Source organism: Actinosynnema sp. NPDC023794 (assembly GCF_040639675.1).
Classification (GTDB): Bacteria; Actinomycetota; Actinomycetes; order Mycobacteriales; family Pseudonocardiaceae; genus Actinosynnema; species Actinosynnema luteola.
In genome coordinates this window covers 57,672-112,356 of the sequence record NZ_JBFAFR010000014.1, presented here as the reverse complement: position 1 = coordinate 112,356, position 54,685 = coordinate 57,672, and the positions used below count along the sequence as shown (strand labels likewise).

Annotated in this window: 58 protein-coding genes and 1 riboswitch (2 of these 59 only partly in view); of the genes, 33 read left to right on the top strand and 25 right to left on the bottom strand. The window is 72.5% G+C overall.

Annotation, left to right across the window (positions count from 1 at the left end; all coding sequences use genetic code 11):
- A riboswitch (cobalamin riboswitch) is annotated at positions 1-113 on the bottom strand; it reaches 69 nt to the left of the window's first position.
- Between the two features lie 38 nt (positions 114-151).
- Positions 152-808, bottom strand: coding sequence for a (2Fe-2S)-binding protein (locus AB0H12_RS26305; RefSeq protein ID WP_499626188.1), 657 nt, complete (start codon positions 806-808; stop codon positions 152-154).
- Positions 809-826: 18 nt separating this feature from the next.
- Here AB0H12_RS26305 and AB0H12_RS26300 point away from each other — a divergent pair, with 18 nt between their 5' ends.
- Both AB0H12_RS26300 and AB0H12_RS26295 read left to right on the top strand, forming a co-directional pair.
- The gene (locus AB0H12_RS26300; protein WP_499626187.1) at positions 827-1,720 is read left to right on the top strand and encodes a LysE family translocator; all 894 of its coding nucleotides are present in this window, start codon (positions 827-829) and stop codon (positions 1,718-1,720) included.
- Positions 1,721-1,775: 55 nt separating this feature from the next.
- Entirely contained in the window at positions 1,776-2,525 is a 750-nt protein-coding gene (locus tag AB0H12_RS26295; protein ID WP_499626185.1) for a nucleotidyltransferase family protein, read from the top strand.
- 1 nt (position 2,526) lies between these two features.
- Here the strand turns inward: AB0H12_RS26295 and AB0H12_RS26290 are convergent, their stop codons facing one another.
- Complete coding sequence (locus tag AB0H12_RS26290) at positions 2,527-3,702, bottom strand: GNAT family N-acetyltransferase (RefSeq protein WP_499626183.1); 1,176 nt, start codon at positions 3,700-3,702, stop codon at positions 2,527-2,529.
- 84 nt (positions 3,703-3,786) lie between these two features.
- Between AB0H12_RS26290 and AB0H12_RS26285 the strand changes: the two genes are divergently transcribed.
- The 3 genes from AB0H12_RS26285 (at position 3,787) to AB0H12_RS26275 (ending at position 4,858) form a co-directional block, all read left to right on the top strand.
- Positions 3,787-4,242 carry an N-acetyltransferase gene (locus tag AB0H12_RS26285; RefSeq protein ID WP_499626181.1) on the top strand — a complete coding sequence of 152 codons (456 nt, stop codon included), beginning with the start codon at positions 3,787-3,789 and terminating at the stop codon, positions 4,240-4,242.
- A gap of 68 nt (positions 4,243-4,310) precedes the next feature.
- On the top strand, positions 4,311-4,574 hold the full coding sequence (locus tag AB0H12_RS26280) for a phosphoribosyl-ATP diphosphatase (protein ID WP_033434999.1): 264 nt from the start codon (positions 4,311-4,313) through the stop codon (positions 4,572-4,574).
- On the top strand, positions 4,571-4,858 hold the full coding sequence (locus tag AB0H12_RS26275; RefSeq protein WP_499626180.1) for an antibiotic biosynthesis monooxygenase family protein: 288 nt from the start codon (positions 4,571-4,573) through the stop codon (positions 4,856-4,858). The genes AB0H12_RS26280 and AB0H12_RS26275 overlap by 4 nt, the downstream gene beginning before the upstream one ends.
- Here AB0H12_RS26275 and AB0H12_RS26270 read toward each other — a convergent pair.
- From AB0H12_RS26270 to AB0H12_RS26255, 4 genes are all read right to left on the bottom strand, one after another.
- Positions 4,843-5,475, bottom strand: a complete 633-nt coding sequence (locus tag AB0H12_RS26270) for a phosphoribosyltransferase (RefSeq protein WP_499626178.1) — start codon at positions 5,473-5,475, stop codon at positions 4,843-4,845. The genes AB0H12_RS26275 and AB0H12_RS26270 overlap by 16 nt on opposite strands.
- A 43-nt stretch (positions 5,476-5,518) precedes the next feature.
- A complete protein-coding gene (locus AB0H12_RS26265; RefSeq protein ID WP_499626369.1) occupies positions 5,519-6,295 on the bottom strand; it encodes a thioesterase family protein in 777 nt (258 codons plus the stop codon).
- 66 nt (positions 6,296-6,361) lie between these two features.
- A complete protein-coding gene (locus tag AB0H12_RS26260; RefSeq protein WP_498775815.1) occupies positions 6,362-7,228 on the bottom strand; it encodes a RecB family exonuclease in 867 nt (288 codons plus the stop codon).
- 54 nt (positions 7,229-7,282) lie between these two features.
- On the bottom strand, positions 7,283-8,458 hold the full coding sequence (locus tag AB0H12_RS26255) for an FAD-dependent monooxygenase (RefSeq protein WP_499626176.1): 1,176 nt from the start codon (positions 8,456-8,458) through the stop codon (positions 7,283-7,285).
- Between the two features lie 87 nt (positions 8,459-8,545).
- Between AB0H12_RS26255 and AB0H12_RS26250 the strand changes: the two genes are divergently transcribed.
- Both AB0H12_RS26250 and AB0H12_RS26245 read left to right on the top strand, forming a co-directional pair.
- The gene (locus tag AB0H12_RS26250; protein ID WP_499626175.1) at positions 8,546-9,277 is read left to right on the top strand and encodes a TetR/AcrR family transcriptional regulator; all 732 of its coding nucleotides are present in this window, start codon (positions 8,546-8,548) and stop codon (positions 9,275-9,277) included.
- 26 nt (positions 9,278-9,303) lie between these two features.
- A complete protein-coding gene (locus tag AB0H12_RS26245) occupies positions 9,304-10,434 on the top strand; it encodes a site-2 protease family protein (protein ID WP_499626174.1) in 1,131 nt (376 codons plus the stop codon).
- On the opposite strand, the gene AB0H12_RS26240 is transcribed toward AB0H12_RS26245, so the two are convergent.
- A complete protein-coding gene (locus tag AB0H12_RS26240; RefSeq protein ID WP_499626172.1) occupies positions 10,409-11,086 on the bottom strand; it encodes a response regulator in 678 nt (225 codons plus the stop codon). The genes AB0H12_RS26245 and AB0H12_RS26240 overlap by 26 nt on opposite strands.
- A complete protein-coding gene (locus AB0H12_RS26235) occupies positions 11,083-12,204 on the bottom strand; it encodes a sensor histidine kinase (RefSeq protein WP_499626170.1) in 1,122 nt (373 codons plus the stop codon). Before AB0H12_RS26235 ends, AB0H12_RS26240 begins: the two co-directional genes overlap by 4 nt.
- 108 nt (positions 12,205-12,312) lie before the next feature.
- Between AB0H12_RS26235 and AB0H12_RS26230 the strand changes: the two genes are divergently transcribed.
- Positions 12,313-12,912 (top strand): hypothetical protein, encoded by a 600-nt coding sequence (locus AB0H12_RS26230; protein ID WP_499626168.1) that lies wholly within the window; start codon positions 12,313-12,315, stop codon positions 12,910-12,912.
- Positions 12,913-12,989: 77 nt separating this feature from the next.
- Entirely contained in the window at positions 12,990-13,817 is an 828-nt protein-coding gene (locus tag AB0H12_RS26225; protein WP_230565749.1) for a tRNA (adenine-N1)-methyltransferase, read from the top strand.
- A gap of 69 nt (positions 13,818-13,886) precedes the next feature.
- Here the strand turns inward: AB0H12_RS26225 and AB0H12_RS26220 are convergent, their stop codons facing one another.
- On the bottom strand, positions 13,887-14,684 hold the full coding sequence (locus tag AB0H12_RS26220; RefSeq protein ID WP_499626166.1) for an Rv0361 family membrane protein: 798 nt from the start codon (positions 14,682-14,684) through the stop codon (positions 13,887-13,889).
- A 239-nt stretch (positions 14,685-14,923) separates the two neighbouring features.
- Here AB0H12_RS26220 and arc point away from each other — a divergent pair, with 239 nt between their 5' ends.
- A complete protein-coding gene (arc, locus tag AB0H12_RS26215) occupies positions 14,924-16,723 on the top strand; it encodes a proteasome ATPase (protein ID WP_499626164.1) in 1,800 nt (599 codons plus the stop codon).
- 170 nt (positions 16,724-16,893) lie between these two features.
- Here arc and AB0H12_RS26210 read toward each other — a convergent pair whose 3' ends face one another.
- Together AB0H12_RS26210 and AB0H12_RS26205 are read right to left on the bottom strand one after the other, a co-directional pair.
- Positions 16,894-17,538 carry a response regulator gene (locus tag AB0H12_RS26210; protein WP_499626161.1) on the bottom strand — a complete coding sequence of 215 codons (645 nt, stop codon included), beginning with the start codon at positions 17,536-17,538 and terminating at the stop codon, positions 16,894-16,896.
- Positions 17,535-18,638, bottom strand: a complete 1,104-nt coding sequence (locus AB0H12_RS26205) for a sensor histidine kinase (RefSeq protein ID WP_499626367.1) — start codon at positions 18,636-18,638, stop codon at positions 17,535-17,537. Before AB0H12_RS26205 ends, AB0H12_RS26210 begins: the two co-directional genes overlap by 4 nt.
- 114 nt (positions 18,639-18,752) lie before the next feature.
- On the opposite strand from AB0H12_RS26205, the gene AB0H12_RS26200 reads away from it, so the two are divergent.
- The 3 genes from AB0H12_RS26200 to AB0H12_RS26190 all read left to right on the top strand — a co-directional run bounded on the left by AB0H12_RS26200 (position 18,753) and on the right by AB0H12_RS26190 (position 21,649).
- Complete coding sequence (locus AB0H12_RS26200) at positions 18,753-19,661, top strand: ABC transporter ATP-binding protein (RefSeq protein WP_499626159.1); 909 nt, start codon at positions 18,753-18,755, stop codon at positions 19,659-19,661.
- A complete protein-coding gene (locus AB0H12_RS26195) occupies positions 19,658-20,425 on the top strand; it encodes an ABC transporter permease (protein ID WP_499626157.1) in 768 nt (255 codons plus the stop codon). The genes AB0H12_RS26200 and AB0H12_RS26195 overlap by 4 nt, the downstream gene beginning before the upstream one ends.
- Positions 20,426-20,728: 303 nt before the next feature.
- Positions 20,729-21,649: an aldo/keto reductase gene (locus AB0H12_RS26190; protein ID WP_499626155.1), complete on the top strand. Its 921-nt coding sequence runs from the start codon at positions 20,729-20,731 to the stop codon at positions 21,647-21,649.
- Here the strand turns inward: AB0H12_RS26190 and AB0H12_RS26185 are convergent.
- Entirely contained in the window at positions 21,621-21,899 is a 279-nt protein-coding gene (locus tag AB0H12_RS26185) for a DUF6191 domain-containing protein (RefSeq protein ID WP_499626153.1), read from the bottom strand. The genes AB0H12_RS26190 and AB0H12_RS26185 overlap by 29 nt on opposite strands.
- An 8-nt stretch (positions 21,900-21,907) precedes the next feature.
- On the bottom strand, positions 21,908-22,402 hold the full coding sequence (locus AB0H12_RS26180; RefSeq protein WP_499626152.1) for an NUDIX hydrolase: 495 nt from the start codon (positions 22,400-22,402) through the stop codon (positions 21,908-21,910).
- 104 nt (positions 22,403-22,506) lie between these two features.
- On the opposite strand from AB0H12_RS26180, the gene AB0H12_RS26175 reads away from it, so the two are divergent.
- The 5 genes from AB0H12_RS26175 (at position 22,507) to prcA (ending at position 28,548) form a co-directional block, all read left to right on the top strand.
- Positions 22,507-24,981: an FtsX-like permease family protein gene (locus AB0H12_RS26175; protein ID WP_499626150.1), complete on the top strand. Its 2,475-nt coding sequence runs from the start codon at positions 22,507-22,509 to the stop codon at positions 24,979-24,981.
- Between the two features lie 52 nt (positions 24,982-25,033).
- On the top strand, positions 25,034-26,527 hold the full coding sequence (dop, locus tag AB0H12_RS26170; RefSeq protein WP_230565758.1) for a depupylase/deamidase Dop: 1,494 nt from the start codon (positions 25,034-25,036) through the stop codon (positions 26,525-26,527).
- 84 nt (positions 26,528-26,611) lie between these two features.
- Positions 26,612-26,806, top strand: coding sequence for a ubiquitin-like protein Pup (locus tag AB0H12_RS26165; protein ID WP_053716644.1), 195 nt, complete (start codon positions 26,612-26,614; stop codon positions 26,804-26,806).
- 34 nt (positions 26,807-26,840) lie between these two features.
- Positions 26,841-27,689 carry a proteasome subunit beta gene (gene prcB / locus AB0H12_RS26160; protein WP_230565759.1) on the top strand — a complete coding sequence of 283 codons (849 nt, stop codon included), beginning with the start codon at positions 26,841-26,843 and terminating at the stop codon, positions 27,687-27,689.
- A gap of 55 nt (positions 27,690-27,744) precedes the next feature.
- Positions 27,745-28,548 carry a proteasome subunit alpha gene (prcA, locus tag AB0H12_RS26155; protein ID WP_499626147.1) on the top strand — a complete coding sequence of 268 codons (804 nt, stop codon included), beginning with the start codon at positions 27,745-27,747 and terminating at the stop codon, positions 28,546-28,548.
- 55 nt (positions 28,549-28,603) lie between these two features.
- Here the strand turns inward: prcA and AB0H12_RS26150 are convergent, their stop codons facing one another.
- Positions 28,604-28,849 carry a hypothetical protein gene (locus tag AB0H12_RS26150; protein ID WP_499626145.1) on the bottom strand — a complete coding sequence of 82 codons (246 nt, stop codon included), beginning with the start codon at positions 28,847-28,849 and terminating at the stop codon, positions 28,604-28,606.
- 253 nt (positions 28,850-29,102) lie between these two features.
- Here AB0H12_RS26150 and AB0H12_RS26145 point away from each other — a divergent pair, with 253 nt between their 5' ends.
- Positions 29,103-29,447 (top strand): hypothetical protein, encoded by a 345-nt coding sequence (locus tag AB0H12_RS26145; RefSeq protein ID WP_499626143.1) that lies wholly within the window; start codon positions 29,103-29,105, stop codon positions 29,445-29,447.
- Positions 29,448-29,486: 39 nt separating this feature from the next.
- On the opposite strand, the gene AB0H12_RS26140 is transcribed toward AB0H12_RS26145, so the two are convergent.
- The 5 genes from AB0H12_RS26140 to AB0H12_RS26120 form a co-directional block, all read right to left on the bottom strand.
- Positions 29,487-29,939, bottom strand: coding sequence for an acyl-CoA thioesterase (locus AB0H12_RS26140; protein WP_499626141.1), 453 nt, complete (start codon positions 29,937-29,939; stop codon positions 29,487-29,489).
- A gap of 41 nt (positions 29,940-29,980) precedes the next feature.
- Positions 29,981-31,522, bottom strand: a complete 1,542-nt coding sequence (locus tag AB0H12_RS26135; RefSeq protein WP_499626139.1) for a glycerol-3-phosphate dehydrogenase/oxidase — start codon at positions 31,520-31,522, stop codon at positions 29,981-29,983.
- Positions 31,515-33,005: a glycerol kinase GlpK gene (gene glpK, locus AB0H12_RS26130; RefSeq protein ID WP_499626137.1), complete on the bottom strand. Its 1,491-nt coding sequence runs from the start codon at positions 33,003-33,005 to the stop codon at positions 31,515-31,517. Before glpK ends, AB0H12_RS26135 begins: the two co-directional genes overlap by 8 nt.
- A gap of 13 nt (positions 33,006-33,018) precedes the next feature.
- Positions 33,019-33,729 carry an MIP/aquaporin family protein gene (locus AB0H12_RS26125; protein WP_230565766.1) on the bottom strand — a complete coding sequence of 237 codons (711 nt, stop codon included), beginning with the start codon at positions 33,727-33,729 and terminating at the stop codon, positions 33,019-33,021.
- 103 nt (positions 33,730-33,832) lie between these two features.
- Positions 33,833-34,600 carry an IclR family transcriptional regulator gene (locus AB0H12_RS26120; RefSeq protein ID WP_499626134.1) on the bottom strand — a complete coding sequence of 256 codons (768 nt, stop codon included), beginning with the start codon at positions 34,598-34,600 and terminating at the stop codon, positions 33,833-33,835.
- Between the two features lie 180 nt (positions 34,601-34,780).
- Here AB0H12_RS26120 and AB0H12_RS26115 point away from each other — a divergent pair, with 180 nt between their 5' ends.
- Positions 34,781-35,839, top strand: coding sequence for a ScyD/ScyE family protein (locus tag AB0H12_RS26115; protein ID WP_499626133.1), 1,059 nt, complete (start codon positions 34,781-34,783; stop codon positions 35,837-35,839).
- A 16-nt stretch (positions 35,840-35,855) separates the two neighbouring features.
- Here the strand turns inward: AB0H12_RS26115 and AB0H12_RS26110 are convergent, their stop codons facing one another.
- A complete protein-coding gene (locus tag AB0H12_RS26110; protein WP_499626131.1) occupies positions 35,856-36,752 on the bottom strand; it encodes a bifunctional helix-turn-helix transcriptional regulator/GNAT family N-acetyltransferase in 897 nt (298 codons plus the stop codon).
- Between the two features lie 38 nt (positions 36,753-36,790).
- On the bottom strand, positions 36,791-38,224 hold the full coding sequence (locus AB0H12_RS26105) for a bifunctional phosphatase PAP2/diacylglycerol kinase family protein (RefSeq protein ID WP_499626129.1): 1,434 nt from the start codon (positions 38,222-38,224) through the stop codon (positions 36,791-36,793).
- 80 nt (positions 38,225-38,304) lie between these two features.
- Between AB0H12_RS26105 and pafA the strand changes: the two genes are divergently transcribed.
- The 3 genes from pafA to AB0H12_RS26090 all read left to right on the top strand — a co-directional run bounded on the left by pafA (position 38,305) and on the right by AB0H12_RS26090 (position 41,192).
- Positions 38,305-39,663: a Pup--protein ligase gene (gene pafA / locus AB0H12_RS26100; protein ID WP_053716655.1), complete on the top strand. Its 1,359-nt coding sequence runs from the start codon at positions 38,305-38,307 to the stop codon at positions 39,661-39,663.
- Positions 39,664-39,763: 100 nt separating this feature from the next.
- A complete protein-coding gene (locus tag AB0H12_RS26095) occupies positions 39,764-40,321 on the top strand; it encodes an ArsR/SmtB family transcription factor (protein WP_499626128.1) in 558 nt (185 codons plus the stop codon).
- The gene (locus AB0H12_RS26090) at positions 40,314-41,192 is read left to right on the top strand and encodes an SRPBCC family protein (RefSeq protein ID WP_499626126.1); all 879 of its coding nucleotides are present in this window, start codon (positions 40,314-40,316) and stop codon (positions 41,190-41,192) included. The genes AB0H12_RS26095 and AB0H12_RS26090 overlap by 8 nt, the downstream gene beginning before the upstream one ends.
- Here AB0H12_RS26090 and AB0H12_RS26085 read toward each other — a convergent pair.
- On the bottom strand, positions 41,179-41,799 hold the full coding sequence (locus AB0H12_RS26085) for a response regulator (RefSeq protein WP_499626365.1): 621 nt from the start codon (positions 41,797-41,799) through the stop codon (positions 41,179-41,181). The two genes, AB0H12_RS26090 and AB0H12_RS26085, sit on opposite strands and share 14 nt — an antisense overlap.
- Positions 41,800-41,804: 5 nt before the next feature.
- The gene (locus tag AB0H12_RS26080) at positions 41,805-42,770 is read right to left on the bottom strand and encodes a sensor histidine kinase (RefSeq protein WP_499626124.1); all 966 of its coding nucleotides are present in this window, start codon (positions 42,768-42,770) and stop codon (positions 41,805-41,807) included.
- A gap of 138 nt (positions 42,771-42,908) precedes the next feature.
- Between AB0H12_RS26080 and AB0H12_RS26075 the strand changes: the two genes are divergently transcribed.
- From AB0H12_RS26075 to AB0H12_RS26045, 7 genes are all read left to right on the top strand, one after another.
- Entirely contained in the window at positions 42,909-43,415 is a 507-nt protein-coding gene (locus AB0H12_RS26075) for a GlcG/HbpS family heme-binding protein (protein WP_499626122.1), read from the top strand.
- Positions 43,416-43,588: 173 nt separating this feature from the next.
- The gene (locus tag AB0H12_RS26070) at positions 43,589-44,575 is read left to right on the top strand and encodes a helix-turn-helix transcriptional regulator (protein WP_499626120.1); all 987 of its coding nucleotides are present in this window, start codon (positions 43,589-43,591) and stop codon (positions 44,573-44,575) included.
- Positions 44,572-45,543, top strand: a complete 972-nt coding sequence (locus AB0H12_RS26065) for a helix-turn-helix transcriptional regulator (RefSeq protein ID WP_230565777.1) — start codon at positions 44,572-44,574, stop codon at positions 45,541-45,543. The genes AB0H12_RS26070 and AB0H12_RS26065 overlap by 4 nt, the downstream gene beginning before the upstream one ends.
- Positions 45,544-45,561: 18 nt before the next feature.
- On the top strand, positions 45,562-45,828 hold the full coding sequence (locus tag AB0H12_RS26060) for a bacteriophage holin (protein ID WP_499626117.1): 267 nt from the start codon (positions 45,562-45,564) through the stop codon (positions 45,826-45,828).
- Positions 45,821-46,165: a Sec-independent protein translocase subunit TatA gene (tatA, locus tag AB0H12_RS26055; RefSeq protein WP_499626115.1), complete on the top strand. Its 345-nt coding sequence runs from the start codon at positions 45,821-45,823 to the stop codon at positions 46,163-46,165. Before AB0H12_RS26060 ends, tatA begins: the two co-directional genes overlap by 8 nt.
- A 120-nt stretch (positions 46,166-46,285) precedes the next feature.
- On the top strand, positions 46,286-47,197 hold the full coding sequence (gene tatC, locus AB0H12_RS26050; RefSeq protein ID WP_499626363.1) for a twin-arginine translocase subunit TatC: 912 nt from the start codon (positions 46,286-46,288) through the stop codon (positions 47,195-47,197).
- Between the two features lie 38 nt (positions 47,198-47,235).
- Complete coding sequence (locus AB0H12_RS26045; protein WP_499626114.1) at positions 47,236-48,120, top strand: diacylglycerol/lipid kinase family protein; 885 nt, start codon at positions 47,236-47,238, stop codon at positions 48,118-48,120.
- Here the strand turns inward: AB0H12_RS26045 and AB0H12_RS26040 are convergent.
- On the bottom strand, positions 48,104-48,589 hold the full coding sequence (locus AB0H12_RS26040) for a hypothetical protein (protein WP_499626112.1): 486 nt from the start codon (positions 48,587-48,589) through the stop codon (positions 48,104-48,106). The two genes, AB0H12_RS26045 and AB0H12_RS26040, sit on opposite strands and share 17 nt — an antisense overlap.
- A 151-nt stretch (positions 48,590-48,740) precedes the next feature.
- On the opposite strand from AB0H12_RS26040, the gene AB0H12_RS26035 reads away from it, so the two are divergent.
- The 3 genes from AB0H12_RS26035 to AB0H12_RS26025 all read left to right on the top strand — a co-directional run bounded on the left by AB0H12_RS26035 (position 48,741) and on the right by AB0H12_RS26025 (position 53,680).
- Complete coding sequence (locus AB0H12_RS26035) at positions 48,741-51,506, top strand: DEAD/DEAH box helicase (protein WP_499626111.1); 2,766 nt, start codon at positions 48,741-48,743, stop codon at positions 51,504-51,506.
- Positions 51,507-51,633: 127 nt separating this feature from the next.
- Positions 51,634-52,326, top strand: a complete 693-nt coding sequence (locus tag AB0H12_RS26030) for a DUF4333 domain-containing protein (protein WP_499626109.1) — start codon at positions 51,634-51,636, stop codon at positions 52,324-52,326.
- 145 nt (positions 52,327-52,471) lie between these two features.
- On the top strand, positions 52,472-53,680 hold the full coding sequence (locus tag AB0H12_RS26025) for a GNAT family N-acetyltransferase (RefSeq protein WP_499626108.1): 1,209 nt from the start codon (positions 52,472-52,474) through the stop codon (positions 53,678-53,680).
- A gap of 206 nt (positions 53,681-53,886) precedes the next feature.
- Here the strand turns inward: AB0H12_RS26025 and AB0H12_RS26020 are convergent, their stop codons facing one another.
- A protein-coding gene (locus AB0H12_RS26020; protein ID WP_499626106.1) for a 5'-3' exonuclease crosses the window boundary here: on the bottom strand, positions 53,887-54,685 show its 3' portion. 143 nt of this gene lie beyond the right edge of the window; 799 of the gene's 942 nt are visible here — the last part of the coding sequence; its start codon lies beyond the right edge, outside the window; it ends in the stop codon at positions 53,887-53,889.

Below are 54,685 nucleotides of genomic sequence, written 5' to 3'. Positions count from 1 at the left end.
GGCGCGGCCAGTGACGTTCTCGGCGGGTTGGCTCCCCGGTCACAGTGGCGAGGACCGCGCCGGATTCACACCGGCTTCCCGTCCACTGCGGCGCTGCGACCGTAGATGTGGATCGAGCGCCGGCACAACCGACCAGACGAGTTGTCGTTGCTCACCTCCGCCGAGCGGGCAACGGGCAGTCACCGCACGTGCCGCCGCCGTCGAGCCGGTAGTACAGGCAGCAGCTGCGCCGCCGGAACACGATCTCGCCGGGGAACGGGATGAACTCGCCGGTGCCCTTGAGCGGTGGGTCGGCGAACAGTTCTTCGGCCAACGCGTCGCAGTCGACGCCGCTGCGGCTGATCGCGCGCAGCGCGCCCGCCGCGGACGACCCCGCGTTGCCCCACAGCAGGCCGCGGGCCACCGGCGTGACCGCGTGCACCGCCTCCACCACCGGCTCCAGCGACTCGGCGACGCCGACGCCGGTGACCGGCTCCTTGAGCCGGACCTGGAGCCCTTCGGGGGTGTACCGCCACCACAGGTTGGCCGGGCGGATGTCGGGCACCTCCCCGCCGACCGCGCGTGCGGCGACGACCGGGCTCAGCAGCCGCGCGGTGTAGCCGAGGAAGAACAACGACGCGGCGACCCGCCGTTCCCCGGTGCGGTACCGGGCGGAGATCCGGTCGAGGGTGTCGGACAGGGCGGGGCCGTGCGACAGGGCCGCGCCGTCGTGCCAGCTGTCGTCGGGCCGGCCGACGTCCAGGGCGAAGAACGGGCTGAGGCCGCGGATCTGCCGCAGGGTGGCCAGGACTCGGGCGAACTCGGACACGTGACCTAGTCTGCCGCCGTGGACGCACTGGGGTTGGGACTGGCCCTCGGCTTGGCCGCGAGCATCAGCCCCGGTCCGCTGTTGGTGCTGGTGGTGACGTCGGCGCTGCGGTCGGGCTGGAGGGCCGGCGCCCTGACCGCCTGCGCGCCGCTGCTGTCGGACGCCGCGGTGGTCGCCGTGACCCTGCTCCTGCTGGACCGCCTGCCCGGGCGGGCGCTGGGCGTGCTCGGCGTCGTCGGCGCGGTGTTCGTGGTGTGGACCGGCGCGCAGACCATCCGGGACGCCCGATCGGCATCACTGACCGACCAGCACCCGCCGCCCGACCGTTCTTCGCCGCCCGACCGGCCCTCCCCGACCGCGCAGCCCTCGCCGCCCGAGAACCACGCTTCGCAGGGGTCACCGCCCAGGGGAACCCTGAATTCGATTCTACCGCCGGGGACCGACAATTCCGGGTCGACGGAGGCCACGACCGCCGACGCCACGACGCACCGATCCCGGGCAGGCCAACCGAATCCGGACCAACCGAATCCGGACCAACCGAATCCGGACCAACCGAATCCGGACCAACCGAAGCCGGACCAACCGAAGCCGGACCAACCGAAGCCGGCGGATGCCGCGGCCCTGCGCCGAGCGGTGCTGGTGAACCTGCTCAGCCCGCACCCGTGGATCGCGTGGGCGACCGCGCTCGGCCCCCTCACCATCACCACCTGGCGCACGTCAGCGGTCGCGGGCGCGGCGCTGCTGACCGGGTTCTACCTGACCCTGGTCGGCGGCAAGGTCGTGATCGCCCTGCTCGTCGCACGCGGACGCCGCCGGCTCGGCGACACCGCCTACCGCCGCACCCTCACCGCCGCCGGCGCGCTGCTCGTGCTGGCGGGCGTGGTGATGGGCGTCGAGTTCGCGACCCTCTGACCGAGAATTCAGCTGACGCGGCCCCCGACCCGCGGCTATGCATATCGCCGTGCCCATGACCGACGAGACGTTCCCCGACCACGTCGCCGACCGGCTGGCGGCCCTGCCCGCCGTGCGCGCCGTCGCCCTCGGCGGATCCCGTGCCCAAGGCACCGCGGCCCCGGACAGCGACTGGGACTTCGCCGTCTACTACCGGGGCGACTTCGACCCCGCCGACCTGCGCGCGGTCGGGTGGGAGGGCGAGGTCTCGGAGATCGGCGGGTGGGGCGGCGGCGTCTTCAACGGCGGCGCCTGGCTCACCGTCGAAGGCAGGCGCGTCGACGTGCACTACCGCGACCTCGACGTGGTCGAGCACGAACTCGCCGAGGCCGAGCAGGGCCGCTTCCACTCGGAGCCGCTGATGTTCCACCTCGCCGGCATCCCCAGCTACCTGGTCGTCGGCGAACTCGCGCTGAACAGGGTGCTGCGCGGCGCCCTGCCCCGCCCGACCTACCCGGAGGCGCTGCGCGCGGCGGCGCCGTCCGTCTGGCGCGACAAAGCGGCCTTGACCTTGAACTACGCCCTCACCGCGCACGCGCCGAGCGGCCGGCTGGCCGAGGTCGCGGCCACGCTGGTCACCGCCGCGCTGCAGACCGCGCACGCGGTGCTCGCGGCACGCGGTCGGTGGACGACGAACGAGAAGCGGCTGCTGCAGGAGGCGGGGCTGCGCGGTGTCGACACGATCGTGGCGGGGCTGCGGCCGGAGCCGGAGGCGTTGGCCCGGGCGATCACGGAGGCGCGGGACCTGTTCCGGGCCGCCACCTGACCTACGGCAGGTAGAACGTCATCAGGTCACCGCGCACCGGCGGGAACAGGGCGTGCATCAGCTCGGCGTTCGGGCCCGGGTACACGTCCGGCTGCCGCGCGGTCAGGCCGCGCAGACCGTGCGGGCCGAACAGCAGCGACGCCAGCATGTCCGGCGCCACACCCGCGCCACCCACCGACGCCGGTCCCTGCATCCGCCCGCCCGCCACCACCGGACCGACCTCGCCCGCCTTGAACGGCAGCCGCACGTGCGACCGGTAGAACGAGACGACCGCCTCGCCCTCCTGATCGGCGAACCCGGCCTCCCCCAACCGCCGCCCGAACACCGGCCGCAAGTGCTCCAGCACCGCGACCGGGTCGCCGATCCGCACGTAGTACGAGCTCGCGTCCGCCTCCGCCGGCCCGAGGAACGGCTCCAGCGCCTCGCCCGCCACCGACCCCGGCCGCTCGGTCACCTCGTCGGCCCCGGTCAACGCCAGCAGCGCGTGCGCCGCCGCCTCGTCGACGGCCGCCACCTCGCACAGCCGCACGCCTTCCTCCGGCGGGGTGGTGCGACCCGTGGCGACCGGCACGCCGTCCCGCTCCACCAGCCACTCCGTGCTGCCGTCGCGCGCCACCAACCACCGCCACAGGCCGGGGGAGTGCGGCATCCGCAGGTCGGCCCGCGCCTGCTCGGCGTCCTGGAGCCGGGCCATCGCCGGGATGTCCTCGACCCCCGCCTCGCGCACCGTGTGCCCGCCGCCGTCGGGACGGCCCGACACCGGCCGGGTGGGCGAGATCGGGATCGCGTACGTGTAGTCGAACTGGCGGTAGAAGTACGGGATGCCGAGCATCACGTTCACCAGCTGGCCGCGCGCGGCGGACCGCTCGTGCGCCCAACCCATCAGCGCGCGCACGAGCCCGCGGCCCTCGTAGGCGCGGTCGGTGGCGACCAGCTCGACCTGGCCCGCCGGGATCTCCACCCCGTCGAGCACCAGCGTCTCGTCCAGCAGGGTCGCGGTGGACACGACCTTGTCGCCGTCCACGACGACCGCGCACGCCTCCCAGCCCGCGTCCGGGTCCTCGACCACCAGGCGGTGGTCGACGGCGTCCGCCGGTTCGCCGCGGTCGACCAGCAGGGCGCCGATCTGGTCGAGGTCTTCCGGGCGCGCGGTCCGCAGCACCAGCCCATCGGTCATCGGTGCAGTGTGTGGGGTGTGTCCGAGATCGCGCTATCGGATTTTCGGTGGCGGTCGCACCCCGGCCGACGCAGAATCCGCGCCATGCCGTGGCTCCCCGCTGACTTCGCCCACCCGACCCGCGTCCCGCTCGACGCCGAACACCACCTGCGGCCCATCCGCGAGTCCGATGTGGACGTCGACTACCCCGCCGTTATGGGCTCGCGGGAGCGGTTGTGGTCGCTGTACGGCGAGAAGTGGGGCTGGCCGCCCGCCGACATGACCCACGAGCACGACCGCGTCGACCTCGCCCGGCACGAACGGGAGCAGGACGCGCACGAGTCGTTCAACTACGCCCTCTTCAACGCCGACGAGACCGAGCTGTACGGCTGCGTCTACATCGACCCCGTCGAGGACCCCGGGCGCACCGACGACGCGCAGATCTCGTGGTGGGTCGTGGACGAGCGCGTGGGCACCGACCTGGAGCGCGCGCTGGACGCGTTCGTGCCGAAGTGGATCGCGGAGGTGTGGCCCTTCACCGACCCGCACTACGGGATCTAGCGCCCACACCCGCCGGACCGGGGTCCTGGGTGCCTGACGCCGTTCGGGGGATGGGAGGATCAGACCCCGTGAAGACCTTCGACGAGCTGTTCGCCGAGCTGAGCGAACGCGCACGCACCCGCCCTGAGGGCTCCGCCACCGCCGCGGCTCTGGAGGCCGGGGTGCATGCGCAGGGCAAGAAGGTGCTGGAGGAGGCCGGCGAGGTCTGGATCGCCGCGGAGCACGAGTCCGACGAGCGCCTGGCCGAAGAGGTCTCCCAGCTGCTGTACCGCGTGCAGGTCCTGATGCTCGGCCGCGGGCTCACCCTCGAAGACGTCTACAAGCACCTGTGATCCTGGAGGTCGCCGCGCTCGACGTCCGCCCCGGCCTGGAGGCGGACTTCGAGCGGGCGTTCGACCAGGCACGGGAGGTCATCGCGCGGTCGCCCGGGTTCGTCTCGCTCGACCTGCGGCGGTCGGTCGAGCACCCGTCCCGGTACCTGCTGCTCGTGGGGTGGGAACGGCTGGAGGACCACACGGTGGGCTTCCGGCAGGGGCCGTTGTACCCGCGGTGGAAGGCGCTGCTGCACCACTTCTACGACCCGTTCCCGACCGTAGAGCACTACCGCGCCCTCTGACGGCGCAGCAGCTCGATCACCTGCTCGTCGGTGGTCTGGTCGAAGTGGCCGTAGAACCGGCCGACCGCCCGGAAGTCCACCCGCGGGTGCGGGCAGACCACCAGGTCGGCGTCCGCGCGCAGGGCGCGCACCGAGTCCGCCGCGCCCACCGGCACCGCGAGCACCAGGCGTCGCGGGTCCTCGCCGCGGGCCTCGCGCAGCGCGGCACGGGCCGTGACGCCGGTGGCCAGGCCGTCGTCCACCACGAGCACGTCACGGCCTTCGAACCGCACCGGGCCGTCCCGGTACAGCTCCAGCCGCCGCCGGGCCTCCCGCCGTTCGGCCTCGCACGTCTCGGCCAGGTCCTCGCGGGTGAGGCGGAGCAGGCGCAGCGCGTCCTCGTCGAAGATCGGCTCGCCGTTCGCGGTGACCGCGCCGATGCCGTACTCGGGGTGGCCGGGCGCGCCGATCTTGCGTGCGACGGCCACGTCCAGCTCACCGCCCAGCGCGGAGGCGACCTCGAACGCCACCGGCACGCCGCCGCGGGCCAGGCCGAGCACCAGGGGATCGGTCCACGTCTCGCCGGCCAGCGCCCGGGCGAGCACCCGTCCGGCGTCGAAGCGGTCCGCGAACCTCATAGCCCCATGGTGCGCGCGACGCGTGCGGGCTGCGACCGTGGGCCTAGCGCTCCCGCACGAACAGCGACTGCGCGCTGCGCCCCACGGGCCCGTGCTCGTCGTGCAGGACGCTGCTCGCCACGCCCACACCCGACGGTCCGATCACCGTGCGGGCGTCCAGGGCGAACCACTCGCCGACCGGCTCGCGGTGCAGGTGCACGGTCAGGTCGGTGTTGATCGCGTACCACGTGCGGATGTCCAGCCGACTGGACACCCCGCTCGCCGAGTCGGCCACGGTGAACAGGCGTTGCGCCGCGCTCGGCTCCTCGCCGGCCACCACGCGCACCTGTGGCCGCGCCCACACCACCGCGTCACCGGGCGCGAAGATGCCGCCGCTGACCGAACGCCACTCCATCGCGGCCAGGTAGCCGCCCCGCCAGTGCTCCGGGACGGCCATCGGCTCGCACGCCGCCGGCGCGACGAGCGGCTCACCCGCGCCGGACGCGACCGCCGCCGTGTCGCCCGCCACGATCCGCCACGCGTTCGCCCGCAGCACCGGACGGCCCCCGTGCGCCAACTCGGCCGACAACAACTCCACCGAACGCCCCGGCCGCACCACCGACGCCGTCACGGTCAGCTCCGCCACCGGCACCGGGCCGAGCACCTCGAACGCCACTCGGGACAGCACCGCCTCCGGCCGCGGCGCGCACCGCTCCAACGCCCGCACCAGCAGCGCCGACGGCGGCCCCAGGTGCTGGCTGTCGTCGCCCCACGGACCGGTGGTGTGCCCGGTGGCGGCGAACCGGTCGGAGTCCGGCTGTTCGTAGAACGCGTCCATCAAGCACAACTCCATCAACAACTCCATCAGCACGAGCCCGGCAGCGCCGGACCCCTGGTCGAACCCCGGTCAGTCGGCCCGGTCCAGCGCGGTCTCCACCCCGGCGTCCGGCTCCGGCCAGCCCGGGTACGGCGGCGGCGTGCCGTCGAACGCCGGGCACAGCGCCTTGTGGTCGCAGTAGTCGCACAACCTGCCCGGGTTCGGCCGGAAGTCGCCGGACTTCGCCGCGCGCAGGATGGCGTCCCAGATCGCCTCCAGCGTGCGCTCGAACCGGGTCAGCTCCGCCTCGTCGGGCTGGTAGGCCAACGCCTGCCGGTCGGCCAGGTACATCAGCCGCAGCTGGCGCGGCACCACGCCGCGCAGCCGCCACAGCACCAACGCGTAGAACTTCATCTGGAACAACGCCTTGGCCTCGCCGACCTCGCGCGGCGCGGCGCCCGTCTTGTAGTCGACCACCCGGATCTCGCCGGTCGGCGCCACGTCCACGCGGTCGATGTACCCCCGCAGCAGCACACCCGAGGGCAGCTCCCACTCCACCAGCAGCTCACGGGCGTCGGCGTCGAACCGGCGCGGGTCCTCCAACCCGAAGTAGCCGTCCAGCAGCTCCTCCGCCGACGCCAGCCACCGCTCCTGCTCGGGATCGCCCTCGGCGAACAGCTCGGCGAACTCCGGCCGCTCGGCCCGCACCCGCTCCCACGCCGGGCCGACCAGCGCCCGCGCCGTCTCCGGCAGCCGCTCGTCGGCGGGCAGGCCGAACAGGTCCTCCAGCACCGCGTGCACCACCGTGCCGCGCACCTGCGCCCTGGTCGGCTTCTCGGGCAGCCGGTCGACGGCGCGGAAGCGGTACAGCAGCGGGCACTGCTTGAAGTCGCCCGCTCGCGAGGGCGACAGCGCTGGCCTGCGAACAGGGCGCTCGGTGATCGTCGGCACTGCCATGGCCCAGAACCATAGGCCAACCCCCCGACAAGATCGGGTCCGAACCGCGAGGCGCTACGCGGCGGCGTGCGCGTAGTCCGGCAGGTCGATCTTGTTGGTGATGTCCTTGCCGGCCTTCAGCATCAGGTCGAGCAGGAACTTGTTGCCCAGGAGCCCGTTGCGCGCGCGCAGGGCGAACCGGCTCGCCGGCGCCAGGAACTTCCCCGTCCGGTCACCGCCCTTCTGGCACCGCTGGGCGTAGTCGCGCATCCGGTCCTCGTAACGCCGGAACGCGGCCTCGTGGTCGCCGTTCGCGGTGGCCAGCTCGCCCGCGAGCACGTACGCGCCGACCACGGCGGTGCCCGCACCCATGCCGCCGATGGTGGCGCCGCAGGCCGCGTCACCGACCAGCGCGACCCGCCCCCGTGACCAGGGTCGGACGTCCACCCGGCTGATCGAGTCGAAGTACAGCTCCGTCGCGTGCTCCAAGGACGCCAGCAACCGAGGCGTCCGCCACCCCACCCCGCGGAACGCGTCGAGGAGCAGCCCGCGCTGCCCGGCCACGTCGTGCCGGTCGTACCGCAGGCGCGGCGACTTGAACGCCACGAACGCGCCCGGCCGGTCCGGGCCGCCGCCGAGGGACACCAGCCGTCCCGGCGCGTTGTAGCTCAACGGCGCGGCCGGCGCGTCGAAGCCGGCGGGCAGGTCCCAGCTCGCGACGTAGTAGCCGAGGTGGCTGACGAACCGCTCCTCCGGCCCGAAAGCCAGCGCGCGAACCCTCGAGTGGATGCCGTCGGCGCCGATGACCAGGTCGAACGTGCGCCGCGCGCCGGAGGCGAACGTCACGTCGACACCGTCGGTCGTCTGGGCCAACGCGGCGATCGAGTCGCCGAAGACGTAGTCCGCCCGCGCCCTGCCGTGCTCGTAGAGCACCCGCGAGAGGTCCGAGCGCAGCACCTCGACGTCGCCGCCCGCGAAGTCCGCGGGCAGGTGGAGCACGGTGCGGTCGCGCTCGTCCACGAACGTCATCGGGCTGCCGCCGGTCTGCACCTCGCGCAGCCGGTCCAGCACGCCCATCCGCTCCAGCACGGTGAGGTGCGCCTCGCCGCGGAAGTCGACCGCCGCGCCGCCGCCGCGCAGCGCGGGCGCGATCTCGACCACGGTCGGCTCGAAGCCGTAGCGCGCGAGCCAGTAGGCCAGCGCCGGTCCGGCGATGCTCGCGCCCGAGATCAGGACCTGCTTGTGCGCCATGTCCACCCCTTACTGTGTCCATCGGAAGCAATTCTATTTGTGTATGTTAGACACAGTTTTTCCGCGGCGGCAACACCGGAGGTGGCGATGGACCTGACGGGCAGCCTCGAACTGCTGTGGGGCGACCGCCCCGGCCCTCGCCGCGGCCCCAAGCCCGCGCTCAACCACGACCTCATCGCCCGCACCGGCATCGCGATCGCGGACGCCGAAGGACTCGCGGCTGTCTCCATGCAGCGGGTCGCCGCGGACCTCGGCTTCACCAAGATGTCCCTGTACCGCTACGTGCCCGGCAAGTCCGAGCTGGTCGCGCTCATGGCGGACCTGGCGATGGGAACGCCGCCCGCCGACCTGGGCGAAGGCGACCGGTTCGCACGGCTGCGCGCGTGGGCGCTGGGACTGCTGCCCGGTTTCGTGCGCCACCCGTGGGTCCTGGAGGCCACCACGGGCCCGCGCGTGGTCGGCCCGAACGAGCTGGCCTGGATGGAGGCCGCGCTGGCCGTGCTCGACGGCGCCGGCCTGGGCGGCGCCGAGCGGATGGACGTGCTGGCCGTGCTCGCCGGGCACGTCCGCAACATCGCCCAGCAGGCGGCGACGACGCCGGACGGCGACGCGGGCACGCAGTTCGGCGCGATCGTGGCCGAGGTGGTGCGCGAGCGCGGCGACCGGTACCCGGCGGTGACGGCGGCGTTGGCGGAGGCGGCCGGGGGAGGCGAGGACGAGGCCCTCGGCTTCGGCCTCGACCTGATCCTCGACGGCCTGCGCGCCCGGATCGGCGACGCCGGGCCGACCCGATCCGACACTGATCCAACACAGTCCTAATACACCCGGCCGCCTAGGCTCTTCCCGTGGCGACGACGAGTGGTTGGCGACGGCAGGTCGGCCGGGACGGCGGGCTGCCGCTGTTCCGCGTGGCCGGCATCCCGGTGCTGCTCGCGCCCTCGTGGTGGCTGGGCTCGGCGGCCATCGTGGTGCTCTACGCGCCGCTGGTCGGTCGCATCGCGCCCGGCACGGGCGGCCTCACCGGCGTGCTCCTCGCCGCCACGTTCGCGATCTTCCTCGGCCTCTCCGTGCTGGCGCACGAACTCGGCCACAGCCTGGTCGCGCTCCGCCTCGGCCTGCCGGTGCGCCGGCTGCGCCTGTTCCTGCTCGGCGGCGTGTCCGAGGTGATGCGCACCCCGACGCGCCCCGGCCACGAGGGCGCCATCGCCGCCGCGGGCCCGATCGTCTCCATCGTCCTGGCGGGCGCGTTCGCCGTGGCCGCCTCCACCATCCCGCAGCCCGACGCGGTCTGGCTGCTGATCGCCCAGACCGCGTTCGCCAACGCCGCCGTCGCGGTGTTCAACCTGCTGCCCGGCCTGCCGCTGGACGGCGGCCGGATCCTGCGCGCGGGCGTGTGGGCCGTCACGGGCCGCCGCGCCACGGGCACGAAGGCCGCCGTGATCGGCGGCGGCGTGGTGGCCGCGCTGCTCGTCGCCTGGGCGGTCTGGGGCGTGCTCGACGGCGCCGAGGACCGCTGGCTCCGCTTCGGCGTGTGCCTGCTGACCGCGTGGTTCGTGCTGGCCGGGGCGCGCGGCGAGTCCACCGCCGAGCGCCGCAGCACCTGGCCGGACGGCCTCACGCTGGGCGAACTCGTCCGACCCGTGCTCCAACTGCCCGCCGAGAGCCCGGTGTCGGGCGCGCTCACCGCGTCCGCCGGCCGGGGCGTGGTCCTGGTCCGCGCGGACGGCGTCGCCGCCGGGCTGCTCGACCGGGAGATGGCACGTCGCCTGGCCAGCACCTCGCCGCACGCGCCCGCCGAGCAGGCCGCCGTGCCGATCCGGCCGGAGACCGTGCTGCTGGAGAACGAGACCGGCGCCGAGGTGGTCGAGCGCGTGCACGGCACCGCCGCCTGGGAGTACCTGGTCGTCGACCTCGAAGGACGGCCCGCGGGCGTGCTGCGCCGCGAAGACCTCAAGGCCGCGCTGGACCGCCGCTGACCTGGCCGTCCTCGCCCGGACCGCCGATCAACCCGGCCTCCTGCGCCAGGATCGCCGCCTGCACCCGCGACCGCAGGTCCAGCTTCGTCAGCACCCGCGACACGTGCGTCTTCACCGTCGTCTCACCGATGTGCAGCTTTCGCCCGATCTGGTGATTCGACAGCCCTTCGCCGAGGCAGTGCAGCACCTCCACCTCACGGTCGGTCAACGCGTCCAGCGCGGCCGGCCGCGCTCGCGGCACGGCCGAGGCGAACTCCCGCATCACCCGCCGCGTCACGCTCGGCGCCAGCACGCCGTCACCGGCCGCGACCTGCCGCACCGCGTCCACCAGCGCGGACGCCTCCACCGACTTGAGCAGGAACCCCGCCGCGCCCGCCCGCAGCGCGCCGCGCACGTACTCGTCCAGGTCGAACGTCGTCAGCACGAGCACGTCGCACACCCCACCGAGCTGCCGGGTCGCCTCGATCCCGTCCACGCCGGGCATCCGGATGTCCATCAGCACCACGTCGGGTTCGAGCCGCTTGGCCAGCCGCACGGCCGTCGCGCCGTCCTCGGCCTCGCCGACCACCTCGATGCCGTCCGCGTCGCCGAGGATCATCACCAGCCCGGCCCGGATCGCCGCGTGGTCGTCGGCCACCACCACCCGGATCACAGCGGGAACTCCGCCCGCACGACCCAGTCGCCGGCCCCGTCCGGACCCGCGGCGAACACCCCGCCGACCAGGTGGGCGCGTTCCGCCATGCTCACCAACCCCGTTCCCGTCCCCGTGCCGCGCGGACCGTCGACCACGTCGTTCCGCACGACCACCACCAACCGCAGGACCTGCCGCTCCAGCACCACCGACGTGCGCGAGCCCGGCGCGTGCTTGACCGCGTTGGTCAACGCCTCCTGCACGATCCGGTACGCCGCCACGTCCACGCCCACCGGCAGCTCGCCCACGTCCGCGCCGCGCAGCTCCACGTCCAGCCCGGCCGCGGCGGCCGACTCGACCAGCCCGCCCACGTCCGCCAGCCGCACCGACACCGGCTCGTCCACCGGCTCGTCGGCCCGCAGCACGTCGATCATCGTCCTCATCTCGGCCAACGCGCGCACGCTGTTCTCCCGGACCGACTTCAACACCGTGCGCGCGGTCTCCGGGTCGCCCGAGCGCAGCGACAGCACGGCCTCGGACTGGATCGCGATCGCGGACATGTGCCCGGCCACGACGTCGTGCAGGTCGCGGGCCATCCGGTTGCGCTCGGCGTTCACCGCGGCCCGCCGGTCCAGCTCGGCGATGCGGGCGACCTGCTCGGCGCTCTCCCGGTGCCGCCGCACGTTCGTCGCCCACCACATGGGCACCACGAGCAGCGAGAACAGCAGCAACCCGGTGTAGAACGACTGCCGCCAGTCGTCCACCGCCGCGGCCGCCGCCGTGATGCCGACCGTCGTCGTCGCCACCACCGCGACGAGCACCCGGTGCAGCCCGCGCGACCCGTGCAGCGTGGCCACGAACAGCACGTCGATGCACACCATCATCACCGGCATGCTCAGGCCGAAGTGCAGGTCCACCGCCGTTGCCGCGCCCGCCACGCCCAGCGCCGCCACGGGCGCCCGGTGGCGGAACACCTGACCGGCGCACGCCACCGCCAGGATCGCCACGCGCACCCCGAACGGGGTCGACCCGCCCCGGTCTCCCGTCACCTGGTCCAGGCCGAGCCGGTGGATCAGCAGCCCCAAGGCGAAGAAGGCCACCGCGGTCAGCACGTCGCGGTGTTTCCGGCGGAGCTCCACCCCGCCATCACAGCACAGGGCCAGGCCCGGGGCGTCCTACGAACTGATGACCCGGGATCGGTCGGCCCGCCGACGCGCGCAAGATCCGCGGACGGCAGCATTGAGGACGTGGTCGAACCGTTGGTGGTCCTCATCGTGGCGTGCGAGATCGGGTTCTGGGTGGTGCTGGGCGCGGGGCTGCTGGCCCGGTACGTGCTGCGGATGCGCAGACTCGGCGCGGTGCTGCTGGCCTGCACCCCCTTGGTGGACGTGGTGCTGCTCGTGGCGACCGTGTTCGACCTGAGGTCCGGGGGCGAGGCGACGAGCGTGCACGGGCTCGCCGCGATCTACCTGGGGGTGAGCGTGGCGTTCGGGCACAGCATGATGCGGTGGGCCGACCAGCGCGTCGCCCACCGGTTCGCCGGTGGTCCGCCGCCGGTGAAACCGCCGAAGCACGGCCTGGCGAAGGTGCGCCACGAGTGGCGCGAGTGGGGCAAGTTCGCGGTGGCGTGGGCGATCGCGTGCTCGGTGATGCTGCTGCTCATGTACGTCGTCGGCACGCCGGAGCGCACGCAGGCGCTGTGGGGGCAGATGGCGAGCATGACGCTCGTCGGTGGGATCTGGCTGGTGGGCTGGCCCGTGTACCACACGGTCACCGAGCTGGTGAAGGGCCGGTTCACGGAGAAGGCCGCCGACGAGGCGGGTGAACGCGCGTCCGACAGCCGGTAGGCCGCTACGGGCCGTGTGCGGCCTCCGTGCGACCATCGTGCGCTGTTGACGCGCGTTTATACAGGAGGTTCGCCGCGGTGAGCACCGCCAGTGGTCCGTTCCAGCCGGGAGACCGGGTGCAGTTGACCGACCCGAAGGGACGGCACTACACGATCGTGCTCGAACCGGGCAAGGAGTACCACACGCACCGCGGCGCGCTGTCGCACGACAAGCTGATCGGGCAGCCCGAGGGGTCCGTGGTGGTCTCGGTGGGCGGCACGTCGTTCCTGGCGCTGCGCCCGCTGCTGCCGGACTACGTGCTGTCCATGCCGCGCGGCGCCCAGGTGATCTACCCCAAGGACGCTGCCCAGATCGTCATGTACGGCGACGTGTTCCCCGGCGCGCGGGTGCTGGAGGCCGGCGCCGGGTCGGGCGCGCTGACCTGCTCGTTGCTGCGCGCGGTCGGCGAGAAGGGCAGCGTGACGTCGTACGAGGTCCGCCAGGACCACGCCGACCACGCCATCCGCAACGTCGAGCAGTTCTTCGGCGAGCGGCCGGGCAACTGGTCGTTGACCGTCGCCGACGTGAACGAGCACGAGGGCGAGGTCGACCGGGTCGTCCTGGACATGCTCGCGCCGTGGGACGTGCTGCCGGCCGTGTCGCGCAGCCTCATCCCCGGCGGCGTGCTGGTGGTGTACGTGGCGACCACGACGCAGCTGTCGAAGGTGACGGAGGCGATCCGGGAGCAGCAGCACTGGACCGAGCCGCACGCGTGGGAGACCCTCGTGCGGCCGTGGCACGTGGTGGGCCTGGCCGTGCGGCCGGAGCACCGGATGATCGGGCACACCGCGTTCCTGCTGACCACCCGCAGGCTGGCCGACGGCGTCACGCCGCCCCGGCCGCAGCGCCGGCCGTCCAAGGGCTGAGCGGAGGCCTGACCAGGCGAAACGGCCCCGCACGCGGTGTGCGGGGCCGTGGTCACCGGTCGTGCTCGGTCAGCTCTTCGGGCAGGCGACCCAGCCGTCGTCGGTCTTCTTGAACGGCAGCGTGTCGGTGTCGTCCTTGACGAACTCCTTCATGCTGTCGGGCACGCCGTCGAACTTGACCGAGATGGTGGCCGTGGCCTCCGTGTCGCTCTTCTCCTCGACCTTGTCGACGGTCAGGTTGACCTTGATGCTCTTCGCCGCCTCCTGAGCCGCCTCGACCTGCTTCTTGAGCTCCGGCGGCAGGTCCGCGAGCTCCTTCTCGAGCTCGGCGGCGAAGGCGCCCGGGTCGGTGGCCTTCTTGATGTCGTCGATCGACTTCTTGCTCGAGTCGCAGGTGAGCGCCGTGAGCTTGTCGAAGTCGCGTGAGTTGACGGCCGCGACGTAGCTGTCGGCGGCGTCCTTGGCGGTGCCGTTGCCGCCGCCTCCCAGCGTCACGACCAGCGTGACCACGACACCGATCACGACCAGGGCGCCGACACCACCCAAGATCCACGGCAGGGGGCTCTTCTTCGGCGGGGGGCCGTAGGGATCGCCGAAACCACCCGGTTGGCCGTAACCGGGCTGGTTGAACTGGCCGGGTTGGCCGTACGGCTGCTGGCCGGGGCCGGGCTGGCCCTGCTGCGGGTAACCGCCGGGTGGCGTGCCGTAGCCGGGCTGCTGCCCACCCTGTGGGAAACCCTGGGCAGGCGGCGGGTACCCGCCGGGCTGCTGGCCGTATCCCGGCTGCTGGCCGAATTGGCCTGGTTGCTGGCCAAATTGACCCGGCTGCTGACCGTACGGACCCGGCTGCTGCGGCGGGACGGACATCACGTTCTCCTAGAACTTTCCGCTGGCGGCAGTGGACACTGCCCGGACCACTCACGTGGGACTAGTACTGGACGCACGGTAGCGGGTGGGAGGTTCCGGCTGACACCGGTATGGAGCAGTTGATCCCGCCGAGCGGGCGGTTTGTGTCATCACACGACGCCCTGGAAGCCGCTGGGTGGCCGCTTTTGTCGGTGATCGCCGGTACCGTTGTCGTACGAACACGGGAGGAGGGTGCCGACATGCAGCACGGTCATCCCGGCAGCCAGCCCGATGAGGGTGGCGAGCTGAACAAGGGCAACAACTCTGGTGAGCTGACAGCGCAGATCAGGTTCCTGGAGGACGAGATCGCGTTGCTGCGCCGCAAGTTGACGGAATCCCCACGACACGTCCGCCTGCTGGAGCAGCGGTTGGCGGAGGCGACGGAGCGCGTCAGCCAACTGACCGAGCGCAACACGAAGCTCATCGACACCCTTCGAGAAGCGCGGAGCCAGCTGCTCGCGCTGCGTGAGGAAGTGGACCGCCTCGCGCAGCCGCCCAGTGGCTACGGCGTGTTCCTGGCCAGGTTCGACGACGGCACGGTGGACGTGTTCACCTCCGGCCGCCGCATGCGGGTCTCGGTCTCGCCCGCGGTCGAGACGCCGTCGCTGGTCCTCGGCCAGTCGGTGCGCCTGAACGAGGCGTTGACCGTGGTCGAGGGCGGCGACTTCGAGCGAACCGGCGAGGTCTGCACGCTGCGCGAGGTGTTGGCGTCGGACACCGCCGACAGCTCGATCGGCCGTGCCCTGGTCGTCGGCCACGCCGACGAGGAGCGGGTCGTCTGGCTCGCTCAGCCGCTGATGGATTCGCCGCTGAAGGCGGGCGACTCCCTGTTGGTCGACTCGAAGGCGGGTTTCGCCTACGAGCGCGTGCCGAAGGCCGAGGTCGAAGACCTGGTGCTGGAGGAGGTGCCCGACGTCCGGTACGAGGACATCGGTGGCCTCTACCGGCAGATCGAGCAGATCCGCGACGCCGTGGAGCTGCCGTTCCTGCACGCCGACCTGTTCCGCGAGTACAAGCTGCGCCCGCCCAAGGGCGTGCTGTTGTACGGCCCTCCCGGCTGCGGCAAGACGCTCATCGCGAAAGCGGTGGCGAACTCCCTGGCCAAGCAGGTCCACGCCGCCAGGGGCGAGGACCACCGCGAAGCCAAGAGCTACTTCCTCAACATCAAGGGCCCCGAGCTGCTCAACAAGTTCGTGGGCGAGACCGAGCGGCACATCCGGCTGATCTTCCAGCGCGCGCGGGAGAAGGCCTCCGAGGGCACGCCGGTGATCGTGTTCTTCGACGAGATGGACTCGATCTTCCGCACCCGCGGCAGCGGCGTGTCGTCCGACGTCGAGACCACGATCGTGCCCCAGCTCCTCAGCGAGATCGACGGCGTCGAGGGCCTGGAGAACGTGATCGTGATCGGCGCCTCCAACCGCGAGGACATGATCGACCCGGCGATCCTGCGGCCGGGCCGGCTCGACGTCAAGATCAAGATCGAGCGTCCGGACGCCGAAGGCGCGAAGGACATCTTCAACAAGTACCTCACGCCCGACCTGCCGATCCACGCCGACGACCTCGCCGAGTTCGGCGGCGACCCGGTGGCCTGCATCGACGGCATGGTGCAGCACACGGTCGAGCGGATGTACGAGGAGTCCGAGGAGAACCGCTTCCTCGAGGTCACCTACGCCAACGGTGACAAGGAGGTCCTGTACTTCCGGGACTTCAACTCGGGCGCGATGATCCAGAACATCGTCGACCGCGCGAAGAAGGCGGCCATCAAGAGCCTGCTGGACACCAAGCAGCCGGGCCTGTCGGTGCGCCACCTGCTGGACGCGATCGTGGACGAGTTCGCCGAGAACGAGGACCTGCCCAACACGACCAACCCGGACGACTGGGCCAGGATCTCGGGCAAGAAGGGCGAGCGGATCGTGTACATCCGCACGCTGGTGACCGGCAAGAACCAGGAGTCGGGTCGGGCCATCGACACGGCCACGAACACCGGTCAGTACCTGTAAGACCGCACTGCCATCCGTCAACCCGCCTGGGGAACCCGTCCGGCCACCGCGCCGGGCGGGTTCTCCGCGTCCAGGGGTCCGAGTGGGGCCGACCACAGCCGCCTGGTCCCGGATGTCGATCCCGCGGCCGCTGCGGCCGCACCACCCGGCCGGATCGTGCGGGCCTGTTGTCAGGACCGCGCGGTGACCAGGCCGGACTCGTAGGCGGCGATGACGAGCTGTGCCCGGTCGCGGGCCTGGAGCTTCTGCAGCAGGCGGCCGATGTGGGTCTTCACCGTGCCTGCCGACAGGTACAGCTCGCCCATGATCTCGGCGTTGGAGTACCCGCGGGCGATCAGCGTCAGCACCTCCTGCTCACGCTCCGTGATTCCGTCGAGGCGAATGGCGCGGGGCGCGGGCGTGCGGGAGAACTCGGCGACCAGGCGACGGGTCACCGAGGGTGACAGCAGGGCGTCGCCGGCGGCCACCACGCGGATCGCGGCCAGCAGATCGGCCGGGGGAGTGTCCTTGAGCAGGAACCCGCTCGCGCCGGCCCGCAAGGCCGAGTACACGTACTCGTCCAGGTCGAACGTGGTCAGGATCAGCACCCGGGCCGCGCTGAACGCGCCGATCTCCCGGGTGGCCGCGATCCCGTCCACCCCCGGCATCCGGACGTCCATCAACACCACGTCCGGGGACGTCGACCGCACCACCGACACGGCCTCGGCGCCGTCGCCTGCCTCGCCGACCACCCGCAGGTCGTCCGCCGAGTCCACGAGCACCCGGAAGCTGCCGCGCAACAGCGCCTGGTCGTCCACGACCACCACGTCGATCACGACAGCGGCACCTCGGCGCGCACCGCGAACCCGCCGCCGGCCAGCGGACCGGCCGAGAACGTCCCGTCGTAGACCGCCACCCGTTCCCGCATCCCGATCAACCCGTGTCCCCCTCCACCACCGGCCAACACCCGTTCACCGGGCCCGTCGTCGACCACGCGGACCTCGACCGAAGCGTCCCCGACGACGATCGACACCTCGCAGGAGGCCGGCGCCGCGTGCTTGACCACGTTGGTGACGGACTCCTGCACGATCCGGTACACGGTCAGCCCCAGCCCGTCGGGCAGCGAGCCGGACACCGACAGTGACACGTCCACCCCGGCGAGGGATGCCCGCGTCACCAGTTCGGGCAAGTCGTCCATGCCGGGCATCGGCGCCAGTTCGGCCTCCGAGTCCTCCGACCGCAGCACGCCCAGCAGTCGCCGCATCTCGACCAGGGTGCCACGCGAGGCTCTCTCGATGACCTGGAGCGCCTCCCTGGCCTCCTCGGGCTGCGACGGCGCCACGTGGGCCGCGACACCGGCCTTGACCGTGATCAGGCTCAGGCTGTGCGCGACCACGTCGTGCAGCTCGCGGGCGATGCGCAGGCGTTCCTCGGCGACGGCCTTCGACGACGCCTCGGCCGCCTGGCGTGCCTCGTAGGACCGGCGGATCCGCGTGGTGCGCCCCAACGCCCACGCGGCGCACACCACCAGGGTGAGGAAGATCGACAGCCCGGCGGATTCCGGCCACGCCTCGCCGAGGAACACCGCCACCCACGCCGAACCGAGCGTGGCGGCCAGCGCACCCGCGGCCACCCGCGACGAGCAGGCCGAAGCCACCATGTAGATCGCGAACGCCGTGGCGCTGTAGGGCTCCAGCGTGATGTGGGCGATGGTGGCGACGTTCTGCGCCGTGAGCACGATGCCGAGCGCGAGCAGCGGCCGTTTGCGGCGCAGCGCCAAGGGCGCCCCGACCAGGACCGCCACCGGGTAGCCCAGCCACGCCGGCACGTCGGACATCCGGGCGAAATCCAGGTACACCATGACCAGCACCACGGCGGCGGCCACGTCCAGCGCGTACAGGTAGGCGGTGGGCAGCATCCGCACGACTCGCGACATCACGAACGGCACGGTAATCGGCGTGACCGCCGCCGGCGTCGGACCACGGTCCGACCTCGAATCGAAGACCTCGGTCCGATCCGCCCACACCCCCACCCCGGCAAGCTCCTCCCCATGATCGAAGTGAGGCAACTGACCAAGCGCTACCGCGCCACCCGGGCCGTGGACGGCCTCTCGTTCGAGGTGAAACCCGGCTACGTCGCGGGCTTCCTCGGCCCCAACGGCGCGGGCAAGTCCACCACCATGCGGGCGATCCTCGGCCTCGACCGGCCGACCAGCGGCGAGGCGCTCGTCGACGGTCGCCGGTACGCCGGGATCCGGCGGCCCATGCACCACGTCGGCGCGCTGCTCGACGCGGGCGCGGTGCACGGCGGCCGGTCCGCCTACGACCACCTCCGCGTGCTGGCCCGCAGCAACGGCATCAAGGACAGCCGGGTCGTCGCCACCCTGGAGCAGGTCGGCCTGGCGGGCGCGGCCAAGAGACGCGTGGGCTCGCTGTCGCTCGGCATGAGGCAACGCCTCGGGGTGGCGGCGGCCCTGCTCGGCGACCCCGGCGTGCTGCTGTTCGACGAGCCGGTGAACGGCCTCGACCCGGAGGGCATCCGCTGGATCCGCCATTTGATGCGCGGCCTGGCCCGCGAGGGCCGCACCGTGCTCGTGTCCAGCCACCTGATGAGCGAGATGGCCCTGACCGCCGACCGGGTGATCGTGATCGGCCGGGGCAGGCTGATCCTCGAGGCGTCCATGCAGGAGCTGCAGGAGAAGTTCAAGAGGGACGTGCTCGTGCGCACCCCCGCGCCGGACGCCCTGGTGACCGCCCTGTCCGCCGCCGGGGCGAGAACCGCGTCCGAGGCCGGCGCCCTGCTCGTCGAGGGGCTGGAGGCCCCGGACATCGCCGACCTCGCCGCGCGCAACGGCATCCCGATCCACGAACTGACCCCGCGCAGCGCGTCCCTGGAGGACGCGTACCTCGAGCTGACCGAGGGCAGCGTGGAGTACCGCACCCAGGAGACCGCCCGATGACCGACGTGCTGAACTCGGAGCTGCTGAAGCTCCGCTCGGTCCGCTCGACCACCTACATCCTGATCACCATCGCGGTGTGCCTGCTCGGCGGCGCGCTGGTGTCGTACCTGATGACGGCCGACTGGGACACCTCGCCGCCGGACCTGCAGCAGAAGTTCGGCGCCGCCGACCCGGGCGTGATCGTGGTCCCGTTCACCCAGTTCTGCCTCGGCGTGCTGGGCGCCCTGGCGATCACCTCGGAGTACGGCAGCGGGATGATCCGCACCGCCCTCGTCTCCGTGCCGCAGCGCAAGGCCTACCTGCTGGGCAAGACGGTCGTGGTGGCCGGCGCGTCGCTGCTCATCGGCCTGGCGACGGTCCTGCTCGCCTACCAGGCCGGAGAGCTGATCACCGGCGACCGCCCCGAACCGATCTCGGCGTACAGCACGTTCGCCGACGCCCTGCCGACCCTCCTGGCGAACACCGCGTCGCTGGTCCTGCTCGCCCTGATCGGCCTGGGCCTGGGCTTCCTGCTCCGGTCGACGGCCGGCGCCCTGGTCTCCCTCTGCGCCCTGCTCTTCGTCCTGCCGTCCCTGACCCTGATCCTGCCGCACCCCTGGAACGAACGCGTGTACTCCGTGATGCTGCCGGTCCTGGCACCCCAATTGGCAGCCGAATCGCCGGGCGCGACCCTGTCGCCACCAGCCGCCGGCCTGGTCATGCTGGCGTACCTGGCGCTGGCGCTGGGAGCAGGCAGCCTCGCCCTCCTCCGCCGCGACGCCTAGCGCCCCGACCACGAGTCCGCACCGAAGGCAGTGGGCCGGACCTGCGCCGCACAGAGCGGCGCAGCCCCTCCGGTCGGCGGTGGGCGCGCCGCAGCTGCCGCCGGAGGGTCGGTGGGAAGCCGGTCGTGGGGTGGAGGCTCCGGCGTGCCTCGGTGGGCAGCACCACGCCCGGCAGGTCGCCTTGGGCCGGTTCGCCCGACCAACCCCCGCGTTCGGCGACACCGACTGGCCACGGCCCGGCCCCCGAGATCACCCCGCCACGGCGTCCAGCGGCTCGGAAGGCGGCCGGTTACCGTGTCGGACGTGCCCGACTTCGCCCTCGGCCTGGCCGCGCTCGGCCGCCCCGCCTACATCAACCTCGGCCGCGAGCACGCGCTGCCCGAACACCGGGACGTGGACGCCATGCGCGCCCAGTGCCACGCCGTCCTGGACGCCGCCTACGAGGCAGGCGTGCGACGGGTCGACGCGGCCCGCTCCTACGGCCGCGCGGAGGAGTTCCTGGCCGAGTGGCTGGCCGCGCGCGGCCACCAGGACGTGCAGGTGTCGAGCAAGTGGGGTTACGCCTACGTCGCCGACTGGCGGCGGGACGCGGACACGCACGAGGTGAAGGAGCACTCGGTCGAGCGCTTCACCCGGCAGTGGCGGGAGACCGAGGACCTGCTCGGCGCGCACGTCGGCCTCTACGACGTGCACTCGCTGACCTCCGACAGCCCGCTGTTCGGCGACCCGGACCTGCTCCTCGCCCTGGGCGGCCTGCGCGACTCGGGCGTCCGCGTCGGCTTCTCCACCTCCGGACCGCACCAGGCCGAGACGATCCGCCGCGCGTTGGAGCTCACCGTCGAGGGACGGCGGCTGTTCGACAGCGTCCAATCCACCTGGAACGTCCTGGAAACCTCGGTGGGACCGGCGCTGGCGTTCGCCAAGGAGTCCGGCGCGGAGGTGTTCGTCAAGGAGGGCGTGGCCAACGGCAGGCTCGCCGTCGACCCGCCGCCACGCGTGCGCGACCTGGCCGACGAGCACGGCGTCGGCCCGGACGCCATCGCGTTGGCCGCCGTGCGCGCGCAACCGTGGGCCGACGTCGTGCTCTCGGGCGCGGCGAGCCCGGACCAGCTGCGCGCCAACCTCGAGGCGCGGGGCGTCGACCTGGCGCCGGACGAGCTCGCGGACTGCGCCGAGCCGGCCGAGCGGTACTGGGCTACTCGGGCGTCGCTGGCTTGGGGGTGAGCCTGACGGCGCCCGAGTCGAGGTCCACCGGCCCGCGGGGCGGCGCGCCCGCCTCCTCGTCCTCGCCCAGCATCAACGTCACCTGGCGCTGTTCCAGTTCGACGTGCTTGCTGCCGTGGAACAGGGTGGTGAACTCGTCCATCGCGGTCGCGGACACGACCGGGTGACCCTTGCGCCGGCGAACCCACTTCCACAGCCGCTCGCCGGAAGCGAGGCCGAGCAGCAGCAGGGCGAGGCCGGGAATCGACATCGCGAACATCATGCCCATCTGAACCACTCCCGGATCAGGGCCCGACCGTCCGGCACGACCGGCCACCCGGGGTCTTCCACCAACGCCCGCACCTCGTTCGACTCCATCCAGCCGCCCCACGCCACTTCCTCCGGCTGATGGACGAACGGCCCGTCGCTGCGCACGTCGTAAACGTGCGCGACGTAGCGAATGGTTCCGTCCACGAACGGCGTCTTGAACCGGAACTCCGGCGTCGCCGTGATCCCCAGCTCCTCGGCCAACTCCCGCACCGCGCACTCGTCCGGCGTCTCACCCGCCGCGACGACACCGCCGCACGTCGGGTCGTACAGCCCGGGGAAGACGTCCTTGGTGTCGGTGCGCCGGTGCACGTACAGCCGGGTCCCGTCGAGAGAACGCACGACGATCACCGCACACGCGTGCCACAGGCCTTCCGCGCGCATCCGAGCGCGCGTCGCCGTGCCGATGGGCGTGCCGTCCGTGTCCACCACTACTACGTGCTCCACGCCAACATCCTCCCCAGGTAGCACCGGGTCGTGCTACCTCGGGCCGACGCCTGCCGACGCCTCCGGTTCCTAACGTCGTGGCGTTCGCGTCACGAGGAGGAGTTGTGCCCACATCCCTGCGGCTCGCGGTCGCCGAGTTCCGCAACCGGCCCGGTCGCGCCGCGCTGCCCGGCGTCGCCCTGGTGGTCGGCGTCGCCTGCCTGCTGGCTGCCCTGATGCTCAGCGACGCGATGGTGCGAGCCACGAACGACGGCGCGCCCACCGTGCCCGCCGGTGTCGACCTGGTGGTCCGCCCGCCGCTCTACTCGGACGCGGTTCTCGACCAGGCGACCGCCGATCGGGTGGCGCAGGTCCCCGGCGTGACGGTGGCGCAACCGATCCGCGAGGTCCGCGCCGACCTGCTGCTCGAGGACGGCCGGGCGGGCGACCGGCGCGCCACCGCCGACATCGAGCCGGACCGCGACGACCTGCACCGCGTGCCGATCCTGGAGGGCCGCTCACCCGGCTCGGACGGCGAGATCGCGGTCGACCGGGTCACCGCCTACGAGCACGGCCTCAAGCCGGGCGCCTCCGTGCGAGTGGCCGACGCGGCGGGCAAGCCGCTGGACGTCGTCGTCCGCGGCATCACCAAGCGCGGCTCGCTCGGCGAGGAGCCGATGATCGTGGTCGGCGAGGGCCTGGCCGCCAAGCTCGGCGGCGAACCCCGGGTCGAGGCGATCTACGTGGTCGGCGGCGACCGCGACGCCGTCGCGCGGGCCGTCGGCGAGGGCTTCCCGGTGGACACCAGGGCGGCGATCGCCGCGGAGCCGCCGAACAACGACCTGGCGGCCGTGCTGCTGCCGTTCAGCATCCTGGCGCTGGCCACGTCCGTCTTCGTCGCCTCCGCCACCTACCGCGCCGTCTACGCGCAACGCCAGCGGCACACCGCGCTGCTGCGCTGCCTCGGCGCGCACCGGGGCCCGCTCGTGTGGGCGAACCTCTTCGAAGCGCTGCTCACCGGCGCGGTCGCGGGCGTCGTCGGCGCGGTGCTCGGCGGGTCGGTGGCCTGGCTGCTGGCGAGGCTGTTCGACGCCACCGGCCTGTCCTCGCTGCTCGGCGCGGTCGAGCTGAGCCCGCCGCTGCTGCCGACGGTCGGCCAGCTGGTCATCGGCGTCGTCACGGCGGCCACGCTCAGCGCGTTCGCCGCGGTCCGGCCCGCGCTGGCCGCCGCGCGGATCTCGCCGCTCGCGGCACTGCGGACGTCCGAAGGCCAGACGCCCGACCAGGCCGTGGTGCGCCGCCGGCGGATCTTCGGCGTCGTCCTCGTCGTCACCGCGGCGGCCATGGCGGCGCTGGCGGTCCTCGCGAGCGGCTCGCTGGCGGCGATCTTCCTGGTCCTGTTCTCCGGCATCACCGCCGTGTTCGGCCTGTTCGGCGTGCTCGGACCGGTGGTCGTGCCCGCGCTCGGCCGGATCTTCGGCACGGTCGCGAGCCGCTTCGGCGGCGCGCAGTGGAAGCTGGCCGCCGCCGAGGTGCGCCGGGTGCCGCAGCGGTCCGCGTCGGTGGCGATGCCGCTGCTCCTGGCCGCCGCCATGGTCACGTTCTTCGCCGTCACGGTGGGTTCGGCGCAACGCATGGAGGACGAGTTCAGCAACGAGCCGCGGCCCGACGCCGTGGTCGCCGACTCCGGTGGACGCGCGCTCGCCGGCGGTGTCGGCGCGGCGGCCAACCGGCCGGAAGCGGCGACCGCGGTCGTGCTGCACGGTGTCGTCACCGAGCAGCGCGACGCCGAGGGCCACACGGTCCCGACCCAGCTCGTCGGCGCCGACCCCGAGCGCCTGCGCGAGTGGCTGACCAGGCAGAACGTCAACGCCAAGGACTTCGCGCCCGGCGCCGTCCTGCTCGACGAGTGGTACGCCGAGCGGTTCGGCGCGCAGGTCGGCAGGCCGTTCACGGTCGAAGGGCTGCCCGGCGGGCCGCGCACGGCCACGGTCGTCGGCACGTTCGCCGGCTCGCTGCTCGACGGCGCCGACGTGGTGCTGGCCGAACCGGGCCTGGCGCCCGCCACCAAGGTGCTGGTGGCGTTCGGACCGGGCGCGGACCCGGCCGCCTACGAGGCCGGCGTGCGGGCGGCGCTTGCCGACTCGCCCACCGTTCTGGTGAAGACCAAGGCCGAGACGGACGCGCAGAACCAGCGCTACCTCGACCTGGGGATCGTGATGCTGATGGTGCTGCTGGGGCTGTCCGTCGCGGTCGCGGTGACCGGCATCGGGACCGCGTTGACGATCTCCGTGCAGGAACGGCGCAAGGAGTTGGCGCTGCGACGCGCGCTCGGCGTGACCAAGGGTGGCCTGCAGGGTGGCGTGGTGGCCGAAGCGGTGCTGTTGGCGCTGGTGGGCGTGCTGGGCGGGGGCGTGTTCGGCCTCGTCTACGCGGAGCTGACGCTGGCCGCGGTCGGCGTGTTCGTGTGGCCCACGGCGGCGGCGCTCCCGCTGCTGGTCGGCGGCGCGGGCGTGGTGGTCCTGGCGGTGCTCGCGGCGTTCGGTCCCGCCCGCGGCGCGTCCCGGATCAGGCCCGCCGCGGGGCTCGCGGCCGGCTGAAACGTGACCTGGGTCCGGGCGGTGTGTCGGTGGAAGGTCGTAGTCTGCGTACATGCGGCGGATCATGGGAACCGAAGTCGAGTACGGCATCTCGGTGCCGGGTGACGCGACGGCGAACCCGGTGCTCACCTCGACACAGGTCGTGCTGGCCTACGCGGCGGCCGCCGACATACCGCGGGCGCGCCGGGCGCGCTGGGACTACGAGGTCGAATCGCCGCTGCGCGACGCGCGCGGCTTCGACCTCGGCACGCCCGGCGGCCACCCGGGCGACAGCGACGTCGAGGACCTGGGCGCGGCCAACGTCATCCTCACCAACGGCGCGCGGCTGTACGTCGACCACGCGCACCCGGAGTACTCCGCGCCCGAGGTCACCAACGCGCGCGACGCGGTGATCTGGGACAAGGCGGGGGAGCGGGTGATGGAGGAGGCCGCGATGCGCGCGGCCACCGTCCCCGGCCAGCCCCGGCTGCAGCTCTACAAGAACAACGTGGACGGCAAGGGCGCCAGCTACGGCACCCACGAGAACTACCTGATGCAGCGCAGCACGCCGTTCACCGCGGTGATCGCCGGGCTCACGCCGTTCTTCGCGTCCCGCCAGGTCGTGGTCGGCTCCGGCCGCGTCGGCCTCGGCGCGGCGGGCGAGGAGGCGGGCTACCAGCTGTCCCAGCGCTCCGACTACATCGAGGTCGAGGTCGGCCTGGAGACCACGCTCAAGCGCGGCATCATCAACACCCGCGACGAGCCGCACGCCGACGCGGACAAGTACCGCCGGCTGCACGTCATCATCGGCGACGCGAACCTCGCCGAGTACTCCACCTACATCAAGTGCGGTTCCACCTCGCTCGTGCTCGACATGATCGAGGCGGGGCGCCGGTTCGACGACCTGCGGTTGCAGGAGCCGGTCCGGGCGGTGCACCAGATCAGCCACGACCCGACCCTCAAGGTGAAGGTCGAGCTGGCGAGCGGGCGCAAGTTCACCGGATTGGACCTGCAGTTCGCCTACTACGAGCGCGCCGCCGCGTTCATCGAGCAGGAGGGCTACGGCGACCGGGACGTGCTGCGCGTGTGGGGCGAGGTGCTCGACGCGCTGGCCCGCGACCCGCAGGAGTGCGCCGACCGCCTCGACTGGGTGGCGAAGCTGCGGTTGCTCGAAGGCTATCGCGCCCGGGACGGCCTGGCCTGGGGCTCGCCCCGGCTGTCGCTGGTCGACCTGCAGTACTCCGACGTGCGGCTGGACAAGGGCCTCTACAACCGGCTGGTGGCCCGGGGCTCGATGAAACGCCTGGTCAGCGAAGAGGAGGTGCGGGCGGCCATCCTCTCGCCGCCCGAGGACACCCGCGCCTACTTCCGCGGTCGCTGCCTGGAGCGCTACCCCACTTCGGTGGCCGCCGCGTCGTGGGATTCGGTGATCTTCGACCTCGGTCGTGAATCACTGGTCCGCATCCCCACCCTGGAGCCGCTGCGCGGCACGAAAGCGCACGTCGGAGCCCTGCTGGAGGCCTCCGACACGGCCGAGCAACTGGTGGAGGCGCTCACCCGGGGCTGATCAACAAACCCGAGTGGCAGGCGCAGGATGTCGTACCTGGTGGGTAGTGTTTAACTCGCAGGACCCGAAGACCGGGAGGTCGACATGGCCCAGGAACAGGTTCAGCGCCAAGGCGGCGGTGACGGCGACGAGAACGGCGACGGCGCGGCCGGCGCCGGCCAGGAACGCCGGGAGAAGCTCGGCGAGGACGTCGACGCCATCCTCGACGAGATCGACGACGTGCTCGAGGAGAACGCCGAGGACTTCGTCCGCGCGTACGTGCAAAAGGGCGGCGAGTAGGAAGCCGCCGGCGGGACAGGAGAGAAACCCACACATGGACCACAGCTCGACCGGGCACTACCCGGCCGCGTCGTTGCCCCCGGCCTACCTCAGGCCGGGGTCGTCGTCGTTCACCGATTTCCTCCGCGCCCAGGCCCCCGAACTGCTGCCGTCGAGCCGCACCCTGCCCGAGGGCAGCGCGGTGCAGGCTCCGCACGGCACGACCATCGTCGCCCTCACGTTCAAGGGCGGCGTGGTGATCGCGGGCGACCGGCGCGCCACGATGGGCAACGTGATCGCCCAGCGCGACATGAAGAAGGTGTTCATCACCGACGACCACTCGGCGGTGGGTATCGCCGGCACGGCGGGCATCGCGGTCGAGATCGTCCGGCTCTACGCGGTCGAGCTCCGGCACTACGAGAAGATCGAGGGCGTCTCGCTGTCGTTGGACGGCAAGGCGAACCGGCTCTCCGCGATGATCAAGGGCAACCTCGACGCCGCGCTCGCGGGCCTGGCGGTCGTGCCGCTGTTCGCGGGCTTCGACGTGGACGCGCCCGACCCGGACCGCGCGGGCCGCATCATCTCCTACGACGTGACCGGCGGGCGGTACGAGGAGTCGCAGGGCTACCAGGCCGTCGGCTCGGGCTCGCTGTTCGCGAAGTCGGCGATGAAGAAGCTCTACGACCCCGACGCGGACGCCGAGGCCGCCACCAGGACCGCGATCGAGGCCCTGTACGACGCGGCGGACGACGACTCGGGCACCGGCGGCCCGGACGTGATCCGCAAGATCTACCCGGTCGTCGTGACGATCACCGCCGAGGGCGCGGCCCACCTGTCCGACGCGGACACCGCCACGTTGGCCGAGTCGGTCGTCGAGGGCCGCAAGGCCAGGCCGGCGGGCTGAGCGCCGTGTCGACCCCCATCCCCACCCGCATCCGCCGAGCCCGGGAGCCGCAGCAGTGACGATGCCGTTGTACGCCTCACCCGAGCAGATCCTCCGCGACCGCGCGGAGTACGCCCGGAAGGGCATCGCCCGAGGCCGGAGCGTCGTCGTGCTCCGGTACGCCGACGGCGTGCTGTTCGTGGCGGAGAACCCGTCCGCGACCCTGCACAAGGTGTCGGAGATCTACGACCGCATCGCGTTCGCCGCGGTCGGCCGCTACAGCGAGTTCGAGAACCTGCGCCAGGCGGGCATCCGGTTCGCCGACATCCGCGGGTACCAGAACGACCCGCGCGACGTGACGGGCCGCTCGCTGGCGAACGTCTACGCCCAGACGCTGGGCTCGATCTTCGCCGAGCAGATCAAGCCGCTCGAGGTCGAGCTCTGCGTGGCCGAGGTGGGCACCGACCCCGAGCAGGACACGCTGTACCGCCTGACCTACGACGGCTCGATCTTCGAAGAGCCGCAGTACGCCGTCATGGGTGGCCAAGCCGAGGCGACGGGCACCGCCCTCAAGGACGCCTACACCGAGGCGCAGCCGCTGGCCGACGCCGTGCGCACCGCGGTGAAGGCCCTCAGCGCCGGCAGCACCACCACCGGCAACGGCAAGCCCGACCTCCTCGACCGGGGCAAGCTGGAGGTCGCGGTCCTGGAACGTGCCCGGCCGCGTCGGGCGTTCCGCCGCATCACGGGCGCCGCGCTGGCGGCCCTGCTGCCCGGCGACGACCCGGCGCCGAGCGAGGCCGAGGCTCCGCCCGCCAAGGGCGGCAAGAAGAAGCCGGTGACGGACGTGAACCTCCCGCCGAACGACGACAAGCCGTAGGTTCCGCACCCGACCGCGAAGGCCCCCGACCAGACGTCGGGGGCCTTCGTCGCGCCTACAGGAAGATCTTGACCAGCTGGTCGCGCCCCTCGGGGTCGCGCAGCACCACCTGGTTGCCCGCGCGCAGCTCCGAGTCGACGAACTCGTAGATCAGCAACGCCCGGTTGACCAGGTCGACCTTCTTGAGCCCGGTCCGGTCCTGCAACTTGCCCAACGCCTCGACCGCCTCCGCGATGAGCGCGACGTTGACGCGGTCCACCACGACAGGCTTGTCCGACGTGACCCGCTCGACCGACGACATGGCGCACCTCGCTCCTCGTTCGCTCTGCCCAGCATTGCACTTCCGGTGCCGATTCGCCACAGAATCAGTGGGAAATGTGTGGACATCTCGAGGTCGGGGTGGCACGATCCGATGTGCGTGCTCACGTGGTGCCCGAACGCGGGGTGCGGCGGGTGGTGCTCGGGGGGCAATGCCCGCCGCTCCGTCCCCGGACCCTCGACCCCTTTCACCCACCTGGGTGGACAGGGGTGAGGGGTGAAGAAAGGCGCCTCGCATGAGTATCGCAACGCCGGCTCCGGACACACCCGGAGCCGACAACCCGGCGGGCTGGGGCGACCCGACCCGCCAAGCGCGAGTGCGCGTGGAGAAGTCGGGTCTCAAGGTTGAAGTGGCCGTGCCCTCCAGCCAAGCGCCCCGCCTCCTGCACGCGGCTGTGCTCGCACTGGTCATGAGCGGGGTGATCCTCGGCCCCGTGCTCACGCTCAGGGCGGTCCCGGTGGACTTCCCGGTGTGGGCGACCGTCGGTTTGGTCGCCGGTCAGATCGGCCTGTTCGGGCTGGTCGCGATGGTCGCGCGACGGGCCGCCGGGTCCGGAGAGAGGGCGCGGCGGCACGGCTGACGCGAAAGGGGCACTCGTCGTGAGTGCCCCTTCCGCGTGTCAGGCGCGGGCCAGGGGCGACGGCAGCTCGGCGAAGTCCTCGGTGCGTTCCAAGCCCGTGAGCACGGCGAGCAGGTCGGCGGGTGGCGCGGTCAGCTTGCGCGTGTCCAGGTCCAGCCAACCGGCGGTGGTCACGATGGTGGCGGCGGTGCGGCCGTCGGCCCTGATCACCTTGTTGTGCAGGCGGAACCGCGCGCCGTCCGACGCGAGGCCGGCCAGGCGCAGTTCCACCACGATCGGGTCGAGCAGGCGCATCTCGGCGCGGTACCGGATGTCGTCGCCGTGGGAGACCGGCCCGAGCCGGCGGGCGGCGAACTCGGCGACCGGGAAGCCCGTCGAGGCGAAGTACTGCATCCGGTTGTCCTCGGCCGCGTCGAGGTACGCGGTGGTGCGCATGTGGCCGTTCTGGTCGACGTCGGGCCAGCGCACGTGGGTGGTGCTGGTGAAGGGCATGCGTCGAGTATGCGCAACCCCACCGGCACCACCCGGCCGACCTACGCGATGGCCTTGGCCAGCAACCGTCCCGTGCGCTCACGCACCGACGGCGTGTCCAACCCGCGCACCACCACGGTGGTCCGCCGCCGCAGCACGTCGTCCACCTCGGTCGCCCACTCGTACCGCTGCGCGTGCGCCACCTGCGCCCAGATGTCCGGCCCGTCCGGGTGCACCCGGTCCAGCAGCGACGGGTCGTCCGACGCCAGCGCCAGCACCTCGTGGCTCACCGTGCCGTAGTGCGTGGCCAGGTGCCGGAGCACGTCGTCGGGCACCGACGGCAGCTCGCGGCCCAGCTGCGCGCTCACCCGGTCGGGCAGGGCCGCGCCCGGCAACGCGGACGGCACGCCGTCGAACGCGTGCGACAGGTCCCGTCCCAAAGCCTCGCCGACGCGTGCCAGCACCGACGCGCCGATGCGCCGGAACGTGGTCCACTTGCCGCCCGCCACGCTGATCATCCCGCCACGACCGCGGGTGATCACGGTCTCGCGCTTGGCGTGGCTGGTGTCGCCGGACCCGCCGGGCAGCACGCGCAGCCCGGCGAACGCGTACGCGATCCGCGACCGGTCCAGCGCCGACCCGACGATGCCGACCGACGCCTCACCGAGGATCTGGTCGACGTCGGCCGGGGAGCACCGCACGTCGGCCGGGTCGCCCTCGTAGGGCTCGTCGGTCGTGCCCAGCAGGAGCTGCCCCTCCCACGGGATGGCGAACGACACCCGCACGTCGTCCACCGGGATGGTCATCGCCGCACGCCACGGCTCATCCGTCTTCAGCACGAGGTGCGCGCCCTTGGACAGGCGGATGCTCGGCGAGGCCGCCGCGTCCTCCATCCGCCGCACCGAGTCCAGCCACGGCCCGGTCGCGTTGACCACCACCGACGCGTCCACCCCGAACGCGCCGCCGTCCACCTTGTCGCGCAGCTCGACACCGGTCACCAGCCCGCCGCGCTTGCGCAGACCCGTCACCTCGACGTGGTTCAGCAGCACGGCCCCGGCCTCGGCCGCCGCACGCGCCGCCGTGATGGCCACGCGCGCGTCGTTCATCTGGTGGTCGTAGTACAGCGCCGCGCCGCGCAGGCCCTCGGTCCGCAGGTGGGGCACGTGCTCGACGGCCCGCCGCGCCGACAGCACCTTGCCGACGCCGTCGCCGAACCCGGACAGCGCCGAGTAGAGCACCACGCCCGCGCCGAGCACCGACCGCGAGTGCGGCCCGCCCCGGTACACCGGCACCAGGAACGGCAGCGGCCGGACCAGGTGCGGCGCCAGGTGGTCGCCCAGCGCGCGCCGCTCGGCGTGGTTCTCCCGCACCATCGGCACCGCGCCCGGACCCATCGCCAGGTACCGCAGGCCGCCGTGCACGAGCTTGGACGAGGCGCTGGACGTGGCGCCCGCGAAGTCGCCCGCCTCCACCAGCGCCACCCGCAGGCCCGACCGGGCCGCCGCCCACGTGGTGGCGATGCCCAGCGCGCCGCCGCCGATCACGACCAGGTCGAAGGCGCCGTGTCCCAGCGCCTCGCGCGCCTTGGCCCGTTGCTCACTCATCGTTGTCGTCCTCGTCAATCCAGCCGACGGTCCGCTCGACCGCCTTCTTCCACTTGCGGTAGCCCTTGTCGCGGGTCTTCGCGTCCATGGTCGGCAGCCACTCGGCGGCCTTGTGCCAGTTCTCGCGCAGGCTCTCGGTGTCCGACCAGTAGCCGACCGCGAGGCCCGCCGCGTAGGCCGCGCCCAGGCACGTGGTCTCGGCGACGATGGGCCGCACCACGGGCACGTCCAGCACGTCGGACAGGAAGCCCATGAGCAGGTTGTTGGCCGTCATGCCGCCGTCGACCTTCAACGCGACCAGTTCCACGCCCGAGTCGGCGTTCATCGCGTCCACGACCTCCCGGGTCTGCCACGCGGTGGCCTCCAGCACCGCGCGGGCGATGTGGCCCTTGTCGATGTAGCCGGTGAGGCCCGCGATGATGCCGCGCGCGTCGGACCGCCAGTGCGGCGCGAACAGGCCGGAGAACGCGGGCACGAAGTACGCGCCGCCGTTGTCCTGCACCGACCGGGCCAGCGTCTCGATCTCCGGCGCGCTTCCGATCAGCCCCATCTTGTCCCGGAACCACTGCACCAACGCGCCGGTGACCGCGATCGCGCCTTCCAGCGCGTACGCGGCCGGCTGGTCGCCGATCTTGTAGCCGACCGTGGTCAGCAGGCCGTTCTCCGACACCACCGGCTTGTCACCGGTGTTGACCAGCAGGAAGCTGCCGGTGCCGTAGGTGCACTTGCCCTCGCCGGGCGAGTAGCAGGTCTGGCCGAACAGCGCCGCCTGCTGGTCGCCGAGCGCGGACGCCACGGGCACGCCCTCCAGCGTGCCGGTCGCGGTGCCGTAGACCTCGGCGGACGAGCGGATCTCCGGCAGCATCGCCTTGGGCACGCCGATCGCGTCGACCAGCTCGTCGTCCCAGTCCAGCGTCGCCAGGTTCATCAGCATGGTGCGGCTGGCGTTGGTGACGTCGGTGACGTGGCGGCCGGTGAGCTTCCAGATCAGCCAGGTGTCCATGGTGCCGAACAGCACCTCGCCGGCCTCGGCGCGGGCGCGCAGGCCGTCGACGTGGTCGAGCAGCCAGCGGACCTTGGGCCCGGAGAAGTAGGTGGCCAGCGGCAGGCCGCACTTGTCGCGGAACCGGTTCTGGTCGCCGAGCTCCTTGACCAGCTGGTCGGTGCGGGTGTCCTGCCAGACGATCGCGTTGTGCACGGGCTTGCCGGTGTTCTTGTCCCACACCAGCGTGGTCTCGCGCTGGTTGGTGATGCCGACGGCGGCCAGGTCGTGCACGGTCAGCGACGCCTTCTGCAGCGCGCCGTGCACGACGTCGAGCACGTTGGCCCAGATCTCCTCGGCGTCGTGCTCGACCCAGCCGGGCTTGGGGAAGATCTGCCGGTGCTCCTTCTGCGCCACGGACACGATCGCGCCGCCGTGGTCGAAGACGATGCAGCGTGAGGAGGTCGTGCCCTGGTCGATGGCTGCGATGTAGGTGCTCACGGTGGGACGCTCCTCAGTAGACGGCGATGTCGACGAGCCCGGCCAATGCTCCGCCGATCAGGGGACCGACGACGGGGACCCAGGCGTATCCCCAGTCCGATCCACCCTTTCCGGGGATCGGCAGGACGGCGTGCGCGAGGCGGGGCCCGAGGTCGCGCGCGGGGTTGATGGCGTAGCCGGTGGGCCCCCCGAGGGACATGCCGATGCCGACGACCAGCAGGGCGACGATCAGGACGCCGGTGCCGGAGGTCTCCAGGCCCTTGGTCTGGCCGGTCGCCAGGATGACGAACACCAGCACGAACGTGGCGATGACCTCGGTGGTCAGGTTCTGCGCGCGGTGGCGGACCTCGGGGCCGGTGGCGAAGACGCCGAGCACGTCGCCGGTGTTGGCGCGGAACTGGCCGAGGTAGGCGAGGTAGCACAGGACGGCGCCGGTGAACGCGCCGAGGAACTGGGCGAGCAGGTAGAGCGGGACGGTGCTCCAGTCGCCGTTGTGGATGGCCAGGCCGACGGTGACGGCCGGGTTGAGGTGCGCGCCGGACAGCGGCGCGACCGCGTAGGCGCCGGCGAGGACCGCGAAGCCCCAGCCGAACGTGATCACCGCCCATCCCGCGCCGTTCGACTTCGACTTCGCCAACACCACGCCCGCGACGACGCCGTTGCCGAGCAGCAACAGCAGTGCGGTGCCGAGGAACTCACCGATGAAGATCGACTGGTTGGTCATCCACGCGCCCTCTCTGGCCTGAATGCCGTTCGACAATGTCGTACGGTGCGCGTGAATCCTGTGCCGACGCTCACAAGATGTCAACCCTTCCGGAACGCCCGCGTTACCAGGGGATGGCGCCGAGCTCGCGCGAGATGGACCGCGCGGCCTCGCGCACGTAGGACACGAGGTCCGTGCGCGGCCGCTTCTTCTCGTCGCACAGCCGCTCGACGGGACCGGAGATCCCGACCGCGCCCACGGTCACCAGCCGCCGGTCCCGGATGGGCGCGGCCAGCGACACCTCGCCCTCGACCAGCTCCTCGACCTCGGACGCCCAGCCACGGCTCCTGACCTGCTCCAACGTCTCGCCCAGCCGGTCGAGGTCGGTGATCGTGGCGGCGGTGTAGGCCTTCAGGGGCTCGTCGTCGGCGAGGCCGAGCCCGACCGGGTCGTCGGCGAGCAGGACCTTGCCCAGCGCGCTGGCGTGCGAGGGGAGCAGCGCGCCGACCTCGAGGACCTGGCGGGAGTTGTCCGGGCGGAAGACGTGGTGCACGACCAGGACCTGGTTCTCGTGCAAGGTGCCGATGCGGACGCTCTCCATGCTGCGCGAGGCCAGCGAGTCCGACCAGTTCAGCGCGCGGGTGCGCAGCTCGTTGCCGTCGAGGTAGCTGCTGCCGATGTGGAACAGCGCCGCGCCGAGCTGGTACTTGCCCGTGTCCGGCGACTGCTCGACGAACCCGACCAGCTGCAACGTGCGGAGGATGCCGTGCACGGTCGGTTTGGGCAGGTCGAGGGCCCGGGCGAGCTCCGCCACCCCCATCCGCCGCGCACCGCTGGCCAGCAGCCGCAACACCGCGGCTGCCCGTTCGATGGACTGGATGGGACCGGGCACGCGATCACTCTAGCGCGATGTCGTTCGACCATGTCGAACTACGTGGTGCGTCGGTCGGGGTCCGCCGACCGCGTTGCCGGCGAGCGCCTCGCGGGGGTCACCCGACCGGGCTGGACCGATGGCCGCACTGGGCCGTTCGGCGCAAACTCGCCGGGGACGTGCCCTTGGAGAGGAGTCGACATGAAGATCCGAGTGCTCGCCGCGGTCGGTGCGGTGGTCGCCGCCGTGCTGACGCCCGCGACCGCGAGCGCCGAGCCGATGACGGTGGTGGCCCAGGGCCTGGACAACCCCCGCGGCCTGGCGTTCGCACCGGACGGTGCGCTGTACGTCGCCGAGGCCGGCCGGGGCGGGGCCGGGCCGTGCTTCCCCGGTCCGGAAGGCCAGGACGTCTGCTTCGGCGACTCCGGGGCCGTCACCAGGGTCGCCGAGGGCACGCAGCACCGGGTGATCACCGGTCTGCCGTCGATCGCCGCGGCGGACGGTTCCGGCGCGATCGGCCCGAGCGACGTGGACCCGCGTGGTGTCGGCGGGCTGTACTTCACCGTCGGGCTGGGCGCCGACCCCGCCCTGCGCGACGTGCTCCCGCCACTGGCGCGCGACGCGTCCGCCTGGCTGCTGCGCGGGCACGACGGCCGCTGGGAGCAGGTGGCCGACATCGGCGCGCACGAGGCGCGGGCGAACCCGGACGGCGGTCCGGTGGACACCAACCCGACCTCGCTGACGGCCGCGCCCGGCGGCCGGGCCGTGGTCGACGCGGGCGGCAACTCGCTGCTGCTCGCCCACCAGCACGGGATCTCGACGCTCGCGGTCTTCGACACCAGGACGATCGGCGGTCAGCCGGTGCAGTCCGTGCCGACCTCGGTGGCACGCGGCCGGGACAACGCCCTCTACGTCGGCGAACTCACCGGTTTCCCGTTCCCGCCCGGCCAGGCGCGCGTGCACCGCGTGGCCCCGGGACGCGGGCCCGCGGTCTTCGCCGAGGGGTTCACCAACATCATCGACATCGCCTTCGACAGCCGGGGCAGGCTCTACGTGCTGGAGATCGCGCACCACGGGCTGACCTCGGGCGACCCGACCGGCGCGCTGATCCGGGTCGCCCACGACGGCGCGCGCACCACCGTCGCGTCGGCCGGGCTTGTCATGCCCGGCGGCCTGGCGATCCGCGGCGGCGCGGCCTACGTCTCCAACTGCGGCGTGTGCGCCGGGGGCGGCACCGTCGTCCGCATCCCGCTGAGCTGACCGGTCGAACCCGTGGCTAGAGGTCCAACGACCAGGTCTGCGCCTCCACGTCACGCCCGAACAGGCGCTCCGGCGTGCTCTTGTCGATCGTGAACCCGACCTTCTCGTAGATGTGCCGCGACGCCGCCAGCCCCGCCACCGTCCACAGCTCCATCCGCTCGTACCCGGCACGGCGGGCGAAGCGGAGGCACTCGTCGACCAGCCGCGCGCCGATGCCCAGACCCCGCGCGGCGGGTTCGACGAGCAGCAGGCGGAGCTTGGCGGTGCGGTCGTCTACCCGCGTGCAGAAGATCGAGCCGACCGGTTCGCCGTCGACCTCGGCGATCCACGCCGCCTCGTGGTCGGGGGAGTGGTGCTCCCCGTACTCGCTCACGACCCGCGCCACCAAGGCCTCGAAGGTCTGGTCGAAGCCGCACTCCTCCGCGTACCGGACCCCGTGCCGGTTGACCACCCACCCGAGGTCGCCCGGGCGCAACGGCCGCAGCAGGTAGGACCGGGGCGTGCCGGTGAGCATGCGTTCGATCCTCCGCATCGACGCCACCAGGTCGACCCGGTGCGACGGCGGCACGCGGTCCAGCAGCGCGGCGATCTCGGCGTCGGACCGGGCGTTCAGGTCGGCGAACACGGACTCGCCGCGCGGCGTGAGGGCGACGACGTGGCGGCGCGAGTCGCGCTCGGACACCGTGCGGGCGACCAAGCCGTCACGGTCGAAGCCGGTCAGGATGCGGCTGAGGTAGCCCGCGTCCAGCGACAGCGCCGTCCGGAGGTCGGCCGCCTCGCGCGGGCCCGCGGCCAGCTCGAACAGCACCCGCACCTCGGTCAGCGAGTACGGCGAGGCCAGGTAGCCGCGGTCGAGCACCCCGATCACGCCGGTGTAGAAGCGGTTGAACGCGCGGACGTCCGCGACCGTCATCGTTGACTCCCTCAACAGAAACGTTGACGGAGTCAACTTTATCCCTGTGGTCGGTAGACGGCCAGGGCCGCGGGCCGGGAGCGGAACTCGAACGTCGAGCCCGTGGGGCCGACCTCGCCGTCCGTCGCGATCGCCACCGCGCCGTCGAGCAGCCGCACGTCCAGCCACCGCGTCTCCAGGTGCCCGTAGGTCCGGCTGCGGTGCAGGGAGCCGAGCAGCGCGCCGAGGAAGAACCGCGCCCGCGAGAACCGGGTGTCGGCGCGGATGTACCGGACGTCCATCAGCCCCGCGTCCAGGGCGGGTCTCATGGTCGGCGCGAAGCCCTTCGGCCGGTACGGGCCGTTGCCGACGAACAGCATCCACACCAGCCGCCGCTCGCCGTTCAGCTCCACCCGCATCGGTCGCGACGTGCGCAGCACCCGGGCCAGCGCGATCGCCGCGGCCGGCCACTTGCCCCACTTGTCCTGCAACTGCTCACGCAGCCGCACCATGTCGGGGTAGCCGCCGAGGCTCGCGGTGTTGACGAACCAGCGCGGCCCGGCGCCGTCGACGGTCACCGCCGCGAGGTCCACCAGCACGCCGTCGCCGTCCGTGACCGCCCGCGCGGTGTCGTCCAGGCCCTGAACGCCCACGTCACGCGCGAAGTGGTTCAACGTCCCGGACGGCACCAGGACCAGCGGCAGCCGGTGCGCCGCGGCCAGGGCGGCGACCGCGGCCACCGACCCGTCGCCACCCGCCACCCCCAGTGCCTGCGGAGCGTGGTCGGTGATCACCGTGTCGAGATCCTCGATTCCCACGATCGTGGCTTTCGGCCATTCCCGCAGGATCTCGTCCGTCGGATCGCCCGCGCCCAGGCCGGCGCTCGGGTTCACCACGACCGCGAGGCCCTCGCCGTCGACCAGGGCAGCCAACGCCCGGTGCTCGCGCGCCGACGCGGGCTCGGTCCGCCCCAACGGCCACCAACGCCTGGTCAGCAGGGCCGCGCCGACCCCGATCGCGGCGCCGGCGGCCACATCGGACGGCCAGTGCACGCCGGTGTGCACCCGCGAGTAGGCCACCGCCGCCGCGACCGGCGCGATCGCCGTCGCCAGCGCGGGCGACTCCATCGCCACCGCCGTGGTGAACGCCGCCGCCGACGCCGCGTGCCCGGACGGGAACGACGACGACGTGGGGCGCTTCGTCAGCCGCCGGGGCACGTGGAGCAGGTCGGCGGCGGGCCGGCGGCGCGGGAACAGGCGTTTCGCGATCAGGCTCGCGCTGAAGCTCGCGCCGCCGATCGCGGCCACGCCGCGCAACCCCGCACGCCGCGTCACCCCTTTGCGCACCGCCAGCACGCCCGCGACCGCGAGCCACAACACGCTGTGGTTGGCGGCGCGCGACAATCGCTTCATGCCCTCGTCGACAGGCGAGGCGCGCAGCTCGCCGGTTCGGCTCATCAGGGCCAGGTCCAGGCGGTTCACTCGTCGGAGCACACAAGAACGTTATCCGCGAAATCGGCGCGACGCCCGATTGGATCACTGAGGAAAGCTCCGAATGCGCCTACTGTTGAGGGATGCAGCGGCGGATCTTCGGCATTGAGACTGAGTTCGGGGTGACCTGCACCTTCCACGGGCAGCGCAGGCTGTCCCCGGATGAGGTCGCGCGTTATCTGTTCCGCCGGGTCGTCTCGTGGGGACGCTCGTCGAACGTCTTCCTGCGCAACGGCTCTCGGCTCTACCTGGACGTGGGCTCGCACCCCGAGTACGCGACGGCGGAATGCGACGACCTCGCCCAGCTCGTCACGCATGACAAGGCTGGTGAGCGGATCCTCGAAGACCTGCTCGTCGACGCCGAGCGCAGGCTCGCCGACGAGGGCATCGGGGGAGACATCTTCCTGTTCAAGAACAACACCGACTCCGCGGGCAACTCCTACGGTTGCCACGAGAACTACCTGGTCGCGCGGGCGGGGGAGTTCTCCCGCATCGCCGACGTCCTGCTGCCGTTCCTGGTGACCAGGCAGCTCATCTGCGGCGCGGGCAAGGTGCTCCAGACGCCGCGCGGAGCGGTCTACTGCCTCTCGCAGCGGGCCGAGCACATCTGGGAGGGCGTGTCCAGCGCCACCACCCGGTCCCGTCCGATCATCAACACCCGCGACGAGCCGCACGCCGACGCCGAGCGCTACCGCAGGCTCCACGTCATCGTCGGCGACTCGAACATGTCCGAGGTGACCACGCTGCTCAAGGTGGGCAGCGCCAACCTGGTGCTCGAGATGATCGAGCAGGGCGTCCAGTTCCGCGACTTCAGCCTGGACAACCCGATCCGCGCGATCCGCGAGATCAGCCACGACCTGACCGGCAGGCGCACCGTGCGGCTGGCGGGCGGCAAGGAGGCCTCGGCGCTGGACATCCAGCGCGAGTACTACGAGCGCGCGGTGGAGCACGTGGCCAAGCGCGCGCCGGACCCCATGGCCGAGCGGGTGCTGGAGCTGTGGGGCCGCACGTTGGACGCGGTCGCGTCGGAGGACCTGTCCAAGATCGACCGCGAGATCGACTGGGCCATCAAGTACCGGCTGATGGAGCGCTACCAGGCCAAGCACGACATGGACCTGTCCAACCCGCGCATCGCCCAGCTCGACCTCGCCTACCACGACATCCGGCGCGGCCGGGGCATCTTCGACCTGCTCCAGCGCAAGGACCAGGTGGAGCGGGTGACCGACGACGGCGAGATCGAGGCCGCCAAGGACACCCCGCCGCAGACCACGCGGGCCAAGCTGCGCGGTGACTTCATCGCCGCCGCGCAGGCCGCGGGGCGCGACTTCACCGTCGACTGGGTGCACCTGAAGCTCAACGACCAGGCGCAGCGCACCGTGCTGTGCAAGGACCCGTTCCGCGCCGTGGACGAGCGCGTGGAGCGGCTGATCTCCTCGCTCTAGCCGGGCGGGGCACGACGGGGACGACCCCGGGCCACGTGGTCCGGGGTCTCTCTCGGCTCTATTGACAAAACAGATTTTTACGTACAACATGATTTTTGCGATGAGAGACGTCCTGTACTTGGAGCAGATCGAGCAGGCCGAGGCACTGCTCAAGCCGCAGCGCATCGAGGTGCTGCGGCAGCTCGCCGAGCCGCGGTCGTGCACCGAGGTCGCCGCCGCGCTCGACCAGACCCCGCAGCGGGTCTACTACCACGTGAAACGCCTGGTCGAAGCCGGTCTGGCGACCCAGGTGAACGAGCGGCGCGTGCGCGGCATCAACGAAGGCGTGTACCAGGCGAGCGCGCGCTCGTACTGGCTGTCGCCGGGACTGGTCGGCCGGCTCGGGCTGCGCCGCGCGCAGGACGAGCTCAGCCTGGGCTACCTGCTCGACCTCGTGGAACGGGTCCAGGCGGACATCGCGGGCCTCGACCGGACCCGGCCCGAGTTGCCGTCGCTCGGCGTGTCGGGCGAGATCCGGGTCCGGCCCGACCAGCGGCAGCAGTTCTTCGACGACCTGAAGACGACCTTGCAGGACCTGTTCGCCCGCTACGGCGGCGCGGAGGGCGACGCCTTCCGGCTGGCCGTGGCGTGCTACCCGAAGGAGGAGACCGATGAGTGAGACCCTGGTGCTTCGCGCCCGCACCACCACGCCCGTCGACCGGGTGCGCCGGGCGCTGACCGACGCCGGCGAGCTGAGCGCGTGGCTGGCCGAGCACGCGGCCGTGGAGCTGCCCGACCGGTTCGAGTTCTGGGGCCGCTACACGCCCGAGGGCGACGCGCCGCACCAGACCCTGCGGCACGTGGACGACAGCTCGCTGAGGTTCGACTGGAGGATCGGCGGCGAGGACACCACCGTCGAGATCAGGTGGGCCGCCGAGGACGGCGACACCGTCATCACGCTCTCGCAGAGCCACTTCCCGGGCTGGGGGGAGGTGGCCGTCGTGTCGACCCGCGTGCTCGGCTACCTGGCCACCTACTGGTGCCTGTCGCTGGCCAACCTGGTCGACCACGTCGAGGGCCGCCCGCTGACGCCGCAGGTGGACTTCAGCACCACCGAGATGCGCGGCGAGGTGCACATCGACGCACCCGTGGACGCGGTGGCCCACTCGCTGGTCGACGCCGAGCAGTACACGCGGTGGTTCGGCGCGAAGATCGACATCGAGGCGTGGGAGGGCGGCCGGGTCGCCATGGGCGGCTTCGAGGCGAACCCGCGGCCCGCGAAGGTGGTCGACTTCGAGCCCGGCAAGCGGATGGGCATCGACTGGGGCGGCATGGTGTCGACCTGGGAACTGGCCGAGTCCGGCGGCGGCACCCGGCTGACGTTCGTGCAGAGCGGGTTCGACACCGGTCAGCCGCCGTACGGCGCGTGGGCGGGTTGGCTGTCGGGCGTGGCGGAGCTGCGCCGGTTCCACGAGCTGCCCGACTGGCGGCCGATCTGGCTGCGGCCCGAGATGCCCGACCTGCCCGAGGGCGTGCTCAGCGAGGGCTGAGGCGGATCAGCTTCAGCTCGACGGCGGTCCGCACGGCCGCCGTCCTGGTGTCCACGCCCAGCTTGTCGAAGATCCGCACCAGGTGCGTCTTCACCGTCGCCTCGCTGATGAACAGGGCTTTCGCGATCTCCCGGTTCGACAGGCCGCGGGCGAGGTGGTCGAGGATCTGCACCTCGCGCTTGGTCACCGAGGGGGTCGGCGTGCGGCGCAGCAGGCGCCGCGCGATGTCCGGTGACAGCACGGTGCGGCCGGTCGCGCCCTGGCGAACCGCGGCGGCCAGCTCCTCCGGCGGGCAGTCCTTGAGCAGGTAGCCGGTCGCACCCGCCTCGACCGCGCGCACCACGTCCGCGTCCGAGTCGTACGTGGTCAGCACGACCACCTGCGGCGGATCGGGCAGGGCGCGGAGGCGCCGGGTGGCCTCCACACCGTCGATGCCCGCGCCGAGCTGCAGGTCCATCAGCACCACGTCCACGCCCCTGGTCGCGGCGAGGCGGACCGCGTCCTCGCCGGTGGCGGCCTCGCCGACCACCTCGAAGTCACGGGCCAGCAGCCCGGCCAGCCCGAACCGGACCACCGGGTGGTCGTCCACCACCAGCACCCTCAACAGCCCGGTCACGGTGTCGGCACGCTCACGGCCAGCGCCGTGCCCTCGCCCGGCGCGCTCTCCACCGTCATCGTGCCGCCCAACTCGGCGACCCGGTCGCGGATCGCGTCCAGCCCGTAGCCGCGACCGGGCTCCGGGCGGATCGCGGCCGGGTCGAACCCGCGGCCGTCGTCGCACACGTCGAGCGTCACCGCGTCACCCAGGTACGTCAGCGTGATGACCGTGGAGGTCGCGTCGGCGTGCTCACGGACGTTGGCCAGCGCGCCCTGCGCGACCCGCAGCAACGCCACCTCCACCGGCACCGGAAGCGGGTACGGCTCGCCCTCCACCTCGACCCGCTCGCACAGGGCGCGCAGCGCGTCGGTCAGCGTGCGGCCCTGCAGGGGCGAGAGGTCGCGGACGAACCGGCGTGCCTCGGCCAGGTTCTCCTTGGCCACCTCACGGGCCCGGTCGGTGGCGCCGAGTTCGAGCAGCAGCGTGATGCTGGACAGGCCCTGCGCCAGCGTGTCGTGGATCTCCCGGGCCAGCCGCTGCCGTTCCTCCAGCACACCGGCCTGGTGCAGCAGGCGGCGTCGGTCGAAGAACACCGCGGCGGTGATCACCGCGACCCCGACCGGGCCCAGCACCAGGCTCGGCTCGACCGCGTCGGCCAGCCGCACCTGCGCCAGCACCACCGCGCCGGTGAGCACGGCGGCCAGCGGCACGGCCAGGCGCGGGCGCAGCTGCCGCAGGCACTGGAAGAACAGCGGGATCGCGCACCAGCCGAAGCTCGGCGCCAGCCACACCAGCACCAGCCACAACGCCAGCACGGCCGGCAGCGCGGCCGTCCACCGCACGCCGAGCGGGTAGGCCGCGCCCAGCGCGGCGGCGACGAGCAGCACGACGGGCGCGACGCCGTGGTACGCGACGTACCGCGCCGCCGACGCCGTCAGCAGCACGTAGAAGCCCGCGTGCATCGCCCGGTGCAGCCACACGGGGCCGACCCTAGGCCAGGTTCCGGCCCGCGGGGTCAACCGATGGGTTGAACGGCTGTCGACCGGAACCACCAGGTGGCGGCGGTCCGGCGCGGCGAGGCTCGACCACGACACGAACCGGACGAGGAGGGTGTGGCGATGCGCAAGACCACGATCGCGGTGCTGGTGGCGTTGTCCGTGGCGGGCGCCGGCGGGTACGCGGTGGCCGACCAGCAGCACGGGCGCAGCGGCGTCGCGGTGCGTACCACGACGACGATCACGGTCGACGCGGCCGTCCAGGCGGCGCAGGCGGCCTTGGACGCCGCCGAGAAGGAGGGGCAGCGCGTCACGGTCGCCGTCGTCGACCGCGGCGGTGACGTGGTCGTGCTCCTGCACGGCGACGGCGCCGGGCCGCAGAGCGAGGAGTCGGCACGCCGGAAGGCGTTCACGTCGGTGTCGTTCAACGCCCCGACGTCGGTGCTGGCGGGCCGCGTGACCGGCGCCGGCGCGACGTTGCGCGACATCCCCGGCACGCTGTTCCTGGCCGGCGGCGTGCCCGTGGTGTCGGACGGCGCGCCCGTCGCGGGCATCGGTGTCGGCGGCGCTCCCAGCGGCGAGCTGGACGAGCGCTTCGCCCGCGCGGGCCTCGAAGCGATCGGCGGCTGACCGGTCCTGGGCCGTGAGCTGGGCGGACGGGGCGTCTCCCGGGCGGAACGCGGCCCGGGAAGCGCCCCGCCGGGCCGTGGCGTCCGGCCCGGCAATCGGCTGAATGGTCCATTCACCCGCGTTCAAGGCGGGGATGGCGTCACCGGGCGTTCGTCCGGGGTTAGGGTTCCGGTGTGGCCATCGCACGTGCCGAACGGCTCGTCAACCTGGTGCTGTGCCTGCTGTCGACCCGGCAGTACCTGACCGCCGAGCGCATCCGCGCCATCGTCCCCGGCTATGCCGACGCCGCGACGGACGAGGCGTTCTTCCGCATGTTCGAACGCGACAAGACCGAGCTGCGCGACCTCGGCGTGCCGCTGGAGACCGGCCGCAGCACGGGCTTCGACGCGATCGACGGGTACCGCATCGCGCGCCGGGACTACGAGCTCGGCGACATCGACCTCGAACCGGACGAGGCCGCCGCCGTGGCGCTGGCCGCCCGGCTCTGGGACTCGCCGCAGTTCACCGGCGCCGCGCACGGCGCCCTCATCAAGCTCCGCGCCGCGGGCGTCGACGTCGACCAGGACGTGCACGTGCCGGTCGAGCCGAAGGTCCGCACCAGCGAACCCGCGTTCCCGCCGCTGCTCGCGGCCGTGCAGGAGGGGCGCGTGGTCGAGTTCGACTACCGCCGCCCGGTGCCGGTCGAGGTGCGCACCCGCACCGTCGAGCCGTGGGGCGTGGTCGCCTGGCGCGGCCGGTGGTACCTCGTCGGGCACGACCGCGACCGCGACGCGCCGCGCTGCTTCCGGCTCTCCCGCATCGTCGGCGACGTCCGCGCGGTCGGCAAGGCGGGCGCCGTGCGGCGGCCCGACCAGTTCGACCTGCTGTCGTTCGTGGTCCGCAACCAACCCGCCGCCGACCAGCAGCCCGCCACCGCCAAGCTGTGGGTCGCGCGGGGCCGGGCGCAGGGCGTGCGCCGGCGGGCGGAGGTCGTCGGCACGCGGGACTTCGACGGCGAGCCCGGCGACGTGCTGGAGATCGAGCTGAGGTTCCCCGACTCGGCCGCCGGGTGGCTCGCGGGCTTCGGCCCGGACGTGGTGGTGCTGGAACCGGAAGTGCTGGCCAAGACCGTGCGGGAGAAGCTGCTCGGCGCGCTGCGCGGCGCGGGGGTGCGCGCATGAACGCCGCCACCGACCGGCTGCCCCGGCTGCTCGCCCTCGTGCCCTACCTGCTGGCCCGGCCCGGCATCCCGATCGACGAGGTCGCCGCCGACTTCGAGGTCACGCCCAAGCAGATCCGCAAGGACCTCGAACTGCTGTGGATGTGCGGCCTGCCCGGCTACGGCCCCGGCGACCTGATCGACCTGTCGTTCGAGGGAGAGACGGTCACCGTCACCTTCGACGCGGGCATGAGCCGCCCGCTGCGGCTGACCGCGGCCGAGGCGACGTCGCTGCTGGTGGCGCTGCGCGCGTTGGTCGAGACGCCGGGAGTGGCCGACCAGGACGCCGTGCAGCGCGCGGTGGCCAAGATCGAGGCCGCCGTCGGCCAGGCGCAGCCGGCCGGCGTGGCCGTGGGACTGGCCCTGCGGGAAGCGCCGGAGACGGCACGCGTGCGCGACGCGGTGTCGGACGGCGTGCGCCGCGGTCGCGCCCTGCACCTGCGCTACTACACGCCGTCACGCGACGAGATCACCGCGCGGGTCGTGGACCCGATGCGGATGCTGCTCGTGGAAGGCCGCAGCTACCTGGAGGCCTGGTGCCGCGCGGCGGACGGCGTGCGGCTGTTCCGCCTCGACCGGATCGACGCCGTCGACGTGCTGGACGAGCCCGCCGCCCCGCCGCCGCACGCCACGCCCACCGACACGTCGGAGGGGTTGTTCCAACCGGACCCGTCGCAGCGCACGGCCGTGCTGGTGCTCGAACCGGACGCCCGCTGGGTGGCCGAGTACTACCCGACCGACGGCCTGGTCGAGTTGCCGGAAGGCCGCGCCAGGGTGCTCATGCGGTACGCCGACACGGCCTGGATGGTGCGGCTGCTGCTCGGGTTGGGCGGCGAAGCGCACGTGGAGCAGCCACCCGACCTGGTGGCCGAGGTCGCCCGACAGGCCGAGGCGGCGTTGCGCCGGGCGGATCACCTCCCGGCAACCTAGGGCAAGTACGGTGGTGCCGTGCCGTACTTGCCGAGCCTGGTGCTGATCGTCCTCGGGGTGGTCGTGCTCGTCCCGTTCGCGGTTCGAGTCATCCGATCCTTGCGTCGCTTCCGCGCCGCTAGCACTCTGGTGGGTGACAGGGTCGGCGATGGCGTCGGTCTGCTGCGGGCGCGCTCTGCCGCGCTCAAGGTGGCCCTCGCCGAACGGCGTCCGGATCACGCCCGCGAGGGCAAGCCCCGCGTACCATCGGTGGACCGGGGGAGACAGGAGGACAACCGTGCCTAACCTCGGACCAACCGAGCTGATCATCATCGCCGTGGTGATCATCCTGCTCTTCGGCGCGAAGAAGCTGCCCGACATGGCCCGCTCGATCGGCCGTTCGGCGAAGATCCTCAAGGCCGAGACGAAGGGCCTGCGCAGCGAGGACGACCCGCAGCAGCAGGGCACGACGACGGCGCAGCAGGCGCCCGCGCCGCAGCAGCTGCCGCCCGCCCAGCCGCAGGTGGCCCAGCAGCCGGTCGCGCAGCCCCAGCAGGTCGCCCAGCCCGTGGCGCAGCCGCAGGTGGCCCAGCCCATCGAGCAGTCCGCGCAGAACCTGCAGAACAAGCAGAACTCCAACTAGAACCGCGTCAACTAGAGCCTAAGGACGGTCCGCACGGTGGGGGCAAGTCCGGTCCGGTGGTGGGCCCAGCGCCGGGAGCGCCGCAAGATCACGAGTCGTCGGGCCAACCCGGACGGCACGATGTCGTTGAAGCACCACCTCTACGACCTCCGGCACCGCCTGGGTCTGGCGCTGCTGTTCATCGCGAGCGGCGCGATCTTCGGCTTCATCTGGTGGAGCTGGTACCCCTTCGGCCTGCCCAGCCTCGCTTCCATCGTCATCGACCCGTACTGCGGCATCCCGGAGACCCTGCGGCTCACCCAGGAGGGCAAGGGCTGCCAGCTGCTGCAGACCAAGCCGTTCGAGGCCTTCATGATCCGGTTGAAGGTCGGCGCCGGCGCGGGCATGGCGCTCACCGCGCCCTTGTGGCTCTACCAGGTGTGGCGGTTCATCTCGCCGGGCCTGTACGCCAAGGAGCGGCGCTTCGCCATCGTCTTCGTGGCGTGCGCGTCGGTGCTGTTCGTCGCGGGCGCCACGCTGGCGTTCTACATCGTGCCGCAGGGCCTGGCCGTGCTGATCGGCTTCGGTGACGAGCAGTTCATCACCGCCCTCACCGCCGGCGAGTACGTCAGCTTCGTCATGACGCTGCTGCTGATCTTCGGCGTGAGCTTCGAGCTGCCGCTGATCGTGGTGATGCTCAACCAGGTCGGCGTGGTCAGCTACGAGAAGCTGCGCAAGTGGCGGCGCGGCATCATCTTCGGCCTGTTCATCTTCGCCGCGATCGCCACCCCGGGCACCGACCCGATCTCCATGGTCGCGCTGGCCGTGGCGCTCGTGCTGCTGTTCGAGCTGGCGATCCAGATCGCCAGGGTGCACGACCGGCGGGTCGAGCGCAGGCGCAAGGCCGAGGGTCTGGACGACATCGCGGACGACGAGGCCGCGCCGTTCGACTACACGCCGTCGGCGGTCGAGGAGCCGTCACCCGAACCGGTGCCCACACCCGATCCGATGCCCGAGTCGCCCGGCAAGGTTCGCTACGACGACGTGACCTGATCACTCGATCCGGTGAACGCTTTGTAGGCTGCCGGACCATGTCGACGTCAACGCGGGCGGCCCTGCTGGTGTGCCCCACCTCGGGCAAGGGCAGGGCCGCGCGCATGGCCGGCACCGTCGCGGAACGGCTGCGCGGCGTGGTCGACCGGTTGGACCTGCACGTGGCGGCCAGCGCCGAGGGCACGGCCGCGGCCGCGCGCCGGGCGGTGGCCGACGGCGTGGACGTGCTCGTGGTCCTCGGCGGCGACGGCGGCGCGCACCTGGCGGTCCAGGCGTGCGCGCAATCCTCGACGGCACTGGCCGTGGTGCCCGCCGGCACCGGGAACGACCTGGCCACAGCCCTCGGCACGACCTCGGTGGACGACGTGGTGACCGCGCTGCGCGAGGGCCACCGCGCCCGGTTCGACCTCGGGCGGGTGGAGCACGGCCCCTGGTTCGCCACCGTGCTGTGCGCGGGCTTCGACTCGGCGGTCAACGAGCGCGCGAACGCGATGCGCTGGCCCGCCGGACCACGCCGCTACGACCTGGCGATCCTCGCCGAGCTCGCGGCGCTGCGGCCCCGGCGGCTGGTGGTCGAGACCGAGGACGATGTGCTGGAACTGGACGCGCTGCTGGTCGCGATCGGCAACACGACCAGCTACGGCGGCGGCATCCCGGTGTGCCCGGACGCCTCCACGACCGACGGCCTGTTCGACCTCACCGTGGTGCGGGCCACGCCGCGGCGGACCCTGCTGCGGATGCTGCCCACGCTGCGCACCGGCCGGCACGTGGACCACCCGGCCGTGCGCACGCTGCGGGCCCGTTCCGCACGGCTGTCCGGGCCGTCCTGGGTGGCCTACGCCGACGGCGAGCGCCTCAGCGGTGTGCCGCTGACGACGACGTGCGTCCCGGGCGCCCTCATCGCCGTCACCGGTGCCGGCTGATCACGTCGCGCTTGCGCCACGAGGCGTGCGCCTCCACCGTGCCCCGGTCGAACAGCCAGCCGGCGACGGTCAGCACCCCGCCCGCCGCGTCCAGCGGCGTGTCGTGCGCCGACTCGACCGTCTCGATCTCGTGCCTGCCGCAGTCCCGGATCGCGTCGCAGCGGACCGAGATCTCGCCCTCCACCTGCCACGGCGGAGGCGGTCTCAGCACGTTGCGGTGCGGGTCGCGGGGCAGCGAGACGTGCACGAGGAAGGCCACCTCCTCGAACTCGGCGAGCGCCGACAGCCCCGCGTAGGGCGCGCCCGGCAGGTGGTCGAACACCAGCCCGGCGCCCGGCCTGCCGAGGTGGTCGGCCAGCCGCTCGATCCGCGCCTCGGCCAGCCTCAGCACGGCGAGCACCGGGTCGACCTCGACCAGGTCGGGGAACACCCACCTGAGGTCGCCCTCCGCCAACGGGATCGCTTCCACGGCTACCGAGTGTGCACCACGGTTTACCTTCATAGTCTTTATAGCTTCAGTGTTGACTAAAAGAGATGTCCCGGGACCGGTCGCGACGGTGTTCCGGGTTCCGCTGCGGATCTGAAGCGATTTTGTCGGTCCCGTATGACAGCCTGGACAGGTGTCAAGCACTCCGCGGTCTCCAGCCGACTCGTACGCGGACTTCCGCCGCCGCTCCTCCCGGCCCAAGCTGGCCGACTTCCTGGGGGTCATCTCGTTCGAACTCGACCCGTTCCAGGAACGCGCCTGCGAGGCGCTGGAAGACGGGCACGGCGTGCTGGTCTGCGCCCCGACCGGCGCCGGCAAGACGGTCGTCGGCGAGTTCGCCGTGCACCTGGCCCTGTCCGAGGGCCGCAAGTGCTTCTACACGACGCCGATCAAGGCCCTGTCGAACCAGAAGTACGCCGACCTGGTCGCCCGCTACGGCGCCGCCAAGGTCGGCCTGCTCACCGGCGACACGTCGGTCAACGGCGACGCGCCGATCGTCGTGATGACCACCGAGGTCCTGCGCAACATGCTGTACGCGGGCTCCTCCACCCTGAAGACCCTCGCCTACGTGGTCATGGACGAGATCCACTACCTGGCCGACCGGTTCCGCGGCCCCGTGTGGGAGGAAGTGATCCTGCACCTGCCCGAGTCCGTGCGGCTCGTCGGCCTGTCCGCCACGGTCAGCAACGCCGAGGAGTTCGGCGAGTGGCTGGTCGAGGTGCGCGGCGACACCACCGTCGTCGTCGACGAGCACCGGCCCGTGCCGCTGTGGCAGCACATGATGGCGGGCGGCCGGATGATGGACCTGTTCGCCGGCGAGGGCCCCGACGGGCACGCCCGCATCAACCCGCAGCTGCTGCGGCACACCGACGACCTGTCGCGCTTCCACGTGCCGTGGAGCCGCAACCGCAACAACAAGGACCAGCGGGGCCGCCCGCCGCGCGGCTCGGGGTTCAAGCCGCCGTCCCGGGTCGACATCGTGCAGCGGCTCGACGGCGCGGGCCTGCTGCCCGCCATCGACTTCGTGTTCAGCCGGGCGGGCTGCGACGCGGCCGTGCTCCAGTGCGTGCGGGCCGGGCTGCGGCTCAACTCCACCGACGAGGTCGAGCAGATCCGCGAGGTCATCGAGGAGAAGACCAAGGACCTGCCCCAGGGCGACCTGATGGTGCTGGGCTACTGGGAGTGGCGCGAGGCGCTCGAACGCGGCATCGCCAGCCACCACGCCGGCCTGCTGCCCGCGTTCAAGGAGACCGTGGAGGAGCTGTTCGTCCGCGGCCTGGTGAAGGTCGTGTTCGCCACCGAGACGCTGGCGCTCGGCATCAACATGCCCGCGCGCACCGTCGTGCTGGAGAAGCTGGTCAAGTACAACGGCGAAGCGCACGTCGACCTCACACCCGGCGAGTACACGCAGCTCACCGGACGCGCGGGGCGGCGCGGCATCGACGTCGAGGGCCACGCGGTGGTCGTGTGGCAGCCCGGCGTCGACCCGAAGGCCGTCGGCGGCCTGGCGTCCACCCGCACGTACCCGCTGCGGTCGTCGTTCCGCCCCGGCTACAACATGGCCGTCAACCTGGTGAACCAGCTGGGCGCGGCGGCGGCCCGGGAGATCCTGGAGCAGTCGTTCGCCCAGTTCCAGGCCGACCGGTCGGTGGTCGGGCTGGCCCGGCGGATCGAGCGCAACCGCGAGGCGCTCGGCGGGTACGCCGAGGCGATGACGTGCCACCTCGGCGACTTCACCGAGTACGCGTCGCTGCGCCGCCGGGTCGCCGAGCGGGAGAAGGCGTTGGCGCGCCAGAACACCTCCGCGAAGCGGGCCGAGGCGGCGCAGTCGCTGGAGCGGCTGCGCAAGGGCGACGTGATCGCGGTGCCGTCCGGGCGCCGGTCCGGGCTGGCCGTCGTGATCGACCCGGGGCTGGAGCCGCTCGGCGAGGCGCGGCCGTTCGTGGTGACCGAGGACCGGTGGGCCGGCCGGCTGTCGTCGGCGGACTTCCCCCTGCCGGTGGAAGTGCTGGGCAAGATGCGGCTGCCGAAGCAGGTCGACACGCGGTCGCCGAAGTCGCGGCGAGACCTGGCGGCGTCGTTGCGCGCCACCGGGATCGTCGCGCCGGCCATGCGGAAGCGCCGTTCGACGGCGGACGACGACGCGGAACTGGCCACGTTGCGGCGGGCGTTGCGCGCGCACCCGTGCCACGGCTGCGAGAAGCGCGAGGAGCACGCCCGCTGGGGCGAGCGGTACCACCGGCTGCTGGCCGAGACCGAGCAGGTGGAGCGCAAGGTCGCGGCCACCACGCACTCGTTGGCGCGCGAGTTCGACCGCATCCGCGGCCTGCTGCGCGAACGCGGCTACCTGCACGAGGAGGAGAACGGGCCCGGCGAGGAGGTCACCGAGCACGGCAAGCGGCTGACCAGGCTCTACAGCGAGTCCGACCTGCTGGCCGCGGAATGCCTGCGGCACGGAGTGTGGCGCGACCTCGACCCGGCCGAACTCGCCGCGGTCGTGTCGGCGCTGGTGTACGAGGCGCGCCGGGACGGTCCGCTGGAAGCCCGGCTGCCGCCGGGCAAGGTGGCGGACGCGTTGACCGCGACCGCGCGGCTGTGGGCGGAGCTGGAGGACGACGAGCGCAGGCACCGGCTCGACCGGACCCGGCAGCCCGACCCGGGGTTCGCGTGGGCGGTGTACCGGTGGGCGCGCGGCGAGTCGTTGGAGAAGGTGCTGTCCGCGGCGGAGGAGAACGGCGCCGAGCTCGGCGCGGGGGACTTCGTGCGGTGGTGCCGGCAGGTGATCGACTTCCTGGACCAGATCCGGGACGTCGTCGGCGGCGGTGATCCGGTGGGCGCCGCCGCGCGCAAGGCGGTGGACGCGTTGCGCCGCGGGGTGGTCGCGATGGCCACCGTTTGACAAAGCTTTGCGGGGCGGGTGGGTACCGTGCGGGTGGCTGTGGTTTGATCGCGCCCGCAAGCCTTGAACAGCTTGTCCAGATCGTTTGCAGACCGACCTTGTCCAGACCGACCGTCGGAGGCCGAGCATGACCAGTCCGTACGGACCGTCCGGAGGGAACGACCCGCAGCCGCAGTGGGGCCAGCAGCAACAGCCCTACGGTGGTGGGTACCCGGGCACGCCGTCGGGTGGTTTCCCCGCTCAGCAGCCCAATCCCTACGGGCAGCCGGATCCCTCGCAGCAGCAGCAGTGGGGGCAGCAGCCGGGCCAGCAGCCGTACACGCAGCAGTACCCCGCCGGGTACGACCCGAACAACCCGCAGTCGAACCCGTACGGGCAGCCGCAGCAGGGTCAGTACGGGCAGCCCGGCCAGTTCGGGCAGCCGGGTCAGCCCGGCCAGTTCGGGCAGCAGCCTGGTCAGTTCGGTCAGCCGGGGCAGTACGGCCAGCAGCAGCCGAAGAAGTCCGGCGCCGTGCTGTGGGTCGTGGTCGCGCTGGTCGTGCTGGTGGTCGCGGCCGTCGGCATCACCGGTTTCGTCGCGCCGGGGTTCTTCAACACCAAGGTCTTCGACCAGACGGCCGTGCAGAACGGTGTCGTCGGCGTGCTGAAGGACGACTACAAGATCTCCGACGTGGAGAACGCGACCTGCCCGGCCGAGCAGGAGGTCAAGCCGAACACGACCTTCGAGTGCAAGGTGAAGGTCGGCGGCAAGGACAAGACGGTCAAGATCACCGTGAAGACCGAGGACGGCGAGTACGAGGTCGGCCAGCCCGCCGGCTGACCTCCCGGTCCGCGCCCCGAGGCCACCCCCGCTGTCGACGCGGGGGTGGCCTCGGGGTTTTCGCGCCTGCTGGTCTTGCGCCTGGTGGGTTTCGCGGGGTGAAACTCGTTAGCGATGCGAGCGACCTCTACGGCACCATTCGGAGGTGACCGACTACGACATCCGCCTGCTGGACGACTCCGAGTACCGGACCGCGCACACCCTGTTCCGCGGCACGCTGCACCACGGGGCGGCCCCCGACGACCAGTGGAAGTTCGCGCAGGAGACGTACGACGAGGGACGCGTGTTCGGCGCGTTCGGCGACGGGGAGATGATCGGCACGCTCCAGTCGTTCCCGTCGCGGCTGGCCGTGCCGGGCGGGGCCGTCGTGCCGCACGCCGCCGTGAGCCGGGTCGGGGTGCGGGCGGACTGGACGCGCCGCGGTGTGCTGAGCGCGCTGCAGCGGGCGCAGTTGCGGGCGCTGCGGTCGGGCGGCGACGTGATCGCCTCGCTGCGCGCGTCGGAGACCGCCATCTACGGCCGGTACGGCTACGGCGTCGCCACCAGGTACCGGTCCCTGCGCATCGACCGGCGCAAGGCCGCCCCGCGCACGCGCCCGGTCGGTCGGGTGCGGCTGGTCGAGGGCGAGGCGGGGGAGCGGATCGCGCACGGGCTGTTCGCCGAGCTGTCGCCGGGGCGTGCGGGCACGATCTCCCGGTGGCCCGCGTGGTGGAGCCTGAACGTCCGGCGCGTGGCGGCCGAGGAGAACATCAAGATCGCGGTGCGCTCGGGCGCGTCCGGTGACGACGGCTACGTGGCGTTCAAGGTCGCGCCCGGCAGGCACGACTCGAGCGAGGAGAAGCCGACCACGCTGATGGTGCTGGACCTGTGGGCGCACAACGCCGAGGCGTGGGCCGATCTGTGGCTGTTCGTGCTCGGCGTCGACCTGGTCGCGGAGGTGTCGGCGTTCGGCCGGCCGGTGGACGAGCCGGTGGAGTGGCTGCTGGGCGACCGGCGCGCGTGCCGGGTCACCGAGGAGACCGACGAGACGTGGCTGCGCCTGCTCGACGTCCCGGCCGCCCTGTCGGCGCGGACGTACCGCCAGTCCGAGCCGGTGGTGATCGGCGTGCGCGACGCTTACCTGCCGGAGAACGCGGGCTCGTACCGCGTCGCGTCGGACGGCGTGACGCGGGTCGACGACTCCCCCGAGCTGGTGCTGGACGTGGACGCGCTCGGTTCGACCTACCTGGGCGACGTGTCGTTCACGACGCTCGCCGCCACCCGTCGGTTGGACGTCGTCGACCCCGGCGCCCTCGCACGCGCCGACGCGCTGTTCGAGGTCTCCGCGCCACCGTGGAGCGGCACCTTCTTCTGACCCCGCCGCGCCTCCCGCGACCTACCGCCTGACCTCCGCCGCACCGCCAACGTCGGCCTCCGGCGGCCACAGGCGGCCCATCCGCCGCCGGCAGCCACCTCCGCCGACCCGCAGCTCATGATCCGCCGGTGGCCGCACGCGGCTCCCGCCAACGGCCGGCTGGCGGTGGCCGGCGCTGCTCGCGCCCATTGGCGTGGCCGGTGCGGCTAGCGGCGCTCCAGCGCGGTCAGCAGCCTCGGCAACGAGCTGCCGAGGCCCCACCGCCGGGTCAGCTCGGCGACGCGGTCCGGGTCGACGGGTGCCGCGGGCACGACGTCCGGGCGGTCCATGACGATCTTCGCGTCGGTCGCCACGTTGACCACGGTCGGCGCGACGGCGAGGTAGTCCTGGGCGTTGAGCAGGGCGGTGCGGGCGCGGGTGGTGAGTTTGCGGTCGCGGCCGTCGTGGACGGCGTCGAGGACGGCTTGCAGCGAACCGAACTCGCTGATCAGCTTCGCCGCCGTCTTCTCGCCGATGCCGGCCACGCCGGGCAGACCGTCGGACGGGTCGCCGCGCAGCACGGCCATCCCGGCGTACGCGCGCCCGGCCTCGTGCACCGGCAGCGCGTACTTGGCGGCCAACTCCACCGGACCCAGCAACTCGGCCTTCGCCCACCCGCGGCCGAGGTACAGGACGCGCACCGGGGTCGGCTCGTCGCGCACGACCTGGAAGAGGTCGCGGTCGCCGGTGATCACTTCGACCGGGTCGACGGTCTCGCGGGCGGCGAGGGTGCCGATGACGTCGTCGGCTTCGTAGCCGTCGGCCTCGGCGGTCGCGATGCCCACCGCGTCCAGCACGTCGAGGATGATCGGCACCTGCGGGGTGAGGGTGTCGGGCACCTCTTCCTCGCCGTCGGCTGCGCCCTCGGCCACGCGGTGCGCCTTGTACGACGGGAGCGCGGCGACGCGGAACTCCGGGCGCCAGTCGGCGTCCAGGCAGGCGACCAGGCGGCTCGCCTTCCGGTCG

Bases quoted from the DNA above. Each gene is read 5' to 3' on its own strand.
- AB0H12_RS26295 (WP_499626185.1), top strand. From the start codon at position 1,776: ATGACCGACGAGACGTTCCCCGACCACGTCGCCGACCGGCTGGCGGCC.
- AB0H12_RS26290 (WP_499626183.1), bottom strand. From the start codon at position 3,702: ATGACCGATGGGCTGGTGCTGCGGACCGCGCGCCCGGAAGACCTCGAC.
- AB0H12_RS26285 (WP_499626181.1), top strand. From the start codon at position 3,787: ATGCCGTGGCTCCCCGCTGACTTCGCCCACCCGACCCGCGTCCCGCTC.
- AB0H12_RS26270 (WP_499626178.1), bottom strand. From the start codon at position 5,475: ATGAGGTTCGCGGACCGCTTCGACGCCGGACGGGTGCTCGCCCGGGCG.
- AB0H12_RS26260 (WP_498775815.1), bottom strand. From the start codon at position 7,228: ATGGCAGTGCCGACGATCACCGAGCGCCCTGTTCGCAGGCCAGCGCTG.
- AB0H12_RS26255 (WP_499626176.1), bottom strand. From the start codon at position 8,458: ATGGCGCACAAGCAGGTCCTGATCTCGGGCGCGAGCATCGCCGGACCG.
- AB0H12_RS26250 (WP_499626175.1), top strand. From the start codon at position 8,546: ATGGACCTGACGGGCAGCCTCGAACTGCTGTGGGGCGACCGCCCCGGC.
- AB0H12_RS26220 (WP_499626166.1), bottom strand. From the start codon at position 14,684: ATGTCCGTCCCGCCGCAGCAGCCGGGTCCGTACGGTCAGCAGCCGGGT.
- arc (WP_499626164.1), top strand. From the start codon at position 14,924: ATGCAGCACGGTCATCCCGGCAGCCAGCCCGATGAGGGTGGCGAGCTG.
- AB0H12_RS26205 (WP_499626367.1), bottom strand. From the start codon at position 18,638: ATGTCGCGAGTCGTGCGGATGCTGCCCACCGCCTACCTGTACGCGCTG.
- AB0H12_RS26200 (WP_499626159.1), top strand. From the start codon at position 18,753: ATGATCGAAGTGAGGCAACTGACCAAGCGCTACCGCGCCACCCGGGCC.
- AB0H12_RS26195 (WP_499626157.1), top strand. From the start codon at position 19,658: ATGACCGACGTGCTGAACTCGGAGCTGCTGAAGCTCCGCTCGGTCCGC.
- AB0H12_RS26185 (WP_499626153.1), bottom strand. From the start codon at position 21,899: ATGTCGATTCCCGGCCTCGCCCTGCTGCTGCTCGGCCTCGCTTCCGGC.
- dop (WP_230565758.1), top strand. From the start codon at position 25,034: ATGCGGCGGATCATGGGAACCGAAGTCGAGTACGGCATCTCGGTGCCG.
- AB0H12_RS26165 (WP_053716644.1), top strand. From the start codon at position 26,612: ATGGCCCAGGAACAGGTTCAGCGCCAAGGCGGCGGTGACGGCGACGAG.
- prcB (WP_230565759.1), top strand. From the start codon at position 26,841: ATGGACCACAGCTCGACCGGGCACTACCCGGCCGCGTCGTTGCCCCCG.
- AB0H12_RS26150 (WP_499626145.1), bottom strand. From the start codon at position 28,849: ATGTCGTCGGTCGAGCGGGTCACGTCGGACAAGCCTGTCGTGGTGGAC.
- AB0H12_RS26145 (WP_499626143.1), top strand. From the start codon at position 29,103: ATGAGTATCGCAACGCCGGCTCCGGACACACCCGGAGCCGACAACCCG.
- AB0H12_RS26140 (WP_499626141.1), bottom strand. From the start codon at position 29,939: ATGCCCTTCACCAGCACCACCCACGTGCGCTGGCCCGACGTCGACCAG.
- AB0H12_RS26135 (WP_499626139.1), bottom strand. From the start codon at position 31,522: ATGAGTGAGCAACGGGCCAAGGCGCGCGAGGCGCTGGGACACGGCGCC.
- AB0H12_RS26125 (WP_230565766.1), bottom strand. From the start codon at position 33,729: ATGACCAACCAGTCGATCTTCATCGGTGAGTTCCTCGGCACCGCACTG.
- AB0H12_RS26115 (WP_499626133.1), top strand. From the start codon at position 34,781: ATGAAGATCCGAGTGCTCGCCGCGGTCGGTGCGGTGGTCGCCGCCGTG.
- AB0H12_RS26110 (WP_499626131.1), bottom strand. From the start codon at position 36,752: ATGACGGTCGCGGACGTCCGCGCGTTCAACCGCTTCTACACCGGCGTG.
- pafA (WP_053716655.1), top strand. From the start codon at position 38,305: ATGCAGCGGCGGATCTTCGGCATTGAGACTGAGTTCGGGGTGACCTGC.
- AB0H12_RS26095 (WP_499626128.1), top strand. From the start codon at position 39,764: ATGAGAGACGTCCTGTACTTGGAGCAGATCGAGCAGGCCGAGGCACTG.
- AB0H12_RS26090 (WP_499626126.1), top strand. From the start codon at position 40,314: ATGAGTGAGACCCTGGTGCTTCGCGCCCGCACCACCACGCCCGTCGAC.
- AB0H12_RS26075 (WP_499626122.1), top strand. From the start codon at position 42,909: ATGCGCAAGACCACGATCGCGGTGCTGGTGGCGTTGTCCGTGGCGGGC.
- AB0H12_RS26065 (WP_230565777.1), top strand. From the start codon at position 44,572: ATGAACGCCGCCACCGACCGGCTGCCCCGGCTGCTCGCCCTCGTGCCC.
- tatC (WP_499626363.1), top strand. From the start codon at position 46,286: ATGTCGTTGAAGCACCACCTCTACGACCTCCGGCACCGCCTGGGTCTG.
- AB0H12_RS26045 (WP_499626114.1), top strand. From the start codon at position 47,236: ATGTCGACGTCAACGCGGGCGGCCCTGCTGGTGTGCCCCACCTCGGGC.
- AB0H12_RS26030 (WP_499626109.1), top strand. From the start codon at position 51,634: ATGACCAGTCCGTACGGACCGTCCGGAGGGAACGACCCGCAGCCGCAG.